Below are 57,671 nucleotides of genomic sequence, written 5' to 3'. Positions count from 1 at the left end.
CGGAATGATTCTGGAACACCTGGTTTTGGAATTGGTTCGCCTTTGACAATCGCTTCATATGTTTTCACACGACCGACTACATCATCTGATTTGTACGTTAAGATTTCTTGTAACGTATAAGCTGCACCGTAAGCTTCAAGTGCCCAAACTTCCATCTCACCAAAACGTTGTCCACCAAATTGCGCTTTTCCTCCAAGTGGTTGTTGCGTTACAAGTGAGTATGGTCCAATCGAACGAGCATGTAATTTATCGTCAACCATGTGGGCTAATTTAATCATGTACATCACGCCGACCGAAATGCGACCATCAAATGGTTCGCCTGTGCGTCCATCATAAAGCACTGTTTTCGCATCGCTCGCAAGTCCTGCTTCACGAACCGTTGCCCAAACATCTTCATCCGTTGCCCCATCAAAAACAGGCGTTGCAATGTGAATGCCTAATGAACGTGCTGCCATTCCAAGGTGTAATTCTAATACTTGTCCGATGTTCATCCGAGAAGGTACCCCTAATGGGTTTAACATGATATCAACAGGAGTGCCGTCTGGTAAATAAGGCATGTCTTCTTCTGGCATAATGCGAGAAACAACCCCTTTATTTCCGTGACGTCCCGCCATCTTGTCTCCTTCTTTGATTTTACGTTTTTGAACGATATAAACGCGAACGAGCATATTAACGCCTGGTTTTAATTCATCGCCGGCTTCACGCGTAAAGATTTTCACGTCATGAACAATACCGCCGCCGCCATGTGGAACACGAAGAGAAGTATCACGAACTTCACGGGCTTTTTCACCAAAAATAGCATGTAATAAACGTTCCTCAGCAGATAATTCTGTTACCCCTTTAGGTGTAACTTTCCCTACTAATAAATCGCCATCTTTAACTTCTGCACCAATTCGGATAATACCCATTTCATCAAGATTTTTCAATGCGTCTTCTCCGACGTTTGGAATCTCTCTTGTAATTTCTTCTGGGCCTAATTTCGTATCACGTGCTTCTGATTCATATTCTTCAATATGAACGGAAGTATAAACATCATCTTTTACGAGACGACGACTCATAATAATCGCATCTTCGTAGTTGTATCCTTCCCATGTCATGAATGCCACAAGCGTGTTTTGGCCTAATGCCATTTCACCGGCTTCCATTGATGGTCCGTCAGCTAAGATATCGCCTTTTTCAACAACTTCTCCTAACGAAACTAATGGACGTTGGTTATAACTTGTTCCAGAGTTCGAACGACGGAATTTCGTAATCGAGTAATGATCTAATGTTCCATTATCACGACGAACGCGAATTTCGGCAGCATCGACATACTCCACAATGCCATCCGCTTTACAAATTAACGCGGCTCCCGAGTCATGTGCAGATTTATATTCCATTCCTGTTCCAATCCATGGTGCTTTTGGATTGATTAATGGCACTGCTTGACGTTGCATGTTGGCACCCATTAAGGCACGGTTGGAGTCATCGTTTTCTAAGAACGGAATACATGCCGTCGCCACCGCAACTACTTGCTTAGGAGAAACGTCCATGTAATCGACTTTATCAATCGAAACTTCTAAGTTTTCACTCGTTAAACGAGCCATTACAACATCTTCAGCAAAGGTTCCATCTTCGTTTAACAAGCTGTTCGCTTGGGCAACGACATAATGATCCTCTGTATCTGCTGTTAAGTAATCAATCGTGGTTGTCACGCGACCAGTCGCACGATCAACTCGACGATAAGGTGTTTCAATAAAACCGTAACGGTTCACTTTCGCATAAGAAGCCAAGCTATTGATTAATCCAATATTTGGTCCCTCAGGTGTTTCGATTGGACACATCCGACCATAGTGGGAATAGTGAACGTCTCGAACTTCATATCCCGCACGATCTCGTGTTAATCCACCAGGTCCTAAGGCAGATAGACGACGTTTGTGCGTCAACTCACCTAACGGGTTTGTTTGGTCCATGAACTGAGATAATTGAGAAGAACCGAAGAATTCTTTAATACTTGCCACAACGGGACGAATATTAATTAATTGTTGCGGTGTTAACGTTTCGGTATCTTGAATAGACATTCTTTCACGAACCACACGTTCCATACGCGACAAACCAATACGGAATTGATTTTGTAATAATTCACCGACTGAACGAATTCGGCGGTTTCCTAAATGGTCGATATCATCAACATTGCCGATTCCTTCCATTAAGTTGAAGAAATAGCTCATTGATGCAATGATATCCGCTGGACGAACTGTGCGAACGTCATCAGTTGGATAAGCATTTCCAATTACCGTCACTTCACGTTCAGGATCTCTTGGTGAAAAGACTTTAATCACTTGAACCGTCATCGGATCGGTTACAACGGCATCTTCACTTGGATAATACGTCACAGAGTTAAGACCATTATCAATGGCTGGTGCCAACGTATCCATCACTTGATGAGACAAGACCGTTCCTTTTTCCGCTAAAATTTCGCCGGTTTCAGGATCAACTAATGTTTCAGCTAATGTTAAATTCAATAAACGTGTTTTCAAATCTAATTTTTTATTGACTTTGTAACGACCAACTGCCGCTAAATCATAACGACGTGGATCAAAGAAACGAGCCGTTAATAAGTTACGTGAACTATCGGCTGTTTTAGGCTCACCAGGACGAAGACGTTCATAAACATCTTTTAGCCCTTCTTCAGTCCGTGAGTCGCTGGCATTTTTATGTAAATCTTTTTCGATTGTATTACGTAATGATTCGCTGTCACCAAAGATTTCAAAAATCTCATCATCCGAGCCAAATCCTAAAGCACGAACTAGAACAGTCAATGGAATTTTACGTGTACGGTCAATTCGAACATAAGAAATATCTTTCGCGTCAACTTCCATTTCTAACCATGCGCCACGGTTAGGAATCACTGTTGAAGCAAAGCCTTCTTTTCCATTTTTATCTGTTTTCCCATGGAAATAAACCCCAGGCGAACGGACTAACTGAGAAACAATAACACGTTCTGCTCCGTTAATAATGAATGTTCCTTGTTCCGTCATTAATGGAAAATCACCAAAGAAGACTTCTTGGGATTTTAATTCGCCAGTTTCACGGTTCATCAAACGTAACACAACATGTAACGGTGCGGAATAGTTGGCATCATGTGCACGGGCTTCTTCTACTGTATACTTGGGTGTCTTTAACTCATAATCTACAAATTCTAACGATAAATTGCCATTAAAATCATCAATTGGTAAAATGTCTTCAAACATTTCTCTTAACCCTTCATCTAAAAACCATTGATAAGAGTCTGTTTGAATCTCAATTAAGTTTGGTAATTCCAATACTTCACTGATTCTTGCGAAACTTCTACGTTCGCGGTGCTTTCCGTACTTTACTACGTGTCCAGCCAAGCTCTTCACCCCTCTAAAAAATCTTTCAAAATTTCTATCCGATTTATTACATTTTCGTTACATATATTAAATAAATGTAACAACGAACATTTTTAGCGGCTTTTAAGCAAAAAAAAACCAAAAATAGCAAACCTTCAGCTGAAGAGACTACTTTTGTTCCTTATTTCCTTGCCGAAACGGACAATATTTCGTTTCTGCTCGTTTTTTTAGATAGTTTTTGCAACTCCTTATTATACACAAAAGAAATACAACCGTCAACTCTTTTTTGTATTATTTTCCTTGTTTCCCTTGGATAAATCTTCTATACTGAAGGTGACGATTACCGATCTCGATATAGAAAGGACGATTTCTTTGAAACATACAAAAGAAAAAGTACTCCATTTACTAAAACAGTCGACCGCTATTTTATCTGGCGAAACATTAGCGAAAGAATTAGGCGTTTCGCGGACAGCGATTTGGAAAGCCATTCGCGAGCTCGATCGCTTAGGGTATCAAATTGAACATTTAGCCAATGGGTACCGCTATCTTTCATCCAATGTCTTAGAACCAGAAGAAATCGCGTTTCACTATTTAAAAGAAGAAAATATTTATATTCATGCTTCCGTCGATTCCACGATGAATGTTGCAAAACTTGCGACGATGAATCCTGCGCCGATTGCGACCCCTGCATTATTTGTTTCGGAAATCCAAACCCAAGGACGCGGTCGATTCGGTCGGGATTTCTTCGCGCCAAAAGGACAAATTTATATGACGTTACTATTGCGCCCCAATCAAACATTTGAGGAATTACCGCAATATACGTTATTAGCTGCAGTTGCCGTTGCTTCAGCGATTGATGAGTTAACGGGCAAACATTCAAGCATTAAATGGGTCAACGATTTATTCCTAGGGGAGAAAAAAGTCGGTGGCATTTTATCTGAAGCTATGAGCGACTTTGAAACCGGACAAATTTCTTATGTCGCGATTGGAATCGGTTTGAACTATGCGATTCCTTCCGCTGATTTTCCGGATGAATTACAAGCAAAAGCCACCTCGCTCTTTTCGGATGAAGCGCCAAAAGTAACCCGTAATGAAATCATTCGTAAAATTTGGACTCATTTTTTTGAGCTTATTGATGGATTACCCGACACTTCTTATTTAGATTATTACCGCCAAAAATCTTTCGTTCTCGGTCGCCAAGTAACCTTTACCCAGCAAGGGCGTGAATACGTTGGTCGAGCAGTCGGTATCTCAGACAAAGGCGAATTAATCGTCGATACCACTCATGGACAAAAGATTTTATCTTCGGGAGAAATTAGTTTAAGTCATATAGAAGCGCATCAGTAAGCCAGTATAACGAAAAAGCGGTACTTCATCCAAAAAATGAAGTACCGCTTTTTGATACAAAAAATACCGTTTTTTCGCGTGGTTTATTTCCCAATCAATAACGTTAATAGCAGACTCGCTAAGTAGGCACTATTAAACAAAATCAAATTTTTAATCCCATAACCAAAACTTCGCGGGTGAGGTAAACTCGCGCGATGCTCTTTCAAATTTTGATAAATTTTAGGCAGTGTCGCAAAAACAAAGAGAATCGGCCACTGGAAAACCCCTAGTAGTAACCCGAGTAACAAAGCTGCGTAAGAAGCGTACATTAACGCTTGGAATAACACGATACCCCACTCACGACCAATATAATAAACTAATGTATAGCGATGATTTTTAATGTCATCTTCTAAATCCCTTAAATTATTCGCGAGCATTAAATCTGCAATCGTAAAGACTAAGGGTAACGACGCTAAAATCATCGCGAGCGTTCCCCACAAATTACCTGTTAAGGCAAAGAGACCTGCTTGAAAATCGATTGTTAAATAAAAGACTCTTTGTAATGGCGTATTAATATAGACCGTAATCGCAAAAATACCTAAACCCATTGTAATACCACTAAAAATCTCTCCTAAAGGCATCCGCGATAAGGGAATCGGGCCAAAGGTATAAAAAATCCCAATGAAACAAACCAATCCACCCATTATGAGAAGTAACCAACCTGTTTGATAGCTTAAGATCAGACCAATCACTAACGTTAAAAAGAGCATCCCTAAGATGAGTTGTCCGACTTTTTTTTCGGATAAGCCTTCGCGACCAATCACATTTTTTTCACGTTTATACGTTTCTGATTTCGCTTTTTTGTAATCCATCAAGTTATTAATCGCCGTCGTCGTCATATCAAAAATCAACATACCGGCAAAGAATAAGAGTGTATTGACTACGTTCCATTCCTTAAAGTACGTCAACGAAAAGGCTACGCCAATAAAAAATGGAAAGATACTGGCAATTTTTGTTTTGATTTCAACTAATTCTAAAAAAACTTTTACATTCATGTGTCCGCTCCAACTCGTTTTTATTCTGCCATCCGATAATCCGATTCGGCGCTCAACTCAAACGTATCTTTGATGCCGGAAGTCACATAGACTTCTCCGTCGCGACTAATAAAGATCGCATCGGTTCCTTCTGGAGTGTTTTCCTCAACAAATGCTAAGCCTTCTTCAATTCCTTTGGCAAACACTAGCGTTGTTAAGGCATCGCCATCAATCGAATGATCGGTGATAATCGACACACTCGCAACATCATTTTCAATCGGATAACCCGTTTGAGTATCAAAAATATGATGATATTTAACACCATCAAGTTCCAAATAACGTTCATATACGCCTGAAGTCACCACAGTTTTATCCGTTTCTTCAATCATTCCAATGATGCTGCCGCGCGCATCGTTAGGATCTTGTATCCCAATTTTCCAAGGTTGATCCACGCCACGGTTGCTGTGTCCTAGAACTAAAATATTCCCTCCGAGATCAATAATCGCAGATGTGACCCCCTCATTACGTAAAATCGTCGCGACTTCATCTGCAATGTATCCTTTCGCAATGGCTCCGAGATCGATAATCATCCCTTTTTCTTCAAGATAAACGGTCTCGTTTTCATCATCCAGTTGGACTTTCTGATAGTCTAATGTCGTCAGCGCTTGCTGAATCTCTTCATCACTCGGTTTTCTCGCATCGTCAAAGCCAATGCGCCAGAGTTGCGTAATCCCACCAATCACTAGATTAAAGGCTCCTTCTGATTCCACACTGTATTCCTTCGCTCGTTTCACCAGTTGATAAATTTCAGGAGACACTTTCACCGGTTGAATGCCTGCATTTTCATTGATTTCATCAATCTCCGAATCCGGTTCATTAATCGTGATTTTATCACCTAACTCTTTCATTCGTTCAAAAGCTGGCGTCATCGCTGCTTCTTTGCCTTCGTCGTATACCCGAATTCGAGTATAGGTTCCTAGTAAAAATTGTTCTTGGACATAGGGTTCTTTTCGCAACCCTGGGGCGGTCGTGGACGTTTCACTTGTTTGACTTTCCTGTTGACTCCCACATGCAACCATCAAGGGAATCATGAAAAGAAGGGTAAGAATTCCGACTACTTTTTTGTTCATACACACACCTTCTCGCTTTCTAATTCTATTTTGTTTATCATAACTTCTTTTTTCGCAATTGAAAAGCAGTTCTTTCATCAAAAAAAAGCAAGAGGGCTAAATCTAGCCTTCCTCTTGCTTTTTTACTTTGTAATCAACGTCTTATTGTGTTGGGTTGTCAACTGTAATTGTTTCAGTGTTGCCATTTTGTGCAGCATTGATTAATTGTTCTGCATAGATAACGAAAGTATTAAAGCTAGAAGTTGCGCCTGTTACGACATCGATGTCTGATGGCACGCCTTCTTCAGTCGCCATTTTCTCAACTAAACGTTTGTTTAATTCTGGAATGAATGTTTCCGGTGCAATTCCTGCTTTTTCTAACATCATTGCATTGTAGTCGGCGTCGTCAACTTTTGATTCGCCTGCTTCGTTGATGTTATCATAGTTAGATTCTGCTACTTTGCCATCTTTCACAACGATTGAGAAGACGACACGGTAACCATTGCTATAGTTCTTTTCTTCTAATGTATACGTACCATCTTGTAATTCGCTGCCGTTATTTACTTTAATGACTTCTGTGTTGCCGGCTTGTGCAGCTTGAATTAATTGTTGTGCGTAGTTTTGGAATGAATGGAATGAGTGAGTCGCACCTGAAACCACTTCAACACCTGTTGCTGATTGTGCTTTTACTAATGCTTCGTTAAATGCTGGAATAAATTCTTCTGGTGAAATACCCGCTTTTTCTAACATCATCGCATTGTATTCTGCGTTTTCAACTTTTGATTCGCCCGCTTCATTGATATTGTCATATTTTGATTCTACAATTTTGCCATCTTTTACGACAATTGAGAAAACGACACGGTAATCATTGCTATAGTTTGTTTCTTCTAATGTATAAGTACCGTCTTGTAATGTCACAGCAGGTGCTGCCGCTTCTTCTTCTGTTTCTGCTGCTGTACTTGATGATTCTACTACTTCAGATGATGCTGCTGCACTTGACGATGATTCTGCTGTATTGCTATCTGGTGAGCAAGCACTCAATACTAATGTTGTAAAAGTTAATGCTGCGAATCCTACTAATAATTTTTTTGCTTTCATTTCAGTATCCACCTTTTTTTCAACTTGTTTTCTTTCACAAATAAGTTTGTGATTCAATTAACATTTTAGCGTATTTTTGACAGATGTCAATCCTTTCTAGTAAGAAAATTTAAAATAAAGGAGCATTCACAAAAATAAATATTCCAGGTTTTTTGTGAAATTGTTAAACTTTCCTTAGACAAATCAACGTTTCCCATGTATAATAAAACAGATTGTGCATTCATATACTATTTTATTTCTATTAAGGAGAGATTTACAATGGCTACAAAAAATATTGTCGTTGTCGGTGCTGGGTATTCTGGTGTTTCTGCTACGAAATTCCTAGCAAAAAAATTAAAAAAAGACAACGATGTTCAAATCACACTCATTGATCGTCACTCTTATCACACGATGATGACCGAACTTCACGAAGTCGCTGGTGGACGCGTTGAACCTGAAGCGATTCAATACGACTTACAACGTTTGTTTGCTCGTCAAAAAAATGTTCAATTAGTCACAGATACTGTAACTGGGATTGATAAAGAAAACAAAATCGTTACGACGAAACTCGGTTCTTATGCCTTTGACTACCTGATTTTAGGAATGGGTGGCGAACCAAATGACTTTGGTACACCTGGCGTTAAAGAACACGGCTTTACCCTATGGTCATTTGAAGATTCTGTTCGTATTCGCGAACATATCTTAACAACCGTTGCAAAAGCTGCCATTGAGCCAGATGCTGCTGTCCGTCGTGCGATGCTCACATTTGTTGTTTGTGGTTCTGGATTTACTGGAATCGAAATGATCGGTGAACTCGTTGACTGGAAAGCACGCCTTGCAAAAGAATACAAATTAGATCCAAGCGAGTTTAGCTTAAAAGTAGTGGAAGCAATGCCTACCATCTTAAACATGTTAGGTCGTAATGACGCTGCCAAAGCGGAACGCTATTTGAAAGAACAAAACGTGGAACTCGTGTTAAATGCGCCAATTATTGAAGTGGCAGCAGACCACATTAAACTAAAAGATGGTTCAATGGTTCCAACACACACTTTAATTTGGACAGCCGGCGTTAAAGGAACAACCGATGCAGCTGATTTTGGTCTAGAAGCAGCTCGTGGCAATCGTCTTGTGGCCAATGAGTACATGGAAGCAAAAGGTTACGAGGAAAATAATATCTACATCATCGGTGACTTAGTCTTTTATGAAGAGTTTCCGAATACACCAACTCCTCAAATCGTTCAAGCAGCTGAACAAACAGGTCACACCGCAGCTGCCAATATCGTCGCCGATATTAAAGGTGGCGAAAAACATAAATTCAAAGGAAATTACCAAGGGTTTATGGTTTCTATCGGCGCTAAATGGGGCGTAGCAAACTTATTCAACAAGATTCACTTAAGTGGCTTCTTAGCAATCGTAATGAAGCACATTGTTAACTTAAAATACTTCTTTGATATTCGTTCTGGTTATTATATGTTCCAATACATGATGCATGAATTCTTCCACATTAAAGATGATCGTAATGTGACTCGTGGACATTCTTCTCGTTACGGAAATGTTCTTTGGAGCGTACCACTACGTGTCTTCTATGGTTTAGTTTGGTTTATTGAAGCCGCTAAAAAAATTGTCGGCGAAGGTTCATGGCTGAAACCAGGTACTTGGTTTGGTGAAGGTTCTTGGTTTACTGGTAACAGTGTTTTCCCTTGGACTTGGGACTATGTGGATGCTGCAAGTGCTGCGAGCGATGCGACAAGTGCTGCAAGTGGTGCAGGTGAAACGGTTGAAGCCGCTGCGAAATTTGGCTTAAGTTATGCTTATGGCGAAACACCAATGGCCGTCTTAGACAGTGCCCCTGAGTGGTTCTCAAATATCATGAAAATTATGATGCCAAATATGGAAGTTGCGATGTTCTTCCAAAAAATGATGGTATTCGTGGAAATCGGTATTGCTCTAGCATTAATGGCTGGATTATTTACTTGGTTAATGAGTGCAACAACGATTGCTTTAGTTGTAACCTTCTGTTTATCAGGGATGTTCTTCTGGGTTAATATCTGGTTCATTCCAGTTGCCTTTGCACTGATGAATGGTTCTGGTCGTGCGGTTGGTTTAGACCGTTGGGTAATCCCTTGGTTACAAAAAACACTTGGTAAATGGTGGTATGGTACCCCTAAATCAATGTACGGTCAAAAATAAATATTTGAAATGATCTTTTAGGAGACGTGACAACCACAACTGTCGCGTCTCCTTTTCTGATGAAATTTCTGAAAAAAAGTATTTGCTCGGGTGAATATGTTAAAATAGAAAAAAATAGAAAAGGAGGCCACGTCTTTGCGTTTAAAAGAATTTATGAAATCGAGCCGTTTAAAACCATTTGATGGCATCATCATTGTTTTATTAATCGCATCTTCTTTCTTACCCCTTATTATTTTTGGGTGGAATCAATTACCTGAAAATGCGGTAAAACAAGCGGTATTACGAGTGGATGGGAAAGAAATTGAAACGTTTGAACTCGTAGAAGGAAAAAAGGGAACAACCTACTTATACGAAGATCCAGATGGTGATACGAATTTGATTGAAATTGACGGTGATCGCATTCGCATCAAAGAGGCCTCTTGTGGTGATCAAATCTGTGTGCGTCGAGGCTGGGCGAGTAAAAACGGGGAAACGATTGTTTGTTTGCCTCATAAACTAGTCATCGAAATTATCGCAGTAGATGGGAGTGAAACGGACGATTTAGTTTATTAATCGTCTAACATATGAATCATTTACGTAAAATTATTTTTATTTCACTACTCGTCGCACAAGGAGTCGTCATCGGGCTAATTGAAAATATGATTCCCTATCCTTTCGCGTTTGCCCCTGGTGCAAAATTAGGATTAGCGAATTTGATTACAATTATTGCGCTCTTTACGATGCCTAAAAAAGACAGTTTTCTCTTAATTTGTTTGCGGTTAATCCTAACCACACTTTTAGGCGGGACCGTTTCGACCTTCCTATATAGCTTTTCAGGATCGATGCTCAGTTATGCCAGTATGTTAGTAGTCAAAAAATTAGGACCCAAACGAGTGAGTATTATCGGAATTAGCGCCACAGGTGGCTTTATGCACAATGTTGGGCAACTCGTCACTGCCTCGTGGATTGCGCAGTCTTGGACAGTTCTTTTATATTTACCCGTTCTCTCTTTCTTTGGTATCTTATCGGGACTTGCGATCGGAGTCGCCGCCAATCACTTGTTGCAGCGCGTTAGTACGTTAAAACAATTCCAACTTGCGTACGAAGAAGAGACGCAAGTAAAATGGTCTGAACACAATTAACAAATAGTCAGGAGGCACTTCATGACACTTCATCCAATGTGGGAAAAGTTTCCCGAATTACAACACGACTTACAAAAAACGGTCCAACTGATGGAAGAGATTCTCCATCTTAAAAACAAGCAGGTCGAAGCGGCGATTTTAGAAATGATTCATTCTGGTGGAAAACTACTACGTCCGGCGTATCAGATTCTCTTCGCCCAATTCGGTCCAGAAAAAGAACCCGAAAAAATCATCGCCTTAGCCGCCGCCATTGAGCTTTTACATACGGCAACACTCATCCACGATGACATTGTCGATCAAGCGGATTTACGTCGCAATACCCCAACGATTCGTTCACAATTTGGCAACAGTACCGCCGTTTATGCAGGCGATTATTTATTCGTTTCGTGTTTTAAATTAATGGCGGATTATGCGACTTCAATGAAAAGCTTACAAATGAATTCACGGAGTATGGAAAAAATTTTGGCCGGTGAATTAGGACAAATGGATAAACATTATTATACAGAGGTCTCAATCGAGGAGTATTTAGAAAATATTTCGGGTAAAACAGCCGAACTCTTCGCGCTCAGTTGTTCGATTGGCGCATTAGAGAGTGGGAGTTCCCAACTCTTTGCTAAAAAAGCCGCTGAGATAGGGCATCATATTGGGATGGCTTTTCAAATGTTAGATGATATTTTAGATTATTCTCAAGCGAGCCAAAAACTTGGCAAACCGGTTTTAGAAGATGTTCGTCAGGGGATCTACTCTTTGCCGTTACTTTACGCACTTAAAGAAAATCCCGAAGATATCAAACCGATTTTAGCTAAAAAAGCTGCGATGACCAAAGAAGAGGCTCAAACCATTTTTACCCTCGTCCATGAAACAAATGGTCTACAAAACGCCCAAGTACTTGCTGAAGAGTATACCGAAAAGGCCCTCAAAGAGATTGCAAAATTACCGAATCGTCCTACTGGCGTCAAAGAGACTTTACTTGAGATTACCAAGATGATTTTACATCGCGAAAATTAAAGAGCCGTAGCATCACGTTAGGTTATATTTTATGATAGATTAAAAAAGAGGTGCGACAAAAGGTATTTTGCTCTTTTGTCGCCCGACCATCAATCAAATGTTTATAAAAAAGAAGGGAGCTGTGACAAAAGTCACAGCTCCCTTCTTTTTCTTTTTTAACGCATTGTCACAAATTCTTCTGAACCAGTCGGATGAATCGCGACCGTATTATCAAAGTCTGCTTTCGTAGCGCCCATCTTGATTGCCACCGCAAATCCTTGTAACATTTCATCGACACCACGGCCAATACCGTGAAGTCCAATAATTTTTTCTTCTTTTCCTAAACACACGAGTTTCATTTTACATTTTTGTCGATAGTCATCCAGCGCAAAATACATTGGCGTAAATTCTGACGTGTAAATTTTCACTTGCTCTTTGCCGTATTTCTCAATCGCTTCTTGTTCACTTAAGCCAATGGTCGCAATTGGTGGATGCGTGAAAACAACAGTTGGCACCAAATCGTAGTCTAAAAATAACTCACTTTGGCCATTAAAGAGTCGTTCAGCTAACCGACGACCGGCAGCAATCGCCACAGGTGTTAAATCAATTTTTCCAATCACATCACCCACCGCATAAATGCCCGGTGCCGTGGTATTTTGAAATTTATCCACAACGACGACGCCTTCTGGGGATAAGTCGACATCTGTTTTTTCTAACCCAATGTTATCCACATTTGGCGTACGCCCACCAGCAAAGAACACGTAATCGCCCGTTAAACTTTCGCCATTTTCAAAATGAACCGTATACGTTTCGTCAGCTTTTTCAATTGACGCTGGTACATATTGCGCATACGTTTGAATGCCGTCTTGTTGATACAACTCAACCAGATGATTCGAAAGCATTTCATCAAAGTTACGTAGTGGACGATCATGACGATAAGCCCACGAAACATCACTTCCTAAGCCATGCATGACTCCCGCAATTTCGGCTGCGATATAGCCGCCACCAATCACAATTGGATTTTTGGGTAGTGTCGTTAATTCAAAAAATTGATCGGAATTTTGCGCATATTCTCCACCAGGAACTTCCAAACGACACGGCCGTCCACCCGTAGCAATCAAGATATGCGTTCCCTGGAATTGTTCGCCGTTCACGGTCACCGTTTGGTTATCCACAAACTGTGCATAACCTTTTATCGTCTCAACCCCATTACCAGCTAGGCCTCGACTATACGCACCATGCAATACTCGAATATATTCTTCTCGGTTATCCACAAGCTTTTTAAAATCGACAGTTATCCCCTGTGGAGAAATACCATAGCCATTCGCGTCTCTTTTCATACTTTCGAGTAAATCACTTGCTTGCCACATGACTTTTTTGGGCACACAGCCCACATTCACACATGTTCCTCCAAATTCATTGCCTTCAATTAATAAAACTTTTGCACCATGCATTGCTGCCCGATTAGCAGAGCCAATACCTCCGCTACCGCCACCAATTACAATATAATCGTATTTTTTCAAAAGTGTCGTCTCCTAATCTTCATATTTTATTTCTTAACGCTAACACGCCACTATTTCTCTGTCAAACGTTACAAACTTTGCGTTAAAATCAAACGATCTTTTACAAGAAGACCATTCTCCATTAATACTTCGTCATAACACTTTAAATAGTAATCTTGCTCAACCGATGTTACGCGAAAACCGTTTTTTTGATAGAGATATAATGGACCAAAGCTTGTTGTCGCAGTGGCAACTTCCATCCTTCGATAACCTAGTCTTTTCCCATAGGCCAACGCCTGTTGAATCAGTTGACTCCCAATTCCTTGATTTTGTTCCGATGGACGAACCGATAGATTCACAATCTCTCCGCGTTCAGCAGAGGAGGTTGTCGCCAAAAGAAGTAACCCGACCAATTCTCCCTCTCGGCGCGCTTCTAGAAAGGCGCTTTTTTCTAAATAGGTTGCAATGATTCGCTGAGAAGGATCGGCTGCTAAGAGCAACTCCCAATCTTCTGGTAATCCTTCTGGTCGCCAGTTAAATATCAGATTTTTCATCTTAAACTCCTTATCAAATCATTATTCTAATCTATCAGACGTGACGGTTGCCGCTATCGTGACTAAATACCATCCTTCTAAACCATTCACCTAGTAGTCATTGCCTAAAAAATAGGCGCTCAAAAGAGGACTACTCTTTGATATAATAGCAAAGAAATTCTGATTAAATCAAATTTTAAAAAAATCGAGCAAGCCTGTTCAATTCCATTAATAATGGTAACTAAAAAGAGTGATAACGTTTGATCGTTATCACTCTTTAAAATGGTTATTTTCTTTTGCGAATCATATCGCCTGGTGAAACTTTTTCAATCACAGGCATCGTAAGAATCATCATGGCATTTGGCGCACGATCAATCGATTCCCCTTCTTCGTTATACATCACGTCTACCTTTTGTTCAAAGTGATGGAAGCCAGGACCATAAAATTCAATCTCATCGCCCACTTCAAAGGCATTTCGTTGACGAATAGTTGCCGTTTGACTCGCTTCATCATAGGCTAAGACTTCACCGATAAATTTATACTCGGGAATTTTGCGACGCGCTCCAAAAAGTTGTTCTTCTTCTGTTGGAATATTGTAATAAAAACCGGTTGCCAGTTCCCGTTGAGCGACTTTCCATAGCTCATCAATCCATTCTTGTTTGCAGACATAGTTTTCAGGATCGGCCATATAACTATCAACCGCTGCTTTATACACATTGGAAACCGTTGAAACGTAATGAATTGACTTCATGCGTCCCTCGATTTTAAACGAATCGACGCCATTTTGAATTAAATCAGGGATATGCTCAATCATCGACATGTCGACAGCACTCATCGAAAAGTCTTCTGAAACGGCACCATTTTTCGTCAGGCTACGACGCTCTTCACCAAAAGGTAAATCGTATAAATCATATTTCCAGCGACACGACTGCGAACAGCCACCACGATTGGCATCACGCATCGCCATGTGATTCGATAATGTACAACGACCCGAATAGGAAATACACATCGCCCCATGAATAAAGGCTTCAATTTCAACGTCGGTATTACGACGGATTTCTGCCACTTCTTCCATTGAAACTTCTCGTCCTAGGACAATGCGTTCCAATCCTTCTTCTTTCCAGAATTCTAATGTTTCAAAATTGGTTGCGGAGGCTTGCGTTGATAAATGAACTGGTAACCCAGGGGCTTCTGTTAAACAAATCTCAATTAACGCGGGATCTGAAACAATCACCGCTGAAATCCCCACATCACGTAATTCACGGAAAAATTCGCCCGCACCTTCTTGGTTTCCTTCATGGGTGACCATATTAGCTGCTACATAAACTTTCGCCTGATGTTCCTTCGCAAAAGCCACGCCTTCAGCCATTTGTTCGTATGTAAAATTCCCCGCACGGCTTCTTAAGCCATACGCATTGCCGCCAATATATACCGCATCTGCGCCATAATGAATCGCGACTTTTAATTTTTCTAACGTCCCAGCAGGAGCTAGAATTTCTGGACGTTTTAATGGTTGTTTCTTCGTCATTGAATGCTCTCCTTACTTAATTTTAGTTGGGTCGATGTAATAAAAGCCCGTATCCAGTCCGCGATTTTTAGGATGATGCATCGCAACTTGTTGATTCAGCTCTTGAGCTAGTGCTTGCGTCCACCGTCCTTCTTCAATAAGGTGACGCGCTTGATCAAACAATTGCACAATCGCCACAAAGGATTCGCCCGGTGTTAACACGCCGTCCAACTTCCACGTTTGATACCCTGTATCGACTAACGTTTTTAATTCCATCATGAGATTTAAATCATTATTGGCATAAATATGCGTACCGTGTGTATCTTCAAAAATAGCGTAGTGGGTCTCCTCTTTTTTCGGTTCTGAAAGTAAGAGTCCATCTTCTCTTGTTTTACCGGCTGCTTGTTTCGTAAAGTTATAGTAATTTTGTAATAACGGCCGCTTCGAATGATGAATACATGTACCACCATAGACTAAAACTTCCGTTGGGATCGTTAGTTGTGGTGCCATGACACGCATTTCTTCATACGGCACTTCTCGAGCAAGAATCGCCCCAACGGCTCCTTTTTTCGCCCAAAAATTAATTTGACGCGCGCTCGTCACTAATGTTTCGCCCGCGTAGACATACGGAATTTGTAAGGCATGATTTTTTTTCATGACAAAAATGGTCCCAGGTTCTCCTACCGTAATTTTATCGACACCGATTTCTTTTAAAAAGCCTAAATATTCGGGAATCTGCTTCATTTGTTCAGGATGCATTAAGCCATTCACCGCTACCATTGCTTGTTTTCCCGCTTGATGTGCTAATTCGACGAGGTGTCGCTGTTCTTCTCTTGTAAAGGAATGGGGTAAACGTAATGCAAACGTTTCTTCCCCAAAATAAATCGTATCGACCATCGGAAGAAGTGCTTCCGCTTGCGCCATTGATTCTACTGTTGTAATTATTTCAATCATTTCCTTGTCCCCTCCTTGCAACGAACCTATCGTATCACAAGGTTTCACGCTTTCCAAGAACTTTTGTTGCTTTTTTCACTAATTTTTCACATAGTTTGTGATTCAATCGATAATGAAATGAATGTTCAAACGCCTATAATACGCATTTTATCATTCGAATATGATCTTTATCCCTATTTTTGTGATTTAAAATACGATTCTTTTGACTATTTTGTACACTATTTTCAATAAAAGAGACCATCCTTTTAAAAAACGCAAAAAAGCTACGACAACCGTCACAGCCTTTTTGCGTTACATATGTATTTACTTGCTCGATAGGTGATAAAAAGATTGTAAAACTTATAGTGTGGATGAGTGTTCGAATCATTCTCCGAGCAAAAACGACTTCGATACACTCCTTAGTCCTTTAAACTTTTTGCAACGTTCCTTTTGGTTTTTGCTCGCGAACATTTAATGTCACGACACCTTTCGAAGCGCCAATCGTAACGGAATCTCCTAAGTGGATTTGCCCCATTAATAACGCCTCACTCAAACGATCCTCTACTTCTTTTTGTAAAGCTCGACGAATCGGTCGCGCGCCATATTCTGGATCAAAGCCTGCTTTTCCAATCACATCAAGAGCCGCAGGTGTGATTTTCAATTGAATCTCTTGCGCTGCTAAACGTTTGATGATCGAACGACTCATAATTTTCACGATTTCATGGATTTCATCTTTTTCGAGCGAACGGAACACGATGGTTTCATCAATTCGATTTAAGAATTCAGGGCGATAGGCCTTCTTCAGTTCTTCTAAAATCCGTTTTTGCATCGCTTTGTAGTCTTTTGAAGCATCGACGACATTAAAGCCAACATTCTTTTCTTCCCGTAATTGTGTTGCGCCAATATTTGACGTCATAATTAAAATCGTATTACGAAAATCGACTTTCCGACCTTTGGCATCAGTTAAGTAGCCGTCATCTAAGACTTGCAATAAGATATTAAAGATGTCAGGATGCGCTTTTTCTACTTCATCCAGCAAAATAACCGAGTATGGTTTTGAACGAACTTTTTCGGTTAATTGTCCTCCTTCTTCATAGCCGACATACCCTGGAGGAGATCCGATTAAACGACTCGTACTATATTTTTCCATAAATTCTGACATATCAACCCGAATTAATGAATCTTCGCTCCCAAACATCGCTTCAGCGAGTGCTTTTGCGAGTTCGGTCTTCCCAACACCTGTTGGACCTAAAAACATAAAGGAGCCGATTGGGCGATTGGGATCTTTCAATCCACTCCGCGCTCGACGAATCGCACGCGCAATCGCTTTAACCGCTTCATCTTGTCCGACAACCCTTTGGTGTAAGACTTCTTCTAAGACAAGTAAACGCTCCGATTCTTTTTTCTCCATTTGTCGAAGAGGGACGCCTGTCCACTGAGAAACAACGGTCGCAACATCTTCTTCGGTCACTGTGTCGCTATACCCTTCGCTTGCTTTCATTTCTTTAAAAGTCGCTTCAGCGAGTTCTTGCGCGAGTTCTTTTTCGCGCAAACGAATTTCCGCAGCTGCTTCAAAGTTTTGCTGGCGAATGGCTTGTTCTTTTTCTTCAGCTAACGCTAATAACCTTTCTTGAATACGAACGGTATCCGCGAGTTCATCCGCTTTATCTAAACGAACTTTCGCAGCCGCTTCGTCCATTAAATCAATCGCTTTATCGGGTAATTGTCGTGAATTGATGTAGCGCACAGATAATTGGACCGCTGCGCGTATCGCTTCATCTAAAATTTCTACCCCATGATGTTCTTCGTATCGTGGACGTAACCCTTTTAAGATGGCTTCGGCTTCTTCTGGATTTGGTTGATCAATTTGCACACGAGCAAAACGACGTTCCAAAGCAGAATCTTTTTCAATGTATTTTTGATATTCGTCTAGTGTGGTCGCTCCAATGGTTTGCAGTTCTCCACGAGCTAATGCTGGTTTTAAAATATTGGCCGCATCAATTGCCCCTTCTGCACCACCGGCTCCGATTAACGTATGCAGTTCATCAATGAAAAGAATGACTTGACCGTCACGATAAATTTCATCAATAATTTTTTTCATCCGATCTTCAAACTCGCCACGGTATTTTGTCCCCGCAACTAATCCACCCATGTCTAACATCATTAATCGTTTTTGTTGCATGTCACGTGGGACTTCACCATCAATGATTTTTTGAGCGAGACCTTCTACAATCGCTGTTTTACCGACACCAGGTTCTCCTACGAGTACCGGATTATTTTTCGTACGACGACTTAAGATTTGAATCAAGCGTTTGACCTCGTTGCTACGTCCCACGACTGGATCCAGGCGTTTTTCACGGGCTAATTTCGTTAAATCACGAGCCAATGAGTCGAGTACCGGCGTTCCTTCATTTTGTGCTGGATTTTGACGCGCTTTTTGTGGTTGGCGGCGCGCCATATTCCCTGCTTGACCTCTCGATTCATTAAGACCCATTTTCTTTTTCAAAAGTTGACGCATTTTCGCTAAGCTGAAGCCTAAATTTAATAAAATACGTGCCGATAAGATTTCTTCATCGCGTAACATGCCGAGTAATAAATGTTCTGTCCCAATTTGCCCTACACCTAAGCGCTTGGCTTCATCCCCTGCATAAGCAAAAATTTGGCGTGCTCGTGGCGAATAAGGTAAAAAGCTGCCAACTGGGTATTCTTTTACGATACCATATCCCGTAATGTGTTCGATCTCTTCTCGAATGTCATTTTCTGTCACATTCATTTCCCGTAACGTTTTGCCAGCGATGCCATCTTGTTCAATGACCAACGCAAGTAATAAGTGTTCTGATCCAACTGCCTGATGTTTAAAATATTTGGCTTCTTCCTGAGCAATCGCTAAGACTGCTTTTGCTCGAGGGGTAAATAATTCATCCATGACATTCACTCCTTTTCTTCATAACTCAATCGTTCTAAGACGCTGTGTAAAATTGCCGAGCGAATGGCATGCTCGTCTTCGGAACAACCTAAGACCGCTTTACTCACAATTGTTAACAACAGATTCCCTTCTCGTTTTGTCAATAATTCTTCTTCATATAATTTATGGATAATTCCTTGAGCATCTCTTTCTTCTAGTTCCTTATCAAATAGTTGATTCACTTGCGAGAGAAATTGATGACGGTTTGAGATATTCACTTTTTCAATGCGAATATAGCCCCCACCTCCGCGCTTACTTTCAACAGTATAGCCTCTTTGAATCGTAAAACGTGTATTAATCACATAATTTATTTGTGAAGGGACACATTTAAACAAATCAGCCATTTCGGTTCGTCTGATTTCAATCATTGAATGTTCTTCAAGAATTTTCTTTAAATAGGCTTCAATAATATCAGATGTATTTCGTGGATTCTTCATTCGTACCCTCCTTGACTAATATTGACCTTCATTATACTGAATTTTTCCTCACTTGAAAAGGAGAAGGGGTTAACCCACGAGAAAAAAGCTTGATATCCCAAACGAATCCTTGGCATATCAAGCTTTTAAATGTTATAGATTTTCTAAAAAGGGACTTGCAAGGTCGTAGCACCGTTCACGACTTGACTAATTTCTTCACCGTCATCGCGTTGAACATAGATGGTTGCGGACTCCCCTTCTAAAACCGTGACTGCGATTGCTAAATTTTGGGAACTATTACTTGAATTCAAAGAGATTTGAGACACTTGTCGTCTTGTCCCATTTTCATCCGTTAACAGTACTGTCACCATTTGTTCTGGCGTGCCATTTGGATTAAAAGTCGCTTGGACATTTACTGTAAAGTTTTTCGTGACCGCTTCACTTTCTTGGGATTCTTGTGGTTTTTTCCCTTTTGAGACCGTAACGTTTACACGTGTCTCTTTGGATACTTCTTCACCAACACCCGGTTGTACCGCAATAATCCGATCTTTTTCAACGGTATCATCATACTCTTCCGTTGGTACAGCTTCTAATCCTTCATCTGCTAATAATTTTTTCGCCGCTTCCAACGTTTGGTTAATCACGTCAGGAACCTTCACTAACTCTTCCCCTTTACTAATCGTTAGGGTAATCGTCGTTTTACCAGGAATCGCGTCTTCTCCCACACTTGGGTCTTGCGCCATGACGGTTCCTTGAGCAAAGTCACTACTATAAGCTTCTTCAAATTCAATTGGATTACTCCCCAAACCAAGCGTCTCCAAGTTCTCCCGAGCACTTTCGCGCGTATTCCCTGTTAAATCAACCATTCGGACAGGTTCTTTTCCTTTACTAACAGTGAACTCTACTTCGCTTTCTTGCGGATTGACTTCTGTGCCCGACTCCGGTGTTTGTTCAATAATTTCACCTTCTGGCACGCTGTCATCATAGGCTTCAACAGCAGTAATATTTCGATCCACAAAATCTAAATTCCGTAGCTCACGTTTTGCATCAATCAATCGCACGCCAGTAAAATCAGGCATTTTAATCATATTTTCCCCGCTACTTAGATACAAAATGACTTCTTTGTCTTTTTTGACTTGGGCATTTTTCGCGGGATTTGTTTTGACGACTAAACCTTTGTCGATCTCTTCACTCACGATTTCTTTCACGTCGTCCGCTACGACTAAGCCAGCCGCTTCCAATTGCGCGCGCGCTTCATCCTCGGTCAATTCCGTGACATCAGGAACCGTTACTTGTTGGCCACGGCCACTGAAAACCATGATCGCACCCACGCTCAAAACAAGGGCTACCATAACGAGCAACCAAATCCACCATTTTTTCTTCTTTTTCTTCGGCGCTTCCGCGACTTCCGGTTCAGGTTCAACCGCTGGCGTTGGCATGTCTTTAAACGCTTTTGGCATCGGTGTTTCTGCCGTAATCGGCGTAATAATAATCGTTTCACCTGCTGCTAAAGCATTTCCTTCCCAGCGCGGTTCATTTAATCGGTCTGTTGATAAAACAGTATCTAAGTCGTGACGCATTTCATCCGCACTTTGGTAACGATCCGCCGTTTCTTTCGCTGTCGCTCTCAAAACGACATTTTCTAATGATTGTGGCAGATTTTGATCATACAAGCGCAAGGAAGGCACTTCTTCTTGGAAATGTTTCAGCGCAATCGTTACCGCCGATTCGCCATCAAATGGCACTTTCCCCGTTAACATTTCGTACAAAATAATCCCTAAAGCATAAATATCGGACTGATTCGTTGCCATACTCCCTCTTGCTTGCTCAGGTGATAAATAATGGACCGAACCAAGCATCGAATTTGTTTGCGTAATCGATGTTTCGGATAATGCAATCGCAATCCCAAAGTCGGCAATTTTGACCGTCCCGTTTTCATCCATTAAAATATTTTGCGGTTTTAAATCGCGATGAATAATTCGGTGATGATGCGCTAAATCAATCGCTGATAAAATTTGTTGCATGATATCAACGACGGTGCGATAAGGAATTGGATATTGCGTTTGAATGTAGCGTTTTAGATCCATCCCTTTGACATATTCCATCACGAGATACTGCATGCCATCTTCTTCGCCAACGTCATACACCGACACGATGTTCGGATGAACCAGCTCAGTGGCTGCAAGGGCTTCTCTTTGAAAACGACGAATCGCCGTTTGATCATTTTGGAAGTCAAAACGGAGCACTTTAACCGCAACTTCTCGATCAAGAATTAAATCCTTCGCAAGAAAAACATTTGCCATACCGCCACTACCAATTGTGCCTAGAATCAAATAGCGACCATTTAATTTTTTACCTAGTTCAATCATTGACTTTCCCCCCCTACATCAATTAATAACACGGTAATATTGTCTAAACCACCCTTTGCATTGGCTTCCTCAATTAATCGTTGACTGGCATCTTGCAATGAGGCTGCTTCCAGTAAGATTTGGGCAATTTTTGGTTCCGAAACCATATTCGTTAACCCATCTGAACATAATAACAATTGATCGTGATCTTCAATTTTATGAATCGCCACATCTACCTCTAAGCTCCCTGGCATTCCCAGTGAGCGGGTAATAATATTTTTTCTTGGATGGTTTTCTGCCATTTCTTGGGTAATCTCACCCGATTTTAAGAGTGCGTTCACTAGCGAATGATCTTCCGTTAACGCAATCAAGCGTTGCTCTCTAAATAAATAAATCCGGCTATCGCCCACATGCGCTAAGGCGAGGTGATTGTCTAAAAGGGTCACAACTTCTAGTGTTGTCCCCATCCCACTTAAGGTTGGTTGGGATTGACCTTTTTCAAAAATCCTCTGATTGGCTTGTTGAATGTGTTGCAGAAACCACTGGACCGCTTTTTCACTATCATCAATCGTGGTGGCTTCCCAAGCAATACCGATTTCTTCAACCGCTTGGCGACTCGCGATATCGCCTGCTTGATGCCCCCCCATGCCGTCTGCTAATAAAGCGAGGAGTTGATTTTTTTGATTCGTGAAAGTTGCCGTATAGTCCTGATTACTCTTTCTTCTTTTGCCTATATCACTTTGGAAATATACTTCCATTCTTTTTTCACCTCGTCACTTTTTGCGTAAACAACTAATAAAAAAACCATCTGTTAAAAATGTTTGGGGATAGAGTGTGAGCATCTCATCTGTCAGACTATTTGCCAGGACTGGCGAGACAGCTAGTGGCACTAATTCGAATTCCGGATGATGACTTAAAAACTGCGACACCACCATTTGGTTTTCTTCAGGAATAATCGTACAAGTACTATAAACTAATAAGCCACCCGCTTTTAAAGTTGGGGCAACACTTTCCAAAATCGCCATTTGGATCAGCGGTAATTGGGTAAAATCACTTGGTTTTTTACTATATTTAATATCTGGTTTACGGCGCATTAAGCCGAGTCCTGAACAAGGAGCATCCACCAAAATACGATCGAAGGTCTCTGGCGCAAACGTTTGATTTACTAAGCGTGCATCCAGTACTTTTGTTTCTACCACATCCGCCACATGCAATCGTTGGGCGTTTTCTTCTACCAATCGCACTTTATGCGCATGAATGTCTAGAGCCGTCACTTTTCCACCTTGTTCTGCCTTTAAAAAGGTCGCCATGTGAGTCGTTTTACCACCTGGTGCGGCACACGCGTCCAGTACCTGGTGATGAGCTTCGATTTGAAGCGTTGGCGCAACGAGCATCGAACTCTCATCTTGAATGGTCAATTGGCCTTCTGCAAACAAGCGACTGCCCGCTAAAAATCCTTTTTTGCCGACAATGCCATACGGACTGATTTGACTTTCTTCCACTTCAAATCCTTCGAGCGTAAGCGTCTCGATTGCTGCTTCACGACTCAAGAGATTGGTGTTGACGCGACCGCTTAAATGGCTTGCTTCAAATAATGAAAGACCAAATGCCCGTGTCTGTTCAAATCCGATTTGATGAACAAATTTCTCAACCAGCCACTGTGGCATACTGATTTCAATACTTAATCGCTCAATCGGGTTTTCGATTTGACTTAACGCTGGAACACCTTGACGTTGGACGTTACGCAAAACACCATTCACAAATTTACTTATTCCTATATTACCACGAGTTTTCGCAATTTCCACTGCTTCGTTCAAAATGGCATGACTTGGAACTTTATCAAGATATAGGAGTTGATAAAGTGACAAGCGCAATAGATTTTGGACCCAACCATCCACTTTTTTTGCTTGCTTAGTAAACGGCATTAAATAATAATCTAAGAGCAGTTGACGGGCAATCGTGCCATAAACGAGCTCGGTTAATAATCGGCCATCTTTTTCATTTAACCGTCCCTGATTCATTAATTCCCGTAAGAGAAGATTTGAATAGGCCCCGCCTTTTGTCACCCTTTCTAAGGCTTCTAAAGCGACATAACGGACCGTTCTTTTGGTTTGTTTATTCGTCATCTTGTCCCACCTTTTGCATGACTGCAACTTTTTGGCCGCTACCATTTAAAAATTCAGCGATCCCTAACAACCCTTTGCCAGCTGGTTGTAACGTTTCAATCGATAAAACCGTTCCGTCACCGCAAGCAATTTTCAACGTTTTTTTATCGCGCTCAATGATCGTTCCCGGAGCGTGCGTCGTCGTTTCTTCTAGCGGCGTCACCGCTAAAATTTTCCAACGGTCCCCTTGATACGTCGTATACGCAATCGGCCACGGACGCATACCGCGAACTTGACAATCAATCATTTCCGCTGTCTGCTGCCAATCAATCACTTCTTGTTCTCGTGTAATATTTGGTGAGAAAGTGGCTAACTGTTCCTCTTGCGGAACTGGTTGTAATTCTCCGCTAAGAATTTTCGGTAAGGTTTCTAGTAATAAATCCCGCCCTAAAAGACTTAATTTATCAAACATTATACCCACATCATCTTTTTTCGTAATGGGTAATGATTTTTGCGCATAAATGCCACCTGCATCCATCTTCTTAATCATTTCCATGATGGTGACACCTGTTTCTTTTTCTCCTGCCATAATGGCAAAATGAACCGGTGCGCCTCCGCGATATTTTGGCAATAAGGAAGCATGAACATTAATCGCGCCTTTTTTAGGTGCTTTTAACAGAGCATCGGGTAAAAATTGACCAAACGCTGCCGTCACAATGATATCCGCTTCTAACGCCATGATCTCAGCCATTTCGGGTGAACCACTAATTTTTTCAGGTTGAAAAACTGGCAGCCCCAAACGAATCGCGGCTTCCTTCACGGGTGTCGGTGTAATGACCCGCTTACGACCTACAGGACGATCGGGTTGGGTCACAACGGCTACCACGTCATACGCTTGTGCCACAAGGGCTTCTAAAATCGGGACTGAAAATTGAGGGGTTCCCATAAAAATTAGTTTAGTCATCGAGATGTTCCTCCATATATTTTTCTAAATCTTCTTCTGCAATTGGTTCAATCATCTGATCGATAAATAATTTCCCTTGTAAGTGATCGATTTCATGTTGAAAGGCGCGTGCTAAATAGCCATACGCTTCGACTTCCATTTCGTCACCTTCTCGGTCGTAATAGCGAACGACAAGCTCATCAGCTCGTTTGACGGTCCCATAAGTATGCGGGATACTCAGACAACCTTCCACGTCAATGCTCTCACCTTTCGCAGAAATAATTTCAGGATTAATCAGTTCAAATAGATCGCCTTCATCGACTTCTACTAGTGCAACTTGGATATTTTTGCCAACTTGAGGGGCGGCGATGCCAATCCCATCATGAGCAATCATTGTTTCATGGAGATCATCCAGTAAAGCGAGTAATTCATCGGTGATTTCCGTTACACGCTTGGAAGGTTTTCGTAATTTATCGTTAGGGTGAATAATAATTGGATAACGCATCAGCAGGGCTCCTTTTTTAAATAAAATTCAACGGTTCGTAATCAATACTCACATATAAATTTTTTCGCTGTTCACTTTGACTTGTTTCTAAAATCTCTCGCAACATTCTGTGGAGATGGACTTCGTGTTTATATTTTAAAATAATTTGGTAATAGTATCGATTTTTGATCCGAGCAATGCCACTAGGTGTTGGACCTAAAATACGGCTCTCCGGGCTCAAACCATTCTTTAACTGTTCCGCTATTTGATAACTTTTTTTCGCGACTACCTGTTCTGCTGGATGGCTGACCGTAATTTTTACCGTAAAATAAAAAGGCGGGTAGCCACTTTGATGACGCAAAATCATTTCTTGTTGATAAAAAGCTTCGTAATCTTGTGCCTGAGCAAGCACAATACTATGGTGTTCTGGGTTAAAGGTTTGAACGATGACTTCACCTGGTTTTGCGCCGCGTCCAGCACGACCACTCACTTGGGTTAACAGTTGAAACGTCCGCTCACTTGAACGAAAGTCAGGTAGATTTAACGCAGTATCCGCGTTTAACACGCCAACTAACGTGATATTAGGATAATCCAAACCTTTGGCAATCATTTGTGTCCCGAGTAAAATATCGGCCTCTTGTTCTTCAAAGGCTTTTAATATTTTCTCGTGTGCCCCTTTTTTACGTGTCGTGTCAACATCCATTCTTAAAATCCGCGCACTCGGAAAACGTGCTTGTAATTCTTCCTCTACTTTTTGAGTCCCTGTACCGTAATAACGGATTTTTTCCCCTTGGCAATCCGGACACTTTTTAGGAATATTTTCTTGGTGCCCACAATAGTGACAACGCATTTTTTTGACATCCATATGGAGCGTTAACGAAATGTCACAATTCGGACAAGGCAAAACATAGCCACAATCGCGACACATCATAAAGGAAGAATAGCCGCGCCGATTGAGTAAAAGAACGATTTGCTCTTTTTGTTGCAGGCGATTGCTGATTTTTTCTTGCAGCAAACGAGAAAAAGTACTCGTATTCTTTTGAGCGTACTCTTCTTTCAAATCAACAATCGTAACGCTCGGTAGTTGCGCATTTTCATGGGCTCTTTGCGTTAAGTATAAGAGTTCATACCGCTTTTTTTGAGCGCGCGCCCGTGATTCTAGCGAAGGCGTCGCACTCCCAAGAATCACTGGACAGTGATGATATTGACTACGCCAAATCGCGAGGTCACGGGCATGATAACGTGGCGTATCTTCTTGCTTATAGGTCGCTTCATGTTCTTCATCAATAATAATAAGACCAATTTTTTGGAGCGGTGCAAAAACAGCCGAACGCGCACCCACCACAACTTGTGCCTCACCGCGTTCGATTTTGCGCCACTCGTCGTATTTTTCACCTTGCGATAGCCCACTATGTAAGACGGCGACCGCCTTGCCGAAACGACTCTTAAATCGTTGAACCATCTGTGGCGTTAAGGCAATCTCTGGTACTAACATCATCGCTGTCTTGCCTTTATTCAAGATTTCAGCAATCGATTGCAAGTAGACTTCTGTTTTTCCGCTACCCGTAATGCCTTCTAATAAGAACGTCGTCGCTTCCCCTTGCGCCTCCGCAGCTAAAATGCGCGATACCGCTTGTTGTTGCTCGGTATTCAATTGCCAAGGGAGCGTCTTAGGAAAATCATGATTCGCAAAAGGATCGCGATAACTTTCAACTTCTTCAAAAGAAAGCCAGCCATTTTTTTCAGCCGTCTTTAAATGCGTACTTAGCAGCTCTTTTTCGCGATAAAAAGTCACCGTTTCACGAGGCGTCGTTTTTAATTGTTCTAATAATTGATGTTGGCGCAACGCATTCGGTCGTAATTGTTCCTTAAAGACGAAATAATTTTCTGTCGTCACCAGACTTTTTACATAGCGAATCATTTTTTTATTGACCTTTTCTTTGACGATATAGCGAAGTTCCACAATCGATTGCTCTCTTAAACGCTTAAATAACGTTAGCGCTCCTGCAGCTTCGATCACGTCCCAATCAATTTCGTTACTCTGCGAAAAATAGGTTTCTTTGACAGGATGATCCTCATCAAGCAAGACAAATTTTTTTTGATAAGCAGCTTTCATCGCAGCTGGCAGCATCGTTTGAAGACAATTAATTTTAAACGAAAAAGTGACGTCTTTCATATAATCCGCTAGCTGTAACAATTCTTGATTCACAACCGGGGCTAAATCAATCACGCGAATCAATGATTTTAACGAAAGCGTCGACTCTTCTAACTCTGTTGGTAGAGCGGTCACGAAGCCTTGAATATGTCGATTACCTTCACCAAAAGGCACCTCCACACGCATCCCGCATTCAATGACGGCTTGCCACTCGTCAGGAACGAGATACGTGTACGGTTGATCGGTCTGCATTGTAGGGACATCGACAATCACTTGTGCATACTGAGACATTGCTCCACCTCCTTCTTTCTTATTCTACTAAAGTTCCGGACGTTTGTCTTTCAAAGCAAAAGAAAAAGTCTGGAATTCCTTCTCCAGACTTTTTTTCGATTCTATGCGTTATGATCTTGGCGAATTCTTGTTTCTAGCTCTTTTTGTTCTTGTTCTTTACGGGCTTGACGTTCTTCTTCTTCCAATTTCAAACGGGCACGTTTAATTTCTGGATGCGGATCATTCACAACGGTTTCGGCCTCAATTTCTTCTAACGCTTGTCCCACTCGTTTAATTGAGTCAAACGAATCCAAAGTTGGTTCCGCTCCTGCCTCTAACTCATGTGCACGTTTGCTTGCTAAAATAACTAATGAATATTTTGAATTTACTCGATCTAATAACGCATCGATAGACGGTTTTAACATCATAGTTTTTACAACTCCTCTAACATTTTTCTATATTTTCCAATCACACGTTCAACACGAAAATGTTCACTTGCAATAATTTCTTTGATTCGTTTCACCGCTAGCGGGACTTCATCGTTGACAACCGCATAATCATATAAGGCCATCATTTCGATTTCTTCTCGGGCAATACGCATCCGTTCATCAATGACATCCGGAGCATCGGTTCCACGACCTGTAATTCTACTACGCAGTTCTGCCAAATCAGGTGGCGTTAAGAAAATAAAAACCCCATCTGGCACTTTTTCTTTCACTTGTTGTGCGCCTTGCACTTCAATTTCCAAAAAGACATCTTTACCTTGATCTAAGGTTTTTTGTACATATGACAGAGGTGTTCCATAGTAATTACCTACATATTCTGCATACTCTAACATTTCTCCTGATGCAATTAATTGCTCGAATTCTTCACGTTCGCGGAAGTAATAGTCCACACCTTCCACTTCGCCGATTCGCTTCTTGCGAGTCGTCATTGAAATCGAATATTGAAAATCGTTCGCTTCACTATCAAAAATGGCTTTACGAACCGTTCCCTTCCCTACACCTGAAGGACCAGATAATACTATTAATAACCCACGCTCTACCATGTCGACGTCCTTTCATTCTCCTAAAGTTACTTTCCCTACGTTTGTACCTATTTCTTGTTATGTACAGTAATTCTTATAATATACCAAAAATCTGACTAAAAAGCCACTTTTCTCGCTAATTTTCACTCAAATTATTCAATGTTTTGAACTTGCTCACGAATTTTTTCAATAATCGTCTTCATTTGGACAACGATATTCTTCATTTCAATTGCGGTGGATTTTGAGCCAATCGTATTGATTTCGCGATTGATTTCTTGAATTAAAAAATCCAATTCCCGCCCCACCGGCTGTGGTTTTACGAATAATTGTTGGAGATTTTCCAAATGAATAGTTAGTCGATCTAATTCCTCATGAATATCACTGCGTTCTAGTAAAATTACCATTTCTGTTAACAAGCGGTCTTGATCGATGGTCGCACCTAAATAATCGTTCAATTTTTTTTCAAAACGACTCTGGTACTCTTGTTCAAATGCAGCAAAAAATTGACTTAATTCTTGGATTTGATGTTGTAACAGTTGTTGATTTTCTTGCAGTACACTTAAAATCCCTCGTCCTTCCAACTGGCGACTTTGATCATTCGCTCGCGTTGCTTCAGTGACAACTGCTAGCAAAAGATGCTCAAGTGAGTCATCATCGGTCATTCGTTCATTCATTTCCATAAACGTTTCTTTTTCAAGCAGACTCTCGATAAAAGGGCCTCGTTGGATTGTCGTTTGAAAACGTGCTTGCATTTCATGCTCCACCGACGTCACGACTTGCTCAAGTAAGTCCCAATGAATCATGACTTCTTTACCAAGATCACTGCGCTGGGTTAAAGTCACAAAGACCTCAACACGTCCACGATGCAACGTTTCTTTGATTACTTGACGAATTTGATTTTCATAGGCATGAAGCTGGCGCGAGGTCCGCAACTGCACATCTAGAAAACGGTGATTGACGCTTTTTATTTCGACTTCGATTTGATAGGCGTCTGTCACACGCATCGCTTTTCCAAAACCGGTCATACTTTTCATAGCTTTCTGACTCCCTTACATTGAAAGTAGTAATTTTTTTAACGCTTCGAATTCGTCATTACTTAGGGTGACACCTTTCCCCATCTTTTCATGGTCTGGAGCCCAATCCCGTAAATCAAATTTAGGTGGATTGCCATTCCAACTCACTAAATTTAATTCTTTTTGCCACCCTCGACTGTTTTGCGATAAAACGCCAATTTCTTCGACGATCTCATATGAAAATTCTTTTGCCATTCCTTTACGCCTCATTTCTAAAAAGTTTGTTGTTCCATTGAAAATGCCGCTAGCATTTCGGCGGTTGCCTCACTCACCGCAGTCATTTCTGATAACTCTCCTTGAACAAGCCACCGCGTCACACCGGCTGCCTCACCACAAGTAATCAACGTTACGAGTGTTTGATTTTCTACCAAATCTAACACTTCAACTTGTGTCGGTTCAATACGCTTGGATTCAATGACAGTATACGTATAAATCTTCTCTAAATCCGTTAAATAAACACGATCTCCTATTTGTACTTTATCCAAATGCGAAAACAACAAATCGGTCTCTTCAATTCGATGACTGGCTAACGCATAGTTTCCTTCTCCCATTTTTTGACTCGGATCAAACGTTCCCGCACCAAATAAAAGAGCCTCATTTGATAGTCCTTTGAAAATTGGAAGTTGGATCTTGACACTTGGGATTGCCACACCTCCGATTACGGGTAACACTTTCCCGCTTAATTGAGCTTTTAGAACAGCTTCTAAATCCACTGACTGGACATTATCAAAGTCAAATGTCGCCTCTTGTTTTAAATTATTCTCAATTTCTGCCCGATCCACATTGCTTATCTGGTAAGAATCGCTCGTTCGCGCCATCAAAAAACTTCGAATTTGGCGATTAAAAATCAACGCAAACCCAATTACTAAGAGGAAGAGTAAGAATAAATTGATCAGACTATTTTTCAATCGTTTTTTTCTTTTCATTGCCATGACCTCTCTTTTTTTTATCATACCATAAAATTAAAACGAGCACTTTTTTCAATCGCCTTTTCAGCGGAAAAAGAGTGATTTTAAAAATGAACGTATCCATCATCAAGAAAAATTTAGCCCTTTCTAGCAACTTCCTTGACTATTTGAAACAATGTCGTAAAATCAATAAGTTGTCCTTCTCTTTTTCTTGACTAATTTTTCCTTTTTTGATAAATTATAGCTCGGAGATTAAATCGTAATGATTCCTATTTATGAAAAGAGGATTAAAATGGTAAAGAAATTGATGGCCCTTAAGATAATGATACTAGCAAGTAGTTTCTTTTTAGTTAGTTGTGGCCAAGCTACCATACCAGAGGAGACTGAATCCATCCGTATAGTGGCGACCTTTTATCCGATGGTTGAATTTACTAAAGCCGTTGTAGGCGAAATTGGCGAGGTTGAATTGTTGATACCTGCCGGGACAGAGCCGCATGATTATGAACCTAGCGCCAAGGATGTCGCTAAAATCCACGATGCAGACGCCGTTGTTTATAATAGTCAGGTATTTGAAACCTGGATGAACGATATCAAAAGCAATTTGGATGTCACGCAAACAAATGTGATTGAAGCGAGTGAAGGAATTGAACTATTAGCGATTGAAGAAACCGATCACCCAGAAGCGTCCGATGAAGACGGTCATCTTCACAGTCAAGATCCGCATGTCTGGCTTGATCCAATTTTGGCAATCGAACAAGTAAGACAAATTCAATCGTCTTTAAGTGAACAATTTCCCGAGCATGCATCTTTATTTAAAGAACAAAGCGAAAGCTATATTAAAGAGTTAGAGGCACTTGATCAAGCTTATCAGACAGCAACCGCGCAGGCAAAAAATCGAACATTTGTCACACAACATGGTGCATTTTCTTATTTAGCAAAGCGCTATAATCTGACGCAAGTAGCCATTACGGGTATCGCTTCGGAGGGCGAACCAACACCTAGTCGATTAGCTACATTAAAAACATTCATCCAAGATAACGCGATTAATGTCATTTATTTTGAAGAAAATACATCTGGAAAAGTTGCTCAAACGTTAGCCAAAGAAACTGGCGTTAAACTTTCAGTCTTAGCAACGATTGAAAGTTTAACAAAAGAACAACAAGCTAATGGCGAAAGTTACCTCTCTATGATGAAAGAAAATTTAGAAGCCTTAACATTAAGCATTCAGTAGGAGGGAAAATATGCGCTACATTGAAGTCAAAGATTTAACGTTTTATTACGATGAAGAACCTGTCTTAATGGGTGTCAACTACCATGTGGATGAAGGAGAATTTGTCATTTTAACCGGCGAAAATGGTGCGGCAAAGTCTACCTTAATCCGTTCAACACTCGGTTTATTGACCCCAGCTAAAGGCGAAGTTTATTTAGCTAAAAAAAATAGCAAAGGAGAACCATTAAGTGTCGGCTACATTCCTCAACAAATCTCGTCCTTCAATGCGGGATTTCCTAGTACGGTCCTAGAACTTGTGCGTTCAGGTCGATATCCTAGAGGACGCTGGTTTAAAAAGCTCACAACAAGAGATCACGAGCATGTCCAAAAAGCCTTGGAGTCGGTTGGGATGTGGGATATGCGCCATAAGCGAATTGGGGAGTTATCAGGCGGGCAAAAGCAACGAATCAGTTTGGCACGGATGTTTGCAACCGATCCTGATTTATTTATTCTCGACGAGCCAACAACAGGGATGGATGAACAATCTCGGCGAGAATTTTATCGCTTATTGCGACACAGTGCGCATCAACATAAAAAAGCGATTTTAATGATTACCCATGATCACGAAGACATTAAAGATTTTGCTGATCGACAAATTCGTTTAGTTCGAAAGGAGGATACACAGTGGCGTTGCTTTCATATGAGTTCATGAGAATTGCTTTTGTAGCAGCTCTTTTAATTGCGGGAATTGCTCCGATTTTAGGTGTCTTCTTAGTCATTCGACGACAATCGTTAATGGCGGATACCCTCTCACACGTTTCGTTAGCTGGGGTCGCATTAGGTTTTTACTTACAACTAAATCCAACGTTGACCACTTTATTGATTGTTGTAACAGCAGCAATTATCTTAGAGTATTTACGCAGTGTCTATAAAACCTATTCAGAAATATCAACTGCTATTTTAATGTCAGGAGGCTTAGCCACTGCCTTAATTTTAATGAATTTAAGTGAAGGCTCTTCTGCGATGAGTATGCAAGCCTATCTCTTTGGTTCGATCGTGACCATTACAAAAGAACAAGTCTACTTATTAGCCGCCTTATTTGTCATTACACTGATTGCCTTGATATTATTTAAAAGACCGATGTATGTCTTAACGTTTGATGAAGATACCGCTCATGTCGACGGTTTACCCGTACGGCTGATGTCGATCCTATTCAACGTGTTAACTGGTGTAGCGATTGCTGTGATGATTCCGATTGCCGGTGCGTTATTAATCTCTGCCATTATGGTATTGCCAGCAGCGATTAGCATGCGACTGGGTAAAAGTTTTAATATCGTCTTATTTCTAAGTGTGTTGGTCGGCTTGATTGGAATGCTTGGTGGATTAACGGCCTCTTTTTACTTAGATACGCCGCCAGGAGCGACAATCACGATGATTTTTATTCTTTTATTTTTGTTCACGAGTCTTTTTAGACGAGCACTTTCAACATACCGAAGAATAAAAATGACAAAACGAGAAGAATTAAGTTAAAAAGCGAAAGTTTTTTAACTTAATTCTTCTTGTTGTTCAGTTATCACGAACATTTTTTATAAAAATAGAGAAAATGCTCGAAAAAAATCAAAAAAGACTATATAATGAATAAGAAGAAAATAGAGGAGTTGAATTTTGTGAAAATTCGTCGTAGTGAACGATTAATTGATATGACTTATTACTTATTGGATCACCCCCATAAATTAATTTCATTAACGTATTTTGCCAAACGCTATGAATCAGCAAAGTCATCCATTAGTGAAGATTTAGCGATTGTGAAAAAAACATTTCAAACACGAGGAACGGGCGTCTTAAACACCATCCCTGGTGCAGCTGGAGGTGTGATCTTTATTCCAGTCATCACGGAAGAAGCGGCTAAAGAATATATTACTGCACTATCCGAACGATTATCCGAGCAAGATCGTTTATTACCAGGTGGCTATGTCTACTTATCTGACTTATTAGGAGATCCAACCTTACTTCGCCAAATTGGGCGCATTATTGCATCAAAATATATCGACAAAGAAATCGATGCCGTCATGACCGTCGCTACTAAAGGTGTGCCCATCGCACAAGCCGTGTCTTATTATTTAAATGTTCCCTTCGTCATTGTCCGTCGTGATTCAAAAATTACCGAAGGCTCAACGGTTAGTGTCAATTATGTTTCCGGTTCTTCGGAACGAATTGAAAAAATGGAACTGTCAAAACGTAGCTTGAAACGAGGCTCACGTGTCTTAGTCGTCGATGATTTCATGAAAGGCGGCGGTACGATTAACGGGATGCAAAGTCTGATTGAAGAATTTGAAGCAGAATTAGTTGGCGTCACCGTTTTTGCGGAAGGGAATTTCAAAGGTAAGCGAGCAATCGCCGACTATCATTCATTGTTATTTGTCGAGTCAGTCGATACCCAAACAAAAACAATTAAAGTCGTTCCAGGAAATTACTTTGACGAACAGCCAAAAAAATAATATAATACCTACAAGAAGTTACGACAGTTATCTGTCGTAACTTTTTTTAAACAAAAATAAAAAAGCGGTTACATTTTTAAACGTATCATGATTTTCACTCATGAACGTCTTAAAAAAAAGAAAATTTGCAGGTTAAAATTGGAGGAAGTATTCATCGAAAAGACACTCGTAATCATAAAACCCGACGGTGTAAGACGTCAATTAATCGGAAAAATTCTACAGCATTTCGAGCAAAAGAATCTTAGAATTTTGGATCTTAAAATGGGAGTTCTAACCAAAGAACAATTAGAAGAACATTATCAGCATTTAAAAGAGCGGCCTTTTTTCCCAGAATTATTAGCATATATGCTTTCAGGTCAAGTCGTAATTGGTATTTTAGAAGGTGAAGACGCTGTCGATAGCGTTCGTAAAATCGTGGGTGCGACGAATCCCTTAGAAGCACAATCCGGGACAATTCGAGCTTTATATGGCACAAGTCAAACTGAAAATGTGATTCATGCCTCTGATAGCGTAACGTCGGCAGCAGATGAAATTCAACGTTTTTTTAAGTAAATAATATCGGTATAATCCGTGGTAACACAATCTTTTATTGAAAATACGAGAAACATGAGCTACACTGAAACAAGTAAAAAGAGGAAATGGAGTGGTTCTCGTGGATACACGTTACGCAATTATTTTAGCGGCTGGTAAAGGAACACGAATGAAATCAAAATTATATAAAGTTTTACATCCTGTTTGTGGACAGCCCATGGTCGAGCATATTTTACAAAAAGTGACTGATACAAAACCAGCAGAAGTGGTGGCCATTGTCGGACACGGTGCCGATAAAGTACAAGAGCAATTAGGAGATCGTTGTGTTTATGCTTTACAAGAAGCGCAGTTAGGAACCGGACATGCCGTGTTACAAGCAGCGCAATTTTTGGAAGGAAAAAAAGGCACAACATTAGTCATTAGTGGCGATACGCCATTATTAACAAGCCAAACGCTCAATCACTTATTTGAGTATCACTTAGGGAAAAATGCTTCCGCAACGATTTTAACTGCGCAAGCCGAGGATCCAACTGGTTATGGTCGTATCATTCGTGACCACGTCGGTATTGTTGATCGAATCGTTGAACAAAAAGATGCTACCGTTGAAGAAGCGCGCGTCACAGAAATTAACACGGGAACCTATTGCTTTGATAATGAATTACTGTTCTCAGCTCTTGCTAATCTCAATACAGACAATGCCCAAGGTGAATATTATTTAACAGATATTATTGAAATTTTGAAAAATGAGGGCCATAGCGTAGCCGCTTATCAAACAGAAGATTTTAATGAATCTTTAGGGGTGAACGATCGTGTGGCATTAGCTTATGCCAATACCGTGATGCGTGAGCGAATTAATCATCAACACATGTTAAACGGCGTAACATTAGTAGATCCTGCGACAACCTTTATTGATGCAGACGTTGTGATTGGTAGCGACACTGTGATTGAAGGAAACGTTACGATTAAAGGAAAAACCGTCATCGGTGAAGACTGCGTGATTACAAATGGTTCGCAAATCGTTGATAGCCAAATTGCGGATGCTGTCGTGATTAAAGCTTCCGTTGTCGAAAACAGTATTATTCATCAACAAGCAGACGTTGGCCCTTATGCCCATCTCCGCCCCCATTCAGAAATTGGAGCGAAGGCTCATATCGGGAATTACGTAGAAATTAAAAATGCCACAATTGGGGAAGAAACAAAAGTCGGACACCTGACTTATGTTGGGGATGCTACGTTAGGTCGAGAAATTAACGTCGGTTGTGGTGTGGTCTTTGTGAACTATGATGGCAAAAGTAAATTCCGCACAACTGTAGGCGATCGTAGTTTCGTCGGCTCAAACGCGAATCTAGTAGCGCCATTAACGATTGAGGCTCATACTTTCATCGCAGCGGGGTCTACTATCACCAAAGATATCCCTGAATATGCGATGGGAATTGCGCGTTCACAGCAAGTCAACAAAAAAGAATTTGCTAAGAAATTACCGTATTTACAGTAATAATACTTGATTTATTCGCTTAAAATGACTACTATTTATGATGAAGATGATTCCAATTCACATAAGTAGTAGTCATTTTTTTATTGGAAGGGAAAGAAAGTGGAGGTTTCTCATGTCAAATCATTATTTTGATCCAAGATTAAAAATTTTCGCGTTAAACTCAAATCGTCCGTTAGCAGAAAAAATTGCTGCAGCGGTAGGAGTAGAACTAGGAAAGTGCACCGTTAAACAATTTAGCGATGGTGAAATTCAAGTAAACATTGAAGAAAGTATTCGTGGCGCACACGTTTATATTATTCAATCAACAAGCAGTCCGGTTAATGATAACTTAATGGAATTATTGATTATGATTGATGCGTTAAAACGCGCAAGTGCCAAAACAATTAACGTCGTGATGCCTTACTATGGCTACGCGCGTCAAGATCGTAAAGCACGTTCACGTGAACCAATTACCGCTAAATTAGTTGCAAACATGATTGAAAAAGCCGGAGCAGATCGAATGGTTACGTTAGACCTTCATGCTTCACAAATCCAAGGATTTTTTGATATTCCTGTCGATCACTTAATGGGAGCTCCACTAATTGCGAACTATTTCTTAGAACAAGGCATTTCCGGTGACGAAGTGGTTGTTGTGTCACCTGACCATGGTGGTGTAACACGCGCGCGTAAATTAGCCCAATTCTTAAAAACACCAATTGCGATTATTGACAAACGTCGACCAAAAGCCAATGTTGCTGAAGTCATGAACATTATTGGACATGTCGATGGCAAAATTTGTGTCTTAATCGATGATATGATCGATACAGCGGGGACAATTACCTTAGCAGCCAATGCCTTAAAAGAAGCTGGCGCTAAAGCAGTCTACGCGTCTTGTACGCACCCTGTGTTATCCGGTCCCGCAATGCAACGCATCCAAGACTCTGCGATTGAGCGTTTAGTCGTAACAGATTCCATTAATTTGCCAGCCGATCGTCGTATCGAAAAAATCGATGAAATCAGTGTCGGTAACTTGATGGGTGAAGCGATCAAACGGATTCATGAGAATAAACCGGTTAGTCCATTATTTGAATCAATGGCTAACATCGATAAATAATAAAAAATAGTCCCACTCTTTTAAAGAGTCGGACTATTTTTTTAATTATTTTTAATCTAGTTCGAGTTGACCCGTAGCTAATTGGTAGTAAGTGCCTTTTTTCGCTAACAGCTCTTCGTGATCGCCACGCTCGATGATGGCGCCTTGATCTAAGACGATAATCACATCGGAATTTTGAATCGTCGATAAACGATGGGCGATAACAAAAACCGTACGACCTTTCATTAACGCATCCATCCCATTTTGAACGATACGTTCCGTCCGCGTATCAATGCTTGAGGTCGCCTCATCTAATACCATCACTGGCGGATCCACAATGGCGGCACGCGCAATGGATAAGAGTTGACGTTGCCCTTGAGAAAGACTTCCCCCATCGCCTGTAATGACCGTATCGTAGCCCTGAGGAAGATGAGAAATAAAGTAATCCGCATTAGCCAGTTTCGCAGCTGCTTCCACTTCTTCATCTGTCGCATCGAGTTTACTATAGCGGATGTTATCCCGGATCGTACCGGTAAAGAGGTGGGTATCTTGCAAGACAATTCCTAGCGAGCGACGGAGCGATTCTTTTTTGATATCTTGAATATTGATGCCATCATATAAAATTTCACCTTGATCGATATCGTAAAAACGATTAATTAAATTAATAATGGTTGTTTTTCCAGCACCCGTAGCTCCGACAAAGGCAATTTTTTGCCCAGGTTTTGCAAAGAGTGAAATTTCTTGTAGAATTTTTTTATCTGGCGTATACGAAAAATCTACTTTTTCAAAACGAACATCTCCTGTTAATGGAATATAGCGAAAAGTACCTTCGGGTGTCGCTTGTTTCCACGCCCAATGATTCGTTTGCGCGCTACATTCTTTGATTTCACCCTCAAGATACTCCACGTTAACCAAGGAAACCGTCCCGTTGTCGACTTCGGAAGGCTCATCCATGAGTGTAAAAATACGATCGGCTCCGGCTAGAGCCATAATAATAAAATTGATTTGCTGAGAAATTTGACTCACAGGCATGTTAAGTGAACGGCTTAGTTGTAAAAAGGCAGCAATGCCACCAATGGTTAACGCGCCTACGCCATTGATACTTAAGAGACCTCCAACAATGGCAATTAGCACATATTGGATATTTAATAAATTCATCATGACAGGCATTAAAATATTGGCATAACGGTTTGCTTTTGTTGTATTCTCCGCTAATCGGTCGTTTAGTTCCGTAAACTCTTCAATCACGACCCTCTCATGGTTAAAGACTTTAATGACTTTTTGACCATGCATCATTTCTTCAATGTAGCCATTGACTTCCCCTAAGGCTTCTTGTTGCCCTTTAAAATAGCGACCGCTGAGTTGACTCAACGTCCGAATCGTCAGTCCCATCAGACTTACCGATAATAATACAAAAACGGTCAACGGAAAACTAACTGACAACATCGCGACAAACACACTGACTAGCGTGACGATTGCTTGCATGAGCTGCGGCGCACTTTGAGACAACATTTGACGCAATGTATCAATATCATTGGTATAATGACTCATGACATCACCTTTTGAATGCGTATCAAAATACGCCAACGGTAAGGTTTCCATATGAGCGAAGAGTTCATCTCGAATTTTCTTTTGTGTCCCTTGGGAGATGGTTACCATTAATTGATTAAAAGTAATCGAAGTCAGCACCCCTAATAAATAAATTAGTCCCATAATCAAGACCGCTTTTAATAGACCAGAAAAATCGGGCGCACCACTCGCAGCAAGTAATGGCGTGACATGATCATCAATGACGACTTGTAAGAAAAGTGATCCTTGAACCGTTGCAAAAGCTGTAATCAAGATGCAGATTAAAACGATTACTAATTGCCACGGGTAGTCTTTGATTAAATAATTCATTAAACGCATTAACGTTTTTAATTGCGCTGTTTTTTTATGTTCCGTTTTATTCATGGACCGCACCAAATCCTTTCTGTTGCGATTGGTAAACTTCTTGATAAATTTGGTTCGTTGCCAACATTTCAGCCGGTGTCCCAACACCATTGATTTTGCCTTCTTCCATCACAATCACCAGATCGGCTTGTTCCACCGAGGTAATGCGTTGGGCGATAATAATTTTGGTCGTATCTGGAATCGTTTGATAAAAAGCTTGTTGGATGAGTGCATCGGTTTTCGTATCGACGGCACTCGTGGAATCATCTAAGATTAAGATCTTTGGTTTTTTAAGGAGCGCTCGTGCAATCGTGAGACGTTGTTTTTGTCCCCCGGAAACATTCGATCCCCCTTGTTCAATATACGTATCATACCCATTTGGAAAACGTTGAATAAATTCATCGGCTTGGGCTAACTGACATGCTTCAATCAACTCTTGATCGGTTGCTTGCTCATTCCCCCAGCGTAAATTTTCTTTAATCGTTCCTGAAAAAAGGACATTATTTTGTAAGACGACAGAGACACTATCACGTAAAGCCTCTATCGAATAGTCTTTAACGTCTTGTCCTCCAACTTTTACTTGGCCGCTCGTCACATCGTACAAACGAGGAATGAGTTGAATTAAACTCGTTTTCCCGCTACCAGTACCACCAATAATCCCTACCGTTTGACCAGATTGAATCTGGAAATTGGCTTGTTTTAAAACAAGTTTCTCTTTATCATCAGTATAACTAAAATCAACATTTATAAATTCAACCGAGCCATCGGTAATGGTTGTCAGCGGATTGCTTGAATCGGTTAAATCACTTTTTTCATCCAAAACTTCAAGGATTCGTTCGGCAGAGGGGCGTGAGATGATTAGCATCACAAAGACCATCGACATCATATTCAAGGCAACTAAAATTTGCATCACATACATGAACATACTCATCAACTCACCCGTTGTAAGGGATCCTGCAACAATCAAATGTGCTCCAATCCAAGAAATTAAGAGTAGACACGTATAAATCGCGATTTGCATCACTGGTTGGTTAAAGGCCACAATGCGCTCCGCTTTTGAGAAGGCGCGATAAATCGTACTGGAGACGTCGGTAAATTTTTGAACTTCATGCTCTTCTTTTACGTAAGACTTCACAATACGAATGCCTTGCAAGTTTTCTTGAACTACTTGATTTAAGTGATCGTAAATCCGAAACACTTGTTTAAATGCCGGATGGGCAAATTTAATAATTAAAAATAAACCTAACGCTAAAAAAGGAATGATAAATAAAAACGTCAAAGCTAACTGATCATTTAGTCGAAAAGCCATTAAGATGGAAAAGATAAACAAAAGTGGACTACGGACTAAAATTCGAATGGTCATCTGAAAAGCATTTTGGACATTGGTAATGTCAGTCGTCAAGCGCGTGACTAAACTAGAAGTAGAAAAACGATCAATATTCGCAAAAGAGAATTGTTGAATATTCTCAAACACTTGTTGTCGAATATTTTTAGCAAAGCCCGCGGAAGCCGTTGCTGCGTAGCGCGCGGAAAGCATTCCAAAAATTAGCGCTAAAATCGCACACAAAATCAGGGCGCTCCCGATCCACAGAATATCTGTTTGACTTTTTCCGGTAATACCGCGGTCGACAATCATCGCCATCAGTAACGGGATAATGACATCAAGAATCACCTCTAATGTCACAAAAAATGGGGTGAGCAAGGCTTCTTTTTTATACTCTCCCACATACTTGAGTAAATTTTTTATCATAAATAAGAGCTCCTTTATTCGATTTGATTCATCGTCACAAACAAAACTCTCTCTCATTGCTAGAGCAATTCGAGAGAGTACATCTGTAAGATCTATCCTTTATTGTCTTGAAATTTTTACTAATTGTCAATCAAACACGCCTTTTTTTTTAGATTTTATCGCTTGATGCAAGTAACGACCTTTTCCACAGAACAAAAGAAAGCATTTCCCTGGTCATTTTCAGAAATTATGCTATGATAGTTTTGTAATAAAAATTAAATAGAATCTGATCACAAAGGGGAGCCAATGCGCTGAGAATGAGTCTTACTCTAAACCCTTCGTACCTGTTTCGGTTATGCGAACGTAGGAATTGTGTCGAGTTGAAGTATAGATATTATGCTTCTCCTTTGTGAATTGTGATGATTCGAAAAGGAGGGCTTTTTTTGATACACGGAAAAACAAGAATGATGGTGGAAGGCACTATTATCGCCGCACTTGCGATGGTATTGTCGTTCATTCCAACGAATATTGGAGCGAGTTTTACGATTTCACTCGGACAAATTCCAATTGTGGTCTACGCATTACGTCGTGGATTGAAGCCAGCTTTATTAGCTAGCTTTGTTTGGGGGATTTTACATTTCCCATTAGGTCAAGTTTATTTTTTAAGTGTCCCGCAAGTACTCATTGAATATTTATTAGCGTATTTGTTTGCCGGTTTTGCTGGTCTTTTTGCTTACAGGCTTCATCAAGCGATTCGTGAAGGACGGACCAATCAAACCATCCATATCTTAATATTAGCAAGTTTAGTGAGTGCATTTACGCGATTTTTTTGGCACTTTGTAGCCGGTTGGATTTTTTGGGGCCAGTATGCCTTATGGGGCATGTCACCGGTAATTTTTTCATTGACAATGAATGGTCTTAGTGGCCTAGCAACAGGAATTGTGACTAGCATAGCGGTTGTTCTGTTATATAAAGTGATGCCACGATTATTTTTAGTCGATTCATCCGTTCAACTTGAACAAAAAATGAATGGATAATTCAAAAAACTCTGTAAGCCATCATGGTTTGCAGAGTTTTTTTATGAAATTAGCGTATTTTTTGTTGAAAAACCAAACAATTGATCTTCGACTTTCAAACGCCATGTTTGACGATCTTGATTGTAAATTAAATAGCCCAGGAATTGCTCTTCTTCATTCTTAATGAGGGCGCGATTTAATTGTGGCGTTTCATCTACGAAATAAATAGGAATCAAAAATTCGCCATTTTCGGTATTCGCATGTTCAAATGAAAAGAAAATACCTTCTTTCATCGCCTCTTTTAATGGTTTTAAGATTTCGCTATTCACTTTACTTACCGGTTGGGCCTTCCGAAAAAAAGAGCGTCGATCATTTAATCGTTCCAACGCAATATGAGTTATTTTCGATGCTAAAATACGATAAAACTCATCTAAATAACGATAATACGTCCGGTTCAAGCCGTTTTCTAAATCAAAATACACAAAATTATTTTGCAATTTATAAAAAAATGGCGAGTATAAATGGGTCTTCATATGCCCAAAATATAAGAGTTCGGAAATTTCTAACGGGGTTAATTCTTTCAGCATCGCTAGATCGGTGAAATCAATCCATTTATTTTCTAGTAGGAGCCGATTTTTAGATAAATTTTGTAAAAATTGACTAACAGCGGCTTCTCCACGGATAATTTTCATCGTCGTATGATTCTCAAATTCTCCTAGCTCACTACTAGGATTCAATAATAAGATATTTTTAGGAGGATGGACGATCCCTCGATGAAAATCCCCTGCATTAATTCCTTGTGTTAAAACAATATTACTCGTCGTATCCAGATGGATATAAATCGATGATGTCATGCCCTTTCCCCCCTTTTTACAGCACATTGGTTCATTACTTTCATTCTACATGAAACTGTTGTAAAAAGCTTATTTCTTTTCTATTAAGATATGATTACAAAATAACAAACGAGAACAAAAAAAGTATTGACGAGTGATATAAGTCTCACTCATCAACACTTTTTTATTTCTTCGATTAAACCTTAAAAATCTTACGTTTCTTATTTCGCGTAATCTGTTGCGCGTGTTTCACGAATCACAGTTACTTTAATATTCCCAGGATAATCAAGTTCATCTTCGATCTTCTTACGGATATCACGGACTAAGCGAACGGCATCTAAGTCCGTAATTTCAGTTGGTTTCACCATCACGCGAACTTCACGTCCGGCCTGAACCGCAAAACTATAATCCACCCCAGCAAAACTATTCGAAATCGCTTCTAAGTTTTGTAGTCGTTTAATATAATTTTCTAAAGACTCACTGCGGGCACCTGGTCGGGCTGCAGATAAAGCATCGGCAGCTGCTACTAAGACTGAAATAATCGATGTTGCTTCCGTATCACCATGGTGAGAAGCAATTGCGTTGATAACTGTTTTATTTTCTTTGTATTTTGCCGCAAGCTCTGCGCCAATTTGTACGTGCGAACCTTCGACTTCATGATCGAGAGCTTTCCCGATATCATGCAGTAAACCAGCCCGTTTTGCTAAGGTAACATCTTCACCTAACTCAGCTGCTAAAACTCCCGTTAATTTAGCGACTTCGATTGAATGTCTTAAGACATTTTGACCATAGCTTGTTCGGAAACGCAATCGACCAATAATCTTAATTAAATCCGGATGTAATGTATGGGCGCCTACTTCAAAAGCTGCTTGTTCCCCATACTCACGAATCCGCTCGTCCATGTCTTTGCGCGCTTTTTCAACGGTTTCTTCAATTCGAGCAGGATGGATTCGGCCATCTTGAATCAGTTTTTCTAAGGTCATTCGTGCAATTTCACGACGAATTGGATCAAATCCAGATAACACGACTGCTTCTGGCGTATCGTCGATAATTAAATCAATTCCTGTTAATGTTTCAAGTGTACGAATGTTGCGCCCTTCACGACCAATGATGCGGCCTTTCATTTCATCATTGGGTAATGTCACAACGGAAACAGTGGTTTCAGAGACTTGGTCCGCAGCACTGCGTTGGATTGCGAGAGAAAGTAAGTTTTTGGCTTTACGATCAGCCTCTTCTTTTGCCTTCTTCTCTGATTCTCTTACCATGATTGTTAATTCATGACTTAGTTCTTTTTCTGTTTCTTGCATGATGATATCTTTTGCTTCTTCTTTTGATAACGCTGCGATTTTGGCTAACTCGCTTTTTTGTTCTTCGATAATTTCTTCGATTTGCTTTTCTCGCTCATTGATTAATTGTTGCTGGTCACTAAGTTTCGCTTCTTTTTTCACTAGTGATTGTTCACGTTTATCTAAAGAATCATCTTTACGATCAAGTAATTGTTCTTTTTGTAATAAGCGGTTTTCTTGTGACTTTAATTCGAGTTTATTTTCTTTCAACTCGCCTTCAATTTCTGACCGGTATTTTTGATTTTCTTCTTTAGCTTCTAGTAACGCTTCTTTTTTCAAGGTTTCTGCATCTCGTTCGGCAGTTAGGACAATTGCTTCTGCTGTCTTATTTGCAACAAGTAGTTCTTGTTCACGACGCGCTCGATCTTTCTTCGCATACATTAACCCTAAACCAAGACCGACAATTAAACCGATGATAGCGAGGAGAATGTTGAGTTCCATTGGTGAATCACCTCCATACCATCTTTTTTATTTTTAAACAATTTGTAGTTTTTTGATAAAAACCAAAATAAATCAATTATCAAGATGCCTACTTGCATATGTGTATAATACACAGTTTTATTCTAATGTTTATCCTAGGAAGTGTCAACTTAAAAAAAGGGCATTCCACTTCAAACAGTTAAGATTCATCGGTTTTTTATTTTATAAAAAAACTCCTCAAATCACTTTGAGGAGTTTAATAAATATACATTTTATTTTTCTGAATCGATTTCTGGCAAATCAAGAATTACTTCTTCTTCAACTAATGTCTCACCGGTACCAATACCATAGGCATCGCGGACACGCGCTGAAACTTCAGCGACCATTTCAGGATGAGCTAACATATGATTTTTGACATTTTCACGACCTTGACCAATTCGATCCCCTTTGTAAGAATACCAAGCACCACTTTTATCAATAATATCTTTTTCAGCGGCCATATCTAATAGTTCTCCAACTTGAGATATTCCTTCACCGTACATAATATCGACTTCTGCGACTTTGAATGGTGGCGCAACTTTATTTTTAACAACTTTAATTTTTGTACGGTTACCGATAATATCCGTGCCTGATTTTAATTGTTCAGCACGACGGACTTCTAAACGAACGGTCGCGTAAAATTTTAAAGCCCGACCTCCAGGTGTGATTTCTGGATTACCAAACATGACGCCTACTTTTTCACGAATTTGGTTAATAAAGATGGCGATTGTTTTAGTTTTATTAATCGTACCGGATAATTTACGAAGTGCTTGGGACATTAAACGGGCTTGTAGGCCAATATGAGAATCGCCCATCTCACCATCTATTTCAGCACGCGGTACTAAGGCTGCGACAGAGTCAATTACAATAATGTCGACTGCTCCACTTGAGACAAGTGCATCTGCAATCTCTAAACCTTGTTCTCCCGTATCAGGTTGTGATAGCAATAATTCATCAATATTTACGCCTAATTTTTCAGCGTATTGAGGATCTAGGGCATGTTCAGCATCAATAAAAGCAGCTGTTCCGCCGTTTTTTTGTACTTCTGCGACAGCATGAAGAGCAACGGTTGTTTTACCAGAACTCTCAGGACCATAGACTTCTACAATCCGTCCACGCGGGTATCCTCCAACTCCTAATGCCACGTCAAGCGCTAAAGAACCACTAGGAACAGTCGAAATTCGTTGATCCGCTTTCTCGCCTAATTTCATTACAGAACCTTTTCCAAAATTCTTTTCTATCTTTTTAAGAGCAGCATCTAAAGCTGCTTTACGATCATCTGCCACGTTGTAAATCCTCCTTATGTTAGTAAATGGAACAATCTAACGTTTTTCTCGATTTTAAAGTTTCATCACATTCATTTTGTATCTATATCATAGCTTTTATTATTCAAAAAAGCAAGAAAAACCGAACAAACATTCGCGTTTATTTTTCCAGTGCTTGATAAAGCATTCCTAAACCGGCCATTACAGCACTCGCTTGAATGCCTTCTCGATGACTTTCAAAATGATAACAGTGACTTACTACGCCTTGATTTTTTGTCGCTAAAGCAATCCAAACAGTCCCAACCTCTTGACCTTCTAAGGAATCAGGACCCGCCACACCCGTAAAAGCAAGACTATAATCGGTTTGCGCTAGTTTTAAACTTTGAGCTGCCATCGCTTCAACACATTCTTGACTAACCGTGCCATACGTTTCTAATAAATCCATGGGAATTTGTAAGAAATCACTCTTTGTTTGGGCTGAGTAAGTCACGAAACCACCAGGGAATACCGAAGATACTCCGGGAATTGCACTTAGCATCGCTTGAACATGTCCCCCTGTGAGACTTTCAGCTACCGTTACCCGTTTGTCATTTGCTTTAAGTCGTTGCACGACCACTTTGGCTAAACTGTTTTCTTCTCCATAGCCATAAAAAAATTGACCGACTCGCTTTAAAATAATCTCTTCAAGTTGGTCGAGCAATCGTTGTCCTACCGGTTCTTGCGCCGTTTTGACAGTTAAGCGTAAGGTTACTTCGTTTTGTTTGGCGTAAGATGCAATGGTTGGATTGACCTGTTGCTCAATTAAATCGGCTAATTCCGTTACTAAACGCGACTCCCCAATTCCATAAAAACGTAATACTCGTGAATATAGTTTTTCCTTTTGGGGAAATCTTTCCTGTAATAATGGCACGACATGTTGCTGAAACATCGGGATTAACTCTTTTGGTGGACCCGGTAAAAGGAGGTAATGACTTTTTGTCTCTCTATCTGTGTAAAAAATGCCAATGGCTAGACCCGTTGGATTTTGTAACGCTTCACCGTTTTGAAAGACCAAGGTTTGCAACAAATTATTTTCGGTCATCGCGGTATTTCTTTTCTCGAAAAAATGACGTAGTTTTTCTTGACCAATTGGATTTTGAACAAGCGTTTCGCCGACATGTTTAGCCGTCACTTGCTTCGTCAAATCATCGGGTGTTGGTCCCAATCCTCCACATAAGACAATTAAATCACTTCTCTTTTCTGCTATCGACAAGGATTGAGCTAAACGTCCTCCGTTGTCGCCAACCACGCTTTGATGATAGACTTCAATGCCAAGTTTGGCTAATTCTTGTGCAATAAAGGTCGCATTAGTGTTCACAATTTGACCGAGTAAAATTTCTGTTCCGACTGCAATAATTTCTGCTTTCATCACGTTCGCTCCTATTCATAAGATACTTCTTTTTTTCATTCTTTTTTTTTAAAAGGCAAAAACAGGAAAAATACGCTCACGTACCCTTCCTGTTTTTTTCATTACATAGAGCCTTTAAAAACGGCCGTATTTTTAGCAAAATAATCGACACCGGAATACACCGTTGCAATTAAACAAATATATAACATGATTTGATCGACTGGAATTCCTAGCATTGAAAATGGCACATTTTGAATTAATAGTAAAATAATCGCTAGCATTTGAGTCGCTGTTTTGATTTTTCCTGGCCAAGCTGCAGCCATGACCTCGCCGTCTTCTACTAATAATAATCGTAACCCCGTCACTGCTAGTTCCCGACAAATAATGACAGCTACAATCCAGCCTGGAACCATCCCTAAGTCGACTAATAAAACAAAAGCTGTCATGACTAGCATTTTATCCGCTAAGGGATCAGCAAATTTTCCAAAATTAGTTACTAAATGGCGCGCTCTAGCAATATAGCCATCCAACCAATCTGTCACACTTGCTACTGCAAAAATAATCGCTGCAAGTAGATGTGTAATCGGTAAACTAACTCCCGCAATGGCTAACGTTCCCAAATCAAATGGTGCAACTAATATCACAACGAAAATCGGAATCATCAAAATTCTTAACACGGTTAGTTGATTCGGTAAATTCAATTTTCGTCCTCCTTTCTTGCTTCTTAGACACGTATTCGTTTAACGATTCATCGCATAAGAAACGGTTAATGTCATATTTTTTTGTAAAAGAGGCATCGTTCCTTCTTTGAAAGGAATCAATTCTCCGTTTGCTTTCATATCCACATTGGCGCTGGCACCTAAGACAATGTTTGCTTGAGTTGCTCCTTCTGGCAAAGTCACACTTTGGCTGTCTCCGGGTTCTAACGTGTATTGCAAGACATATTCACCGTTAACCATCACACCTACCCAACAGCGTCCATCTAGGCCTATAAAGGTTAGTTCTAAGGGTGATTGTGCTTGTTCAATCGCAACGGTAACATCTTGTTGCGTTTGATGCGTCGTTTTAATGACCATTTCTTCTTTTTCTTGGGTCTCACTTGTCGTCGTTGTTTCAGTCGACTGTGTACTATCTGTTTCTTCAGTACTGTCTTCGGTGGTCGTCTCCGTGGTGATTTCATTCCGAACATCAATCGATGACGGACTCCCAATAATAGGATTCTGAGCATTATTTTGAATCGAAAGATACGCCACAATGGTTAAAATCGTCATTGCAATTAAGCCAATTAAAACCGTGGGTAAATAATCGACCCAATTTTTCTTTCGCTTCTGCTTCGTACTATTACTTGAACGCGATCCTTGAACCGTTTCAGGTTTTTCTCTTTTAGGCAATGGATCGCCAAAGGAAGCTTCCCCATCATAGATAGCGACCAATCGATCGCCATTTACACCTACGACTTCAGCATATTGGCGAATAAACGTCCGGACATAGTAATCGCCTGGTAGTAAGTCAAATGTGCCTTTTTCAATCGCTTCTAAATAACGCTTTTGAATTTTCGTTTTTTGCTGTAATTCATCTAGGCTAATATTTTTATTTAATCGAGCTTGACGAAGGTTATCGCCAATTAAAAGTTCGTTGCCCACTCGTCCATCTTCTCCAGTCTATAACTAAATTTAACTTTATCTAGAATAACATAAAACCCACGTTAATAAAGCGGTTTTCGCCATCCATGAAAAAAATTTAAACTTCTTTTTTTAATGGCTCTAAGTAGAATCGACTAAATGCTTTGTTTTGAATAAATTGTTCGCCGGCTATTAGACAGTCTGCTAATGTCATTTCTTGAATGAGTTGCGGCAAATCAAATAACGTATAATCGCCAAAAAGGTCTTGGGTGAATTGATTGGCAATATATTCTAAGGAGTTTAGTGATTGAAAATATTTTCCAAGCATTTTTTTCTTTAGCAAAGTAAAATTCTTTTCATTCACTTCTGAATCATCACGAAAATTTAACAGAATTTTTTGAATGCTTTCTGTAAATCGATCTGGTTCATTCGTATCCGTTGAGAAGTCAGCAAAATGAAAACCACGATCAAAAGAAAATTCAAAGCCAAAGGTGTCATCAATGACGCCTGATTGATATAGCTGCAAATAATTATGACTCGTATTTCCTAGTAACATTTCAAGCAAGAGATTGATTCCTGTGCGAAAAATAAGTTGATCTTTGGCATTAGATGGTAATTGTTCCTGAAAACCGCGAATACCTAAAACGGCTTTTGGTCGATTCACGGGCATCTGGATGGCAGAAAAAGGAATGATTTCTGCCGCCGTTTCAACAGGGAATTCGCGGATGATTTCTTTTGTTTCCGAGAATTTTTTGCCAGCTTGGTTCACTTGGATCCACTCTAAAACTTCTTCAGGATTGACATCCCCAACAATAAACAGCGTCATATTGCTTGGGTGATAAAAAGTTTCATAACAAGTATACAAATCATCGGCGGTGATTTGATCAATACTTTCAACTGTTCCAGCAATATCAATATGTAAAGGGTGTTTTGGATACAGATTATTTAAAATTCCAAAAAATTGACGCCAAACTGGATCATCTTGATACATTTGAATTTCTTGGCCAATAATCCCTTTTTCTTTTTCGACTGTTTCAGGCGTAAAATACGGTTCTTGCACAAAATCCAGTAATGTAAGTAAATTTTCTTTGACTTGATCGGTTGCTGAAAACAAATAACTTGTCCGTGTAAAACTCGTAAAAGCATTCGCCGAAGCGCCTTGCTCGCCAAATTTTTGAAAGATATCGCCGTCTTCTTTTTCAAATAATTTATGCTCTAAAAAGTGAGCAATACCATCTGGGACCGTTTTTAAAGATTCTCCTTTATAACCAAAAACATTATCAATTGAACCATAATTAGTACTAAATAAACCATATGTTTTATGGAAATCTTTTTTTGGTAAAATATAGACTTTTAATCCATTCGCTAAAACCTCTTCGTAAAGAGTCTCATTGATTTGTTCATATCTTTTTTTATTCATCGGCTTATTCTCCATCTAAAAAGAAGACTGCCTCTAAAGATACTTGCTGGGCAACTTCTTGTACTTCTTCTTTTGTGACACTCATGATGTGATTTAAAAACTGTTTTTGCGTTTGTTTTGTTTCCGGTAACCAATTCTCTAAGTATTTGGTCTCAATGAGCGATTGTGGATTATCTAAAGACAAGAGATATTGATTTTTTAACATCGCTTTTGTTTTTGCGAGCTCTTCATCACTAATTTCTCCTCGTTGCAAACTTGCTAACTGCGCTTCAATTAAAGCCATAGTAGCCGAACGGTTTTTTCCGTCAATTCCTGTTTGAACCGTCATTAATCCACGAAATGTATCAACACTGCTGGAAGCATAGTAAGCGAGACTCGCTTTTTCTCGAACATTCAAAAAGAGTTTCGAATGTGGGAATCCTCCAAACAAGCCATTGAAAATCATTAGCGGATACCGCTTCCTATCATCATAATAAATGTTAGTCGCATAGGCTAAATTTAATTTGGCTTGTAAAACCTCTTGGGTCAGTTGTTCTTCGCGAATCTGATTTTCTAACGGTTGACGATAGAAAATATCCGTTGTTTTGCGCAATCCTTGCGCAAAAGGAAGTTGTGCAATCTCTTTTTGAACAACTTCGGGCGAAAGATCGCCTACGACAAAGATATCAATGCAATCTTCTTCTAACATTTGGCGATAGGTCTCATTTAAATCACTAGCAGTCAGTTTTTCTAAATCGCTGACCTCACCGAAACTCGGTGTTTTTTGATCCTCATTTTTATTAAAATATAATTCTTGGACTTTTAACGAGGCTAAGGTTTGTTTATCTTCTTGAACACTTTCTAAATAGGCAATCAAGTTCTTTTTTTCTAACTCAAAAGTCGTCTGTTCAAATTGATTGTCGCAAATATTAGGATAAAATAGAATTTCCTTTAAAAACTGAACAGCTTGCGAGAAAACATCCTCTTGTTCGATATATTTGCCATTAACGACCGTCATCGAGACATTGACTTGGTGCAGATTGCCCCGTTTGCTAACATTTAAGCCAAAACTCGCCCCATATAATTCTGCTAATTTTGCACTCAAAGCTGTTTGAGTTGGGTAGTTTAAACTATTGGTTTCTAAAAGACTTGTTAATAACGTCCGACTCGTTGCTTTTTTACGTGTATGTGGTGTCGAAAATCGAATGAAAAGTCGGATTGTTTTAAATTTTTCAGTTGGAATCACTGTTAAAGAAATTCCTGGTTGAATGGGTATTGTCATGGACAAAGGCTCCTTTAAATAAATTAAATGATTCTGTTTTTTATTATAACATAGGAGTGATTTATCTTAGCCTAACATGCGTAAATAAAGTCTTTTCACTTTCGATTTTTGTTATTAACGGCTATAATCAGATTATCATTTGGAAAAGGAGCATTTAAATGAAAAAATTAGGCCAAGAATTTAAAGAATTTATTATCAAAGGAGATGCTTTAAACCTAGCAGTTGGCGTCGTAATTGGGAGTGCTTTTACCGCAATCGTTAATAGTTTAGTCACTAATTTAATCACACCTCTCATTGAATTATTTATTTCCCTCTTCCTTGATCGAGGCGAAACGATGGATGACGCTTTGAGTATTTTGAGCGTGACGATTAATGGTGTTTTATTCAATTTTAGTGCGATTATTAGTGCCATTATCACATTCATTATTACTGGTTTCGTTTTATTTTTAATGATTAAAGCAATCAATCGTGCGAAAAGAATGACGACCAAACCCGTTGCTGAAAAAGAAGAAGAAGTCGCAAAACCGAGCACCGAAGAATTACTTGCTGAAATTCGTGATTTATTAAAAGAACAAAAGTAAAGAATGATCGTCCCAAGTAAACTTCACTAGAACCCTTTTTGGATCACTTTGAACAACGATCCTTAAAAAACGGCGTTAAAAAAGCATTCATCAGCCTGAAGCTTGATGAATGCTTTTTTTTATCCTTAAATTGCTTCAGTAACAAACTCAATTTCGACAGTTTTCGTTAAAACATCTGAATAACTGTATGATACTCGTTCAAAAGAGTTCTCTTCTGGATCTAAATCCACTACAAAAACAGAAGGATACGTTTCTGTTAAAATCCCACGTCGTTCGGTTTGGCGCTTACGTCCAGTTTGGGCAACTAACATAATCTTGCTCCCAATCCGATCTTCTAAATCTTGTTTAATCGTCGCTAAAGTTGCTGGCATTACGTTCACCTCACGAGTGCAATTATAACACATTTAATATAAAATTACAACTTTATCATAAAATCTTTTTCATTACAATTAGAATTTCATTATAATTTTTTCATTTATAAATATTCAGAAAAATAATTGGTAATTTTTCTTCTCGATCGATTATACGCACTCATTAATGACGCATCCGCCTTTAAAGCGTCATTTTCTGTAAGCGAAATACTCTGATATAACGCTTTCATTTCGAGAGGTGATAATAATTGCTGGCTTTCAGCAAATACTTCTTGTAGCAATAACTGTTGTAAGGCATCATCCGTATGGCTCGTGTATTCACAAAGATCTTCAAAGCCATCTGCAATCGTTTGTTCAAAAGAAACCGCCCCGATATTCGTTTTTCTTTTATAAGCAAATTCTCGGCGGATTAAACTGCGAATCCGATTTTCAAACGAACGTTTAAATAATACACCTAAAGAAGTTCCATAATCCGGTTCGAAAGCTTGGATACAATCATAAAAAATAATAAAACCTTCTTGAAACCAATCTTGTTCATCTAACTCTCGCAAAAAATATTTTTTTCTTAAACTATAAACGAGTGGCCGGTACTGTCGATACAATGCTTCTAGTGCTTCTTCATCCCCTTGTTTAGCGGCTAAAATTAACGTTGTCTGCACGAAAATTGCTCCTCTCTAATGATTATAAGAGGAGCATAGCATTTTTTATCTTACATGATTCTCATTTAGTTAGTCATCTTTTGCTGTGCCAGTTACTTCTTCTTTTTCTGACTTAATTCTGTCAATTTTTGATTTAAAAGAAGAAGTTGCTCATTATCCCAAGGAGAATTCCGGCGAAAATGACTAAATTTTAATTCTTTTTGATGATTTTCAATATTTTTATCATTTTTTTCCAGTAATTTATACAATTCACGAGCTGAAACTCTTAACGCTCCTTGAGAAAAAATGACCCATTGCTCCGCTAGATCACTGGTCGCTACCGTGACTTGAGTCAACACATTATTCAACTCTCTCGCCATTTTTTCAATATAGGTATCCGCAGTCGTTCCTTCTTCGGTAAAAATCACTTCTAAATGATGTTTACGATAACTTTGAGTGACTCCTGGTACCAGCTGGGCATCGAAGACTACAATGACTTCGATCCCTTCATATTTGGCATAACTAGATAACCGTTTTAGTAATAAATCGCGCGCGTCTTCCAATCGTTCTTGGTTTTTCAAACGCACTAATTCTGGCCAAAAACCAATCATGTTATAACCGTCAACAATGAGTATTTGCTTTTTCATAGTGATTCAAAGCCGCGTTGGCGAAACACTTCATACATCAATAAACTAGCAGCAACTGAAGCATTTAGACTTTGGACGTGTCCTGTCATCGGAATCGTTAACATTTCGTCAACTTCTTTTTTCAATCCCTCACTCATGCCTTTGCCTTCATTCCCAATAATTAAGGCAACAGAGCCTTTGGTGTTCCACTTGTCGTAAGAAGTTCCTTTCATATCCGTCCCAAAGATCCAAAAACCTGCTTCTTTAAGCTCTGTAATGGCTTGGCTTAAGTTTGTGACTCTAGCGATTGGGATGTGTTCGACGGCTCCTGTGGACGTTTTAACGACGACTGGTGTGATGCCAACCGAACGATGTTTTGGGATAATGACTCCGTCTACCCCACTGGCATCTGCCGTTCGTAAAATCGAACCAAAATTATGAGGATCTTCCAAACTATCTAAAATTAAGTAAAAAGAATGTTCTTTTTTCTGAGACAATAACTGCTTCAACGTCAAATATTCATACGGCGTAATCGCTAAAACAACCCCTTGATGCACCGCGTCTTGCGTCATACTGTCGAGTTTTTGTTTTGGTACCCATTTAACAGGAACCGCAAATTCTTGTGCCAGTGATTTCAACTGTTCAATTTTATCACCCCGGGCATCTTCTAAAACAAATAACTTATTGCCCCGTCCACTCTTTAAGGCTTCCGTAACACCATGATGACCAAAAACGAAATTTTCGGCAATTTCTTCCGAGCTTTTTTCTTGTTTCTTGAATGAATCGCGTTTCTCAAATTCTCTTTTTTTCGGTAATGATTGGGTTTTTTTCTTATTCATCGTCGCCAGTCCCTTCTTTCTTTTCTTCTACTTGTTGAATACACCACTTAACGAGACTTGCTACGCGTTCTTCTTGATCGGTTAAGTGTAAGTATCCTATAACAGACTCAAAACCGGTAGACATTCGATACGTCTTAATATCCGTGTTCTTCGCACTTGTTTGACTCTTACTATTGCGGCCACGGCGATAAAAACCTTCTTCTTCCTCTGTTAAAATTTGCTGTTCGACCATTTTTTCAATCAACATTGCTTGGGCTTTCGCTGAGACATAGTGGGTAGCCAAGCGATGTAACTGGCTAGGTCTAGTCTGTCCTTGAGCCACTAAATGTTGACGAATATACGTCTCATAGACGGCGTCGCCTACATACGCTAACGCCAAACCATTTAATTGTCGGTAATCTCTCATTTTTCTCTTCTCCAACGGGTCCCTTGGGGGGTGTCTTCCAAGACAATGCCCTGTTCTTTAAATAAATCACGAATTTCATCGCTACGCGCAAAATTTTTCGCTAGCCGTGCTTGATTACGCTCAACGATTAACGCTTCAATTTCATCATCGATTAATTCTTTTTGCTCAAAATAAATACCAAAAATCGTTAATAGCTCACTAAATTCAGCGAGTACTCGTTCTAAAACGACACTTGAAACACGCTCTTTTTGGCTATAAACATTAATTTTTTTCGCCATCTCATAAATCACTGTTATCCCATTTGCAGCATTAAAGTCATCATCCATCTCTTGAATAAACAGTGCAATTAATTGTTCCCATTGCGCTAAAAAAGTTTCGTCATCGGCTAATGATTCCACCGCATCTTTTAAGCGAAAACGCGCATTTTCATACGTCGTGCGTAAACGAGCTAAATTCGTTTCTGCTTCTTTAAAAGAAGTCTGACTAAAGCGCAACGGTCGACGGTAATGCGTCGCCGCTAAAAAGAAACGTAAAATTTGTGGATCGTGTTGTTGAACAAGTTCATGAACAGTCACAAAATTCCCGAGTGATTTACTCATTTTTTCATCAATTTCACCAATTGTCACAAAGCCATTATGCATCCAATAATTAGCAAACGTTTTGCCTGTTTTCGCTTCACTTTGGGCAATCTCATTTTCATGATGCGGAAAAGCTAAATCTTGTCCGCCGCCATGAATATCAATCGTCTCACCTAAATGCTTTGTCGCCATTACGGAACATTCGATATGCCATCCTGGTCGACCGACGCCCCAAGGAGAATCCCAAGTAATCCCGCCATCATTCGTTTTTTTCCACAATGCAAAATCTAGCGGATCTTCTTTGATTTGTTGTTCATCGCCTGTTCGTTGGCTTGCACCAACTTCTAATTCATCAATCGATTGATCACTTAATTGACCATAGGGATGAAACTTGCGCGTCCGATAATAAACATCGCCATCTACCGCATAAGCATATCCTTTTTCAATTAAAACAGCGATAAAAGAGAGGATATCCGGAATATGATCCATCACTCTTGGTTGCAAATCAGCTGGTTTAACTTGTAACGCGGTCGAGTCTTCCGTGAAAGCCGTAATAAATTTGTTGGCTACTTCTGGCGCAGTCATCCCTAATTCTTTTGCCACACGAATAATTTTATCGTCAACATCGGTCACATTCGATACATAATGAACCGCATACCCCCGATACTCTAAATAACGCCGAATAGTATCAAATGCCACGGTACTTCGGCCATTCCCCACGTGAATATAGTTATAAACAGTTGGCCCACAAACATACATCCGGACTTTTCCTTCTTCGATAGGTTGAAACACTTCTTTTTGACGGCTTAAGGTATTATAAATTCGAATCATTTTTCTTTACTCCTTCCAACAGTTGAAATCAAAAAAACGCCTTTCAAATAAGTTTCCTTATTTAAAAGACGCAATCGTTGCGTGGTTCCACTTTTGTTCACAGAATGTTTTTCTGCCTTCCAAATGCGTAACGTGCACTTTCTCGTCTTTGATTTTCATCAAAGCCACTCCCAGGTGCATTTCCTCCGTCTTTTTAATTGCTTCCATCAACCGCAATCTTTCTGAAAAAAAGATAAGAGTACTTCGTCTGTTCGTTGTGTTTTTTTATAAAACTTGATTTAAATGAGCTAATGCTTTTTCACGACCAAGTAATTCTACCGTATCCGGTAATTCTGGACCATGCGTTTGACCAGAAACAG

The 57,671-nt window shown here is 40.0% G+C and carries 52 protein-coding genes, 1 riboswitch and 1 other annotated feature (2 of these 54 cut by a window edge); of the genes, 14 read left to right on the top strand and 38 right to left on the bottom strand.

Features of this window, described 5'->3' with window-relative positions:
• Nucleotides 1-3,374 carry the 5' portion of a DNA-directed RNA polymerase subunit beta gene (gene rpoB, locus RU93_RS05405; protein WP_071874596.1) on the bottom strand. It extends 211 nt beyond the left edge of the window, so only the first 3,374 of its 3,585 coding nucleotides appear in the window; it begins with the start codon at nucleotides 3,372-3,374; its stop codon lies off the left edge, out of view.
• Nucleotides 3,375-3,725: 351 nt separating this feature from the next.
• Here rpoB and RU93_RS05400 point away from each other — a divergent pair, with 351 nt between their 5' ends.
• Nucleotides 3,726-4,700, top strand: a complete 975-nt coding sequence (locus RU93_RS05400; protein WP_071874595.1) for a biotin--[acetyl-CoA-carboxylase] ligase — start codon at nucleotides 3,726-3,728, stop codon at nucleotides 4,698-4,700.
• Between the two features lie 83 nt (nucleotides 4,701-4,783).
• On the opposite strand, the gene menA is transcribed toward RU93_RS05400, so the two are convergent.
• From menA to pplA, 3 genes are all read right to left on the bottom strand, one after another.
• On the bottom strand, nucleotides 4,784-5,734 hold the full coding sequence (gene menA, locus RU93_RS05395) for a 1,4-dihydroxy-2-naphthoate polyprenyltransferase (protein WP_071874594.1): 951 nt from the start codon (nucleotides 5,732-5,734) through the stop codon (nucleotides 4,784-4,786).
• A gap of 20 nt (nucleotides 5,735-5,754) precedes the next feature.
• A complete protein-coding gene (locus RU93_RS05390; RefSeq protein ID WP_071874593.1) occupies nucleotides 5,755-6,843 on the bottom strand; it encodes an FAD:protein FMN transferase in 1,089 nt (362 codons plus the stop codon).
• A gap of 141 nt (nucleotides 6,844-6,984) precedes the next feature.
• On the bottom strand, nucleotides 6,985-7,920 hold the full coding sequence (gene pplA, locus RU93_RS05385) for an extracellular electron transfer flavoprotein PplA (protein ID WP_071874592.1): 936 nt from the start codon (nucleotides 7,918-7,920) through the stop codon (nucleotides 6,985-6,987).
• Between the two features lie 258 nt (nucleotides 7,921-8,178).
• On the opposite strand from pplA, the gene RU93_RS05380 reads away from it, so the two are divergent.
• The 4 genes from RU93_RS05380 (at nucleotide 8,179) to RU93_RS05365 (ending at nucleotide 12,218) form a co-directional block, all read left to right on the top strand.
• Nucleotides 8,179-10,089, top strand: coding sequence for an NAD(P)/FAD-dependent oxidoreductase (locus RU93_RS05380; protein WP_071874591.1), 1,911 nt, complete (start codon nucleotides 8,179-8,181; stop codon nucleotides 10,087-10,089).
• Nucleotides 10,090-10,224: 135 nt separating this feature from the next.
• The gene (locus RU93_RS05375) at nucleotides 10,225-10,641 is read left to right on the top strand and encodes a NusG domain II-containing protein (protein ID WP_071874590.1); all 417 of its coding nucleotides are present in this window, start codon (nucleotides 10,225-10,227) and stop codon (nucleotides 10,639-10,641) included.
• A gap of 11 nt (nucleotides 10,642-10,652) precedes the next feature.
• On the top strand, nucleotides 10,653-11,210 hold the full coding sequence (locus tag RU93_RS05370) for a Gx transporter family protein (protein ID WP_071874589.1): 558 nt from the start codon (nucleotides 10,653-10,655) through the stop codon (nucleotides 11,208-11,210).
• Nucleotides 11,211-11,231: 21 nt separating this feature from the next.
• The gene (locus RU93_RS05365; protein WP_071874588.1) at nucleotides 11,232-12,218 is read left to right on the top strand and encodes a polyprenyl synthetase family protein; all 987 of its coding nucleotides are present in this window, start codon (nucleotides 11,232-11,234) and stop codon (nucleotides 12,216-12,218) included.
• 155 nt (nucleotides 12,219-12,373) lie between these two features.
• Here RU93_RS05365 and gor read toward each other — a convergent pair whose 3' ends face one another.
• The 17 genes from gor to RU93_RS05280 all read right to left on the bottom strand — a co-directional run bounded on the left by gor (nucleotide 12,374) and on the right by RU93_RS05280 (nucleotide 31,384).
• Nucleotides 12,374-13,720 (bottom strand): glutathione-disulfide reductase, encoded by a 1,347-nt coding sequence (gor, locus tag RU93_RS05360; RefSeq protein WP_071874587.1) that lies wholly within the window; start codon nucleotides 13,718-13,720, stop codon nucleotides 12,374-12,376.
• 68 nt (nucleotides 13,721-13,788) lie between these two features.
• Nucleotides 13,789-14,253 (bottom strand): GNAT family N-acetyltransferase, encoded by a 465-nt coding sequence (locus RU93_RS05355; protein ID WP_071874586.1) that lies wholly within the window; start codon nucleotides 14,251-14,253, stop codon nucleotides 13,789-13,791.
• Nucleotides 14,254-14,518: 265 nt separating this feature from the next.
• Entirely contained in the window at nucleotides 14,519-15,760 is a 1,242-nt protein-coding gene (locus RU93_RS05350; RefSeq protein WP_071874585.1) for a peptidase U32 family protein, read from the bottom strand.
• A 12-nt stretch (nucleotides 15,761-15,772) separates the two neighbouring features.
• Nucleotides 15,773-16,693, bottom strand: a complete 921-nt coding sequence (locus RU93_RS05345) for a peptidase U32 family protein (protein ID WP_071874584.1) — start codon at nucleotides 16,691-16,693, stop codon at nucleotides 15,773-15,775.
• Nucleotides 16,694-17,099: 406 nt separating this feature from the next.
• A complete protein-coding gene (locus tag RU93_RS05340; RefSeq protein ID WP_071874583.1) occupies nucleotides 17,100-19,598 on the bottom strand; it encodes an ATP-dependent Clp protease ATP-binding subunit in 2,499 nt (832 codons plus the stop codon).
• Between the two features lie 5 nt (nucleotides 19,599-19,603).
• Complete coding sequence (locus RU93_RS05335; protein WP_071874582.1) at nucleotides 19,604-20,074, bottom strand: CtsR family transcriptional regulator; 471 nt, start codon at nucleotides 20,072-20,074, stop codon at nucleotides 19,604-19,606.
• Between the two features lie 143 nt (nucleotides 20,075-20,217).
• Complete coding sequence (pknB, locus tag RU93_RS05330) at nucleotides 20,218-22,422, bottom strand: Stk1 family PASTA domain-containing Ser/Thr kinase (protein ID WP_071874581.1); 2,205 nt, start codon at nucleotides 22,420-22,422, stop codon at nucleotides 20,218-20,220.
• Nucleotides 22,419-23,159, bottom strand: coding sequence for a Stp1/IreP family PP2C-type Ser/Thr phosphatase (locus RU93_RS05325; protein ID WP_071874580.1), 741 nt, complete (start codon nucleotides 23,157-23,159; stop codon nucleotides 22,419-22,421). Before RU93_RS05325 ends, pknB begins: the two co-directional genes overlap by 4 nt.
• Nucleotides 23,160-23,174: 15 nt before the next feature.
• Nucleotides 23,175-24,527 (bottom strand): 16S rRNA (cytosine(967)-C(5))-methyltransferase RsmB, encoded by a 1,353-nt coding sequence (gene rsmB / locus RU93_RS05320; RefSeq protein ID WP_071874579.1) that lies wholly within the window; start codon nucleotides 24,525-24,527, stop codon nucleotides 23,175-23,177.
• A complete protein-coding gene (gene fmt / locus RU93_RS05315) occupies nucleotides 24,517-25,470 on the bottom strand; it encodes a methionyl-tRNA formyltransferase (protein ID WP_071874578.1) in 954 nt (317 codons plus the stop codon). Before fmt ends, rsmB begins: the two co-directional genes overlap by 11 nt.
• A complete protein-coding gene (gene def / locus RU93_RS05310; RefSeq protein WP_071874577.1) occupies nucleotides 25,463-25,954 on the bottom strand; it encodes a peptide deformylase in 492 nt (163 codons plus the stop codon). The genes fmt and def overlap by 8 nt, the downstream gene beginning before the upstream one ends.
• Before the next feature lie 16 nt (nucleotides 25,955-25,970).
• Complete coding sequence (gene priA, locus RU93_RS05305) at nucleotides 25,971-28,379, bottom strand: primosomal protein N' (protein ID WP_071874576.1); 2,409 nt, start codon at nucleotides 28,377-28,379, stop codon at nucleotides 25,971-25,973.
• Nucleotides 28,380-28,480: 101 nt separating this feature from the next.
• On the bottom strand, nucleotides 28,481-28,786 hold the full coding sequence (gene rpoZ / locus RU93_RS05300; RefSeq protein WP_071874575.1) for a DNA-directed RNA polymerase subunit omega: 306 nt from the start codon (nucleotides 28,784-28,786) through the stop codon (nucleotides 28,481-28,483).
• 5 nt (nucleotides 28,787-28,791) lie between these two features.
• Nucleotides 28,792-29,406: a guanylate kinase gene (gmk, locus tag RU93_RS05295; RefSeq protein WP_071874574.1), complete on the bottom strand. Its 615-nt coding sequence runs from the start codon at nucleotides 29,404-29,406 to the stop codon at nucleotides 28,792-28,794.
• Nucleotides 29,407-29,537: 131 nt separating this feature from the next.
• Complete coding sequence (locus tag RU93_RS05290) at nucleotides 29,538-30,419, bottom strand: YicC/YloC family endoribonuclease (protein WP_071874573.1); 882 nt, start codon at nucleotides 30,417-30,419, stop codon at nucleotides 29,538-29,540.
• 15 nt (nucleotides 30,420-30,434) lie between these two features.
• Nucleotides 30,435-30,653, bottom strand: coding sequence for a YdbC family protein (locus RU93_RS05285; protein ID WP_071874572.1), 219 nt, complete (start codon nucleotides 30,651-30,653; stop codon nucleotides 30,435-30,437).
• 17 nt (nucleotides 30,654-30,670) lie between these two features.
• Nucleotides 30,671-31,384 (bottom strand): class A sortase, encoded by a 714-nt coding sequence (locus RU93_RS05280; protein WP_071874571.1) that lies wholly within the window; start codon nucleotides 31,382-31,384, stop codon nucleotides 30,671-30,673.
• Nucleotides 31,385-31,652: 268 nt separating this feature from the next.
• On the opposite strand from RU93_RS05280, the gene RU93_RS05275 reads away from it, so the two are divergent.
• From RU93_RS05275 to RU93_RS05245, 7 genes are all read left to right on the top strand, one after another.
• Nucleotides 31,653-32,597 (top strand): metal ABC transporter substrate-binding protein, encoded by a 945-nt coding sequence (locus tag RU93_RS05275; RefSeq protein WP_379952830.1) that lies wholly within the window; start codon nucleotides 31,653-31,655, stop codon nucleotides 32,595-32,597.
• A gap of 10 nt (nucleotides 32,598-32,607) precedes the next feature.
• Complete coding sequence (locus RU93_RS05270; protein WP_071874569.1) at nucleotides 32,608-33,288, top strand: metal ABC transporter ATP-binding protein; 681 nt, start codon at nucleotides 32,608-32,610, stop codon at nucleotides 33,286-33,288.
• Nucleotides 33,261-34,106, top strand: a complete 846-nt coding sequence (locus tag RU93_RS05265) for a metal ABC transporter permease (RefSeq protein WP_071874568.1) — start codon at nucleotides 33,261-33,263, stop codon at nucleotides 34,104-34,106. Before RU93_RS05270 ends, RU93_RS05265 begins: the two co-directional genes overlap by 28 nt.
• A 137-nt stretch (nucleotides 34,107-34,243) precedes the next feature.
• Complete coding sequence (gene purR, locus RU93_RS05260; protein WP_071874567.1) at nucleotides 34,244-35,074, top strand: pur operon repressor; 831 nt, start codon at nucleotides 34,244-34,246, stop codon at nucleotides 35,072-35,074.
• 153 nt (nucleotides 35,075-35,227) lie between these two features.
• Nucleotides 35,228-35,626, top strand: a complete 399-nt coding sequence (gene ndk, locus RU93_RS05255; protein ID WP_071874625.1) for a nucleoside-diphosphate kinase — start codon at nucleotides 35,228-35,230, stop codon at nucleotides 35,624-35,626.
• Between the two features lie 100 nt (nucleotides 35,627-35,726).
• Nucleotides 35,727-37,100 carry a bifunctional UDP-N-acetylglucosamine diphosphorylase/glucosamine-1-phosphate N-acetyltransferase GlmU gene (gene glmU, locus RU93_RS05250; RefSeq protein WP_071874624.1) on the top strand — a complete coding sequence of 458 codons (1,374 nt, stop codon included), beginning with the start codon at nucleotides 35,727-35,729 and terminating at the stop codon, nucleotides 37,098-37,100.
• A gap of 112 nt (nucleotides 37,101-37,212) precedes the next feature.
• Nucleotides 37,213-38,193 (top strand): ribose-phosphate diphosphokinase, encoded by a 981-nt coding sequence (locus tag RU93_RS05245; protein ID WP_071874566.1) that lies wholly within the window; start codon nucleotides 37,213-37,215, stop codon nucleotides 38,191-38,193.
• Nucleotides 38,194-38,244: 51 nt separating this feature from the next.
• Here the strand turns inward: RU93_RS05245 and RU93_RS05240 are convergent, their stop codons facing one another.
• Together RU93_RS05240 and RU93_RS05235 are read right to left on the bottom strand one after the other, a co-directional pair.
• On the bottom strand, nucleotides 38,245-40,125 hold the full coding sequence (locus tag RU93_RS05240) for an ABC transporter ATP-binding protein (RefSeq protein ID WP_071874565.1): 1,881 nt from the start codon (nucleotides 40,123-40,125) through the stop codon (nucleotides 38,245-38,247).
• Complete coding sequence (locus RU93_RS05235) at nucleotides 40,118-41,854, bottom strand: ABC transporter ATP-binding protein (RefSeq protein ID WP_071874564.1); 1,737 nt, start codon at nucleotides 41,852-41,854, stop codon at nucleotides 40,118-40,120. The genes RU93_RS05240 and RU93_RS05235 overlap by 8 nt, the downstream gene beginning before the upstream one ends.
• 265 nt (nucleotides 41,855-42,119) lie before the next feature.
• Nucleotides 42,120-42,220: riboswitch (TPP riboswitch) on the top strand.
• Between the two features lie 59 nt (nucleotides 42,221-42,279).
• Between RU93_RS05235 and thiT the strand changes: the two genes are divergently transcribed.
• Entirely contained in the window at nucleotides 42,280-42,870 is a 591-nt protein-coding gene (gene thiT / locus RU93_RS05230; RefSeq protein ID WP_211272561.1) for an energy-coupled thiamine transporter ThiT, read from the top strand.
• A gap of 41 nt (nucleotides 42,871-42,911) precedes the next feature.
• On the opposite strand, the gene RU93_RS05225 is transcribed toward thiT, so the two are convergent.
• From RU93_RS05225 to yfmF, 8 genes are all read right to left on the bottom strand, one after another.
• Nucleotides 42,912-43,703, bottom strand: a complete 792-nt coding sequence (locus RU93_RS05225) for a hypothetical protein (protein WP_071874562.1) — start codon at nucleotides 43,701-43,703, stop codon at nucleotides 42,912-42,914.
• Nucleotides 43,704-43,903: 200 nt separating this feature from the next.
• Complete coding sequence (gene rny / locus RU93_RS05220) at nucleotides 43,904-45,469, bottom strand: ribonuclease Y (RefSeq protein ID WP_071874561.1); 1,566 nt, start codon at nucleotides 45,467-45,469, stop codon at nucleotides 43,904-43,906.
• Between the two features lie 251 nt (nucleotides 45,470-45,720).
• A complete protein-coding gene (recA, locus tag RU93_RS05215; RefSeq protein WP_071874560.1) occupies nucleotides 45,721-46,773 on the bottom strand; it encodes a recombinase RecA in 1,053 nt (350 codons plus the stop codon).
• Nucleotides 46,774-46,912: 139 nt separating this feature from the next.
• Nucleotides 46,913-48,160, bottom strand: a complete 1,248-nt coding sequence (locus tag RU93_RS05210) for a competence/damage-inducible protein A (RefSeq protein ID WP_071874559.1) — start codon at nucleotides 48,158-48,160, stop codon at nucleotides 46,913-46,915.
• Between the two features lie 101 nt (nucleotides 48,161-48,261).
• Nucleotides 48,262-48,840, bottom strand: coding sequence for a CDP-diacylglycerol--glycerol-3-phosphate 3-phosphatidyltransferase (gene pgsA, locus RU93_RS05205; RefSeq protein ID WP_071874558.1), 579 nt, complete (start codon nucleotides 48,838-48,840; stop codon nucleotides 48,262-48,264).
• Between the two features lie 39 nt (nucleotides 48,841-48,879).
• Nucleotides 48,880-49,782, bottom strand: coding sequence for a helix-turn-helix domain-containing protein (locus tag RU93_RS05200; RefSeq protein ID WP_071874557.1), 903 nt, complete (start codon nucleotides 49,780-49,782; stop codon nucleotides 48,880-48,882).
• A gap of 97 nt (nucleotides 49,783-49,879) precedes the next feature.
• A complete protein-coding gene (gene yfmH, locus RU93_RS05195) occupies nucleotides 49,880-51,181 on the bottom strand; it encodes an EF-P 5-aminopentanol modification-associated protein YfmH (protein ID WP_071874556.1) in 1,302 nt (433 codons plus the stop codon).
• A gap of 4 nt (nucleotides 51,182-51,185) precedes the next feature.
• The gene (gene yfmF, locus RU93_RS05190) at nucleotides 51,186-52,442 is read right to left on the bottom strand and encodes an EF-P 5-aminopentanol modification-associated protein YfmF (protein WP_071874555.1); all 1,257 of its coding nucleotides are present in this window, start codon (nucleotides 52,440-52,442) and stop codon (nucleotides 51,186-51,188) included.
• 158 nt (nucleotides 52,443-52,600) lie between these two features.
• Between yfmF and mscL the strand changes: the two genes are divergently transcribed.
• On the top strand, nucleotides 52,601-53,023 hold the full coding sequence (mscL, locus tag RU93_RS05185) for a large conductance mechanosensitive channel protein MscL (RefSeq protein ID WP_071874554.1): 423 nt from the start codon (nucleotides 52,601-52,603) through the stop codon (nucleotides 53,021-53,023).
• 125 nt (nucleotides 53,024-53,148) lie between these two features.
• Here the strand turns inward: mscL and RU93_RS05180 are convergent, their stop codons facing one another.
• The 7 genes from RU93_RS05180 to gltX all read right to left on the bottom strand — a co-directional run.
• Nucleotides 53,149-53,394 carry a Veg family protein gene (locus RU93_RS05180; RefSeq protein WP_071874553.1) on the bottom strand — a complete coding sequence of 82 codons (246 nt, stop codon included), beginning with the start codon at nucleotides 53,392-53,394 and terminating at the stop codon, nucleotides 53,149-53,151.
• A 104-nt stretch (nucleotides 53,395-53,498) separates the two neighbouring features.
• Nucleotides 53,499-54,053: a sigma-70 family RNA polymerase sigma factor gene (locus tag RU93_RS05175; protein ID WP_071874552.1), complete on the bottom strand. Its 555-nt coding sequence runs from the start codon at nucleotides 54,051-54,053 to the stop codon at nucleotides 53,499-53,501.
• A gap of 92 nt (nucleotides 54,054-54,145) precedes the next feature.
• On the bottom strand, nucleotides 54,146-54,679 hold the full coding sequence (locus RU93_RS05170; protein ID WP_071874551.1) for an NYN domain-containing protein: 534 nt from the start codon (nucleotides 54,677-54,679) through the stop codon (nucleotides 54,146-54,148).
• The gene (gene rlmB / locus RU93_RS05165; RefSeq protein ID WP_071874550.1) at nucleotides 54,676-55,497 is read right to left on the bottom strand and encodes a 23S rRNA (guanosine(2251)-2'-O)-methyltransferase RlmB; all 822 of its coding nucleotides are present in this window, start codon (nucleotides 55,495-55,497) and stop codon (nucleotides 54,676-54,678) included. Before rlmB ends, RU93_RS05170 begins: the two co-directional genes overlap by 4 nt.
• Nucleotides 55,490-55,903, bottom strand: coding sequence for a Mini-ribonuclease 3 (locus tag RU93_RS05160; RefSeq protein ID WP_071874549.1), 414 nt, complete (start codon nucleotides 55,901-55,903; stop codon nucleotides 55,490-55,492). The genes rlmB and RU93_RS05160 overlap by 8 nt, the downstream gene beginning before the upstream one ends.
• Nucleotides 55,900-57,312 (bottom strand): cysteine--tRNA ligase, encoded by a 1,413-nt coding sequence (gene cysS, locus RU93_RS05155; protein WP_071874548.1) that lies wholly within the window; start codon nucleotides 57,310-57,312, stop codon nucleotides 55,900-55,902. Before cysS ends, RU93_RS05160 begins: the two co-directional genes overlap by 4 nt.
• Before the next feature lie 61 nt (nucleotides 57,313-57,373).
• Nucleotides 57,374-57,576, bottom strand: a binding site (T-box leader).
• Nucleotides 57,577-57,671: the 3' portion of a glutamate--tRNA ligase gene (gene gltX / locus RU93_RS05150; RefSeq protein ID WP_211272559.1), read on the bottom strand. The gene runs 1,363 nt beyond the window's last position; 95 of the gene's 1,458 nt are visible here — the last part of the coding sequence; its start codon lies off the right edge, out of view — the gene reads right to left on this strand; the stop codon is at nucleotides 57,577-57,579.

The sequence above is a fragment of the Enterococcus aquimarinus genome (genome assembly GCF_001885765.1).
Taxonomy (GTDB): Bacteria; Bacillota; Bacilli; order Lactobacillales; family Enterococcaceae; genus Enterococcus_I; species Enterococcus_I aquimarinus.
This window is presented reverse-complemented; position numbering and strand designations above follow the sequence as displayed.

Bases quoted from the DNA above. Each gene is read 5' to 3' on its own strand.
- RU93_RS05160 (WP_071874549.1), bottom strand. From the start codon at position 55,903: ATGAGAGATTACCGACAATTAAATGGTTTGGCGTTAGCGTATGTAGGC.
- mscL (WP_071874554.1), top strand. From the start codon at position 52,601: ATGAAAAAATTAGGCCAAGAATTTAAAGAATTTATTATCAAAGGAGAT.
- yfmF (WP_071874555.1), bottom strand. From the start codon at position 52,442: ATGACAATACCCATTCAACCAGGAATTTCTTTAACAGTGATTCCAACT.
- RU93_RS05235 (WP_071874564.1), bottom strand. From the start codon at position 41,854: ATGATAAAAAATTTACTCAAGTATGTGGGAGAGTATAAAAAAGAAGCC.
- RU93_RS05335 (WP_071874582.1), bottom strand. From the start codon at position 20,074: ATGAAGAATCCACGAAATACATCTGATATTATTGAAGCCTATTTAAAG.
- RU93_RS05240 (WP_071874565.1), bottom strand. From the start codon at position 40,125: ATGAATAAAACGGAACATAAAAAAACAGCGCAATTAAAAACGTTAATG.
- rsmB (WP_071874579.1), bottom strand. From the start codon at position 24,527: ATGACGAATAAACAAACCAAAAGAACGGTCCGTTATGTCGCTTTAGAA.
- RU93_RS05325 (WP_071874580.1), bottom strand. From the start codon at position 23,159: ATGGAAGTATATTTCCAAAGTGATATAGGCAAAAGAAGAAAGAGTAAT.
- RU93_RS05290 (WP_071874573.1), bottom strand. From the start codon at position 30,419: ATGAAAAGTATGACCGGTTTTGGAAAAGCGATGCGTGTGACAGACGCC.
- yfmH (WP_071874556.1), bottom strand. From the start codon at position 51,181: ATGAATAAAAAAAGATATGAACAAATCAATGAGACTCTTTACGAAGAG.
- cysS (WP_071874548.1), bottom strand. From the start codon at position 57,312: ATGATTCGAATTTATAATACCTTAAGCCGTCAAAAAGAAGTGTTTCAA.
- RU93_RS05280 (WP_071874571.1), bottom strand. From the start codon at position 31,384: ATGAAAAGAAAAAAACGATTGAAAAATAGTCTGATCAATTTATTCTTA.
- fmt (WP_071874578.1), bottom strand. From the start codon at position 25,470: ATGACTAAACTAATTTTTATGGGAACCCCTCAATTTTCAGTCCCGATT.
- menA (WP_071874594.1), bottom strand. From the start codon at position 5,734: ATGAATGTAAAAGTTTTTTTAGAATTAGTTGAAATCAAAACAAAAATT.
- pknB (WP_071874581.1), bottom strand. From the start codon at position 22,422: ATGATTGAACTAGGTAAAAAATTAAATGGTCGCTATTTGATTCTAGGC.
- gmk (WP_071874574.1), bottom strand. From the start codon at position 29,406: ATGGTAGAGCGTGGGTTATTAATAGTATTATCTGGTCCTTCAGGTGTA.
- RU93_RS05370 (WP_071874589.1), top strand. From the start codon at position 10,653: ATGAATCATTTACGTAAAATTATTTTTATTTCACTACTCGTCGCACAA.
- RU93_RS05210 (WP_071874559.1), bottom strand. From the start codon at position 48,160: ATGAAAGCAGAAATTATTGCAGTCGGAACAGAAATTTTACTCGGTCAA.
- RU93_RS05355 (WP_071874586.1), bottom strand. From the start codon at position 14,253: ATGAAAAATCTGATATTTAACTGGCGACCAGAAGGATTACCAGAAGAT.
- priA (WP_071874576.1), bottom strand. From the start codon at position 28,379: ATGTCTCAGTATGCACAAGTGATTGTCGATGTCCCTACAATGCAGACC.
- RU93_RS05380 (WP_071874591.1), top strand. From the start codon at position 8,179: ATGGCTACAAAAAATATTGTCGTTGTCGGTGCTGGGTATTCTGGTGTT.
- RU93_RS05270 (WP_071874569.1), top strand. From the start codon at position 32,608: ATGCGCTACATTGAAGTCAAAGATTTAACGTTTTATTACGATGAAGAA.
- RU93_RS05285 (WP_071874572.1), bottom strand. From the start codon at position 30,653: ATGGCAAAAGAATTTTCATATGAGATCGTCGAAGAAATTGGCGTTTTA.
- pplA (WP_071874592.1), bottom strand. From the start codon at position 7,920: ATGAAAGCAAAAAAATTATTAGTAGGATTCGCAGCATTAACTTTTACA.
- RU93_RS05345 (WP_071874584.1), bottom strand. From the start codon at position 16,693: ATGATTGAAATAATTACAACAGTAGAATCAATGGCGCAAGCGGAAGCA.
- RU93_RS05390 (WP_071874593.1), bottom strand. From the start codon at position 6,843: ATGAACAAAAAAGTAGTCGGAATTCTTACCCTTCTTTTCATGATTCCC.
- rpoZ (WP_071874575.1), bottom strand. From the start codon at position 28,786: ATGATGTTAAAACCGTCTATCGATGCGTTATTAGATCGAGTAAATTCA.
- RU93_RS05365 (WP_071874588.1), top strand. From the start codon at position 11,232: ATGACACTTCATCCAATGTGGGAAAAGTTTCCCGAATTACAACACGAC.
- RU93_RS05350 (WP_071874585.1), bottom strand. From the start codon at position 15,760: ATGACGAAGAAACAACCATTAAAACGTCCAGAAATTCTAGCTCCTGCT.
- RU93_RS05170 (WP_071874551.1), bottom strand. From the start codon at position 54,679: ATGAAAAAGCAAATACTCATTGTTGACGGTTATAACATGATTGGTTTT.
- def (WP_071874577.1), bottom strand. From the start codon at position 25,954: ATGCGTTATCCAATTATTATTCACCCTAACGATAAATTACGAAAACCT.
- RU93_RS05340 (WP_071874583.1), bottom strand. From the start codon at position 19,598: ATGGATGAATTATTTACCCCTCGAGCAAAAGCAGTCTTAGCGATTGCT.
- rny (WP_071874561.1), bottom strand. From the start codon at position 45,469: ATGGAACTCAACATTCTCCTCGCTATCATCGGTTTAATTGTCGGTCTT.
- RU93_RS05180 (WP_071874553.1), bottom strand. From the start codon at position 53,394: ATGCCAGCAACTTTAGCGACGATTAAACAAGATTTAGAAGATCGGATT.
- rlmB (WP_071874550.1), bottom strand. From the start codon at position 55,497: ATGAATAAGAAAAAAACCCAATCATTACCGAAAAAAAGAGAATTTGAG.
- RU93_RS05245 (WP_071874566.1), top strand. From the start codon at position 37,213: ATGTCAAATCATTATTTTGATCCAAGATTAAAAATTTTCGCGTTAAAC.
- RU93_RS05225 (WP_071874562.1), bottom strand. From the start codon at position 43,703: ATGACATCATCGATTTATATCCATCTGGATACGACGAGTAATATTGTT.